The sequence below is a fragment of the Mycolicibacterium sp. CBM1 genome (genome assembly GCF_054073305.1).
This window is the reverse complement of record NZ_JBSXPP010000010.1, coordinates 56,047-112,954: the sequence shown is the minus strand read 5'-3', so window position 1 is coordinate 112,954 and position 56,908 is coordinate 56,047. Positions and strand designations below refer to the sequence as shown.

The following is a 56,908-nucleotide window of genomic DNA, read 5'->3' as shown; positions in this document are numbered from 1 at the left end:
CCGAACTCGTACCCGGCTGCGGCGCCCGACAGGGGCTGCGCAACGCCATCTACACCGCCATGGACGTCCTGCGCGGCATCTTGATCGCGAGCTTCGCGGATCGCGAAGTCGCACAGGTCCGCCGCCGCTGGGAGCGGGCCGGCGCCCAGCTGGCGCCCCTGTTGGCGAACGCCGTGAACGACACTGCCTGAGCCCCTTGCAAAGATACGTTCTGGTCGGTATGTTTCTTGGAGTCGCGTCGCGGAGTTCGACTGCGATGCCGGGAGAGGAGAAGTGATGGCGAACAGAGTGTTCGTGATCGGCGTGGGAATGACCAAGTTCGAGAAGCCGGGTCGCCGCGAAGGCTGGGATTACCCCGACATGGCCCGGGAGTCCGGCACCAGGGCGCTCACCGACGCCGGCATCCTCTTCAGCGACGTCGATCAAGCCTTCGTCGGGTACGTCTACGGTGAGTCCACCTCGGGTCAGCGTGCCGTCTACGAGTTGGGGATGACGGGCATTCCCGTCGTCAACGTCAACAACAACTGCTCGACAGGGTCGACGGCTCTCTACCTTGCCGCCCAGGCGATTCGGGGTGGTCTGGCCGAGTGCACACTCGCACTCGGCTTCGAGAAGATGCAGCCGGGATCATTGGGCTCGACGTTCGACGACCGAGCCCAGCCGATGGAGAAACACTTCCTGGCCCTTGCCGAGATCTCCGAGGTGCTCTTCCCCCCGGCTCCGTGGATGTTCGGCGCCGCCGGGCGCGAGCATATGAAGGAATATGGCTCCACCGCGGAACATTTCGCCAAGATCGGCTACAAGAACCACAAGCACTCGGTGAACAATCCCTACGCGCAGTTCCAGGACGAGTACACCCTCGACGACATCATGGCGGCGCCGATGATCTACGACCCGCTGACCAAACTGCAGTGCTCGCCCACGTCGGACGGATCCGGCGCGGCGATCCTGGCCTCGGAAGCGTTCGTCGAACTCCACGGATTGGCCGACCAGGCCGTCGAGATCGTGGGTCAGGCGATGACCACCGACTTTGCCAACAGTTTCGACGGAACCTGCAAAGCGCTGATCGGCTATCACATGAATGTCGAAGCGGCACGGCGGGTTTACGACGAGTCCGGCCTGGGACCCGATGACTTCCAGGTGATCGAACTGCATGACTGCTTCAGCGCCAACGAACTTCTGCTCTACGAAGCGCTGGGGCTGTGCGGACAAGGTGAGGCGCCCAAGCTGATCGACGCCGGTGACACCACCTACGGCGGACGGTGGGTGGTCAACCCCTCCGGCGGACTCATCTCCAAGGGACATCCGCTGGGGGCCACCGGTCTGGCCCAGTGCGCCGAACTGACCTGGCAGCTGCGCGGCACCGCGGACAAGCGTCAGGTGCCGGGTGTCACCGCAGCCCTGCAGCACAACATCGGCCTCGGCGGCGCGGCCGTCGTGACCGCATACCAGCGCGCCGAGCGCTGAATTCCACTCAGAAGAAGGGACTTACCACCATGGGACACATCGAAGCGACCCGCGATCTGTCGGCCAGCCCGGAGGCTCTCTGGGCCATCATCGCCGACCCGCAGACGTGGGATCAGTGGTTCACCGTGCACGACCGCTGGCTCGAGGAGCCGCCGGCGACGCTGACGTCCGGGGCGAGGCTGACGGCCAAACTCGTGATGCTCAACATGGCCAACAAGATCGAGTGGACCGTGCGCTCGGTGGAGGCGCCCCGCACCCTCTCGCTCGGTGGCACGGGCATGGCCGGAGTCAAGGCAGACTTCACCTTCGTCATCGAGCCGATCGCGACCGGTTCCCGATTCACCGTGAGCGGCGACTTCGAGGGCGCTCTGGTGAAGGGGGCCCTGGCCAAAGCCGTCGAGAAGGACGGCGCCCGGCAGCTCGAGAAGACCCTTGCCAAGCTCGAAGAGCTGGCGTCGGCGGCGGTCTGAGTCATGACCGACGACCTAGCCTTCGACGACGGCGGACTCGACCGCTGGACCGAAGACGATCGCTTCGAGGCCACCCGCGAGCGGATTGCGCAATACGCGGAGGCCACCAATGATCCGATCCCGGCGCATCGAGCCGGAGACGTCGCCCCACCGGTGTTCGCCATCGTCCCGGTCTTCGAGGCCATGATGATGCCCACTGTCGACGTGCTGCCGGTCGAGTTGGTGCCGCGGGTAGTCCACGGTGAGCAGGATTTCTTCTTCCACCGTCCGATCCGTCCCGGTGACACCCTGGTCTCGCGTGGGAAGATGATCGGCTACGAAGGACTCGAGAACGGCACCCGCGCCGCGATCCTGCTCGAATGCCGAACCGACAGCGGCGAATTGGTCAACGAGCAGTACGTCACCTGCTTCGTTCGGGGATTCGACGCCGGCAAGAAGATCGGTGCACTGGCGCCGTCGCACAAGTTCGATGAGCGCTTGCGCGCCGAGGCGCCCCTGGCCAAGGTGGCCCAGCACATCGACGTCGACCAGACGTTCCGTTACGCCCCGGCCTCGGGGGATCCCATGCCGATCCACCTCGACGAGGAGGTCGCCAAGGACGCCGGTCTGCCGGGCATCATCGCGCACGGACTGTGCACCATGGCCTTCACATCGTGGGCGGTGCTCACCGAGGTGGCCGGCTCGGATGTGGCCCGGCTCAAGCGATTCGCCGTGCGCTTCTCGAAGATGGTGCTGCCCGGCGACGACCTCGAGACCCGGATCTGGCGGTCGCACTCAGGTGGCGGCGTCACCACGTACGCATTCGAGACCGCGCGTGGCGAGGACTTCGTCATCACCGACGGACTCGCCGAAATAGCCGACTGACAACACAGGAGAAAACGATGGGCATCTTGGAAGGACGGGTCGCCGTCATCACCGGCGCCGGTCGCGGTATCGGACGCGAACACGCACTGCTCTTCGCCAGGGAAGGCGCGGCGGTCGTCGTCAATGACCTGGGCGGCAGCAACACCGGCGACGGCACTGACACCGGACCGGCACACGAGGTCGCCGCCGAGATCGTTGCCGCCGGCGGCCGTGCCGTGGCCAACACCGCCAACATCGCCGACTGGGACGGGGCGGCCTCCGTCATCCGCCAGACGGTCGACGAGTTCGGGCGGCTCGACGTGCTGGTGAACAACGCCGGTATTCTGCGCGACGCGTTCATTGCGGGAATGGCCGAGCAGCAGTGGGACGCGGTCATCGCCGTGCATCTCAAGGGCCACTTCGCAATGCTGCGGCACGCCGCCGAGTACTGGAAGAACCAGTCCAAGGCCGGCGAGCAGCCGCAGGCAGCGGTCATCAACACCGCGTCGGGTTCCGGCGTCACACTGCCCAACGCGGGCCAGGCCAACTACGGCGCGGCCAAGGCCGGCATCGCCGCGCTCACCCAGATCGCCGCCGAGGAGTTGGAGCGTTACGGCGTTCGGGTCAACGCCATCGCCCCGGTCGCGCGCACGCGGCTCACGCTGGCCACCCCGGGCATGGGCGAGTTGATGGCCGAACCCGAGGACGGCGAAGTCGACCTGTTCTCGCCGGCCAACATCGCGCCCCTGGTCGCCTACCTCGCCAGCGACAAGTGCCCGGTCACCGGGCGGGTGTACGCCGTGCAAGGCGGTGCGATCTCGTTGCTGCGGGGATGGCATGACGTCGCCACCATCGAAACCGATCAGATCTGGACCGTCGACGACATCGCCCAGCGACTGCCGTCCTGACCCGCCCGTCGCACTGACTACGAGGAAGTTTTACCGATGATCGAATGGTCGGACACCGACATCATCATGCGCGACACCGTTCGCGAGTTCATCGCCAAGGAGATCCGGCCGCATCTGGAGGAACTCGAGAGCGGGAGCCGTTCGCCGTATCCGATCGCGCGGAAGCTGTTCAGCGAGTTCGGTCTCGACGCGATGGCCGCCGAGGCGGTGAAGACGATGCTGGACCGGGAACGCGCGCGAGCCGAAGCCGGCGAGACCGCGCAGTCCCGAGCCCGCGGCGGCGGGCTCGGGGACCTCGGCGCCCAGGTGTCGATGGCGGCGGTTCTGGTGACCGAGATCGCCTCGGTGAGTATCGGACTGCTCTCCACCATCGGCGTCAGTCTCGGGTTGGGGGCGTCGACCATCATGAGCCGGGGAACGCTCGCACAGAAGGAGCGCTGGCTGCCGGAGTTGATGACCCTGGAGAAGATCGCAGCGTGGGCCATCACCGAACCCGATGCCGGATCCGACGCATTCGGCGGTATGAAGACCTATGTCCGGCGCGACGGCTCGGACTATGTGCTCAACGGCCAGAAGACCTTCATCACCAACGGCCCGGACGCCGACGTCATCGTGGTCTACGCCAAGCTCGACGAGGGGCCAGATAGCGGTGTCGCCAAGCGCGACCGGCCGGTACTGACCTTCGTGCTCGACGCCGGGATGCCCGGGCTGACCCAGGGCACGCCGTTCAAGAAGATGGGCATGATGTCCTCCCCGACCGGGGAGCTGTTCTTCGACAATGTCCGCCTGGGTCCCGACCGGTTGCTCGGCGAGACCGAGCAGCACGGCGCCGGCGACGGGCGGGACAGTGCGAGAGCCAATTTCGCCGGTGAGCGGATCGGCATCGCATTGATGTCGCTCGGCATCATCAACGAATGCCATCGGCTGTGCATCGACTACGCGAAGACGCGCACGCTGTGGGGCAAGAACATCGGGCAGTTCCAACTCATCCAGCTGAAGCTCGCGCAGATGGAGGTGGCTCGGATGAACGTGCAGAACATGGTCTTCCAGACTCTGGAAGCAGTTGCGCGGGGCCGGCTGCCGTCGCTTGCCGAGGCCTCGGCGATCAAGCTCTACTCGTCACAGGCCGCCACCGACGTCGCGATGGAGGCGGTGCAGCTCTTCGGCGGCAACGGTTACATGGCCGAGTATCACGTGGAGCGACTTGCCCGGGACGCCAAATCGCTGATGATCTACGCCGGCAGCAACGAAGTTCAGGTGACCCACATCGCCAAAGGCCTGCTCTCGGCATGATCGACACCGGCACGGGGTGTTACGACGGAGTACGCACCCGGGTCCTGTCGGTCGGCGGCAACGGGGCGCCCGTCCTGCTCCTGCACGGCTATGCGGATTCCGCTGACACCTGGCGGCCGGTCCTCGAGCAGCTGGAAGCCTCCGGCCGGTGTGCGGCGGCGGTCGACCTCCCCGGATTCGGTTGGGCGGACTCGCGTCGGTCGGGTCCACTCCTCCCGCAGTTCGATGGGTTTGTCGACGCGCTGCTGGCCGAGCGCGGACCCGCCGTGCTGGTCGGCAACTCGCTGGGCTCGACCACGGCGCTGCGCGCTGCTGACCACAATCCCGATGCCGTGCAGGGCGTTCTTGCGCTCAACGATCCGATCAACGCGCGCCATCTCCCGGCCCGGTTGGCGCGAGGCGGGCGGGTGCCGGCACAGGTCTGGAACACCGCCGCGATGATGCCCATCCCCGCAGGCGTGCTGAAATGGGTCGCCACACAGGCGGTTCGACGCATCCTGTATGGGCCGGACACTGTCGCCGACCCCGCCGTCACCGCGCGGTGGCGCCGCACGGTCGGCGGGCCCGCAGCGCTGGCCTCGCTGAGTCGCTATGCGCTGCAGTATGCGCAGGAGACCGCCGGTGGGCATCGAGATCTCCAGGTGAGCTGCCCGGTTGTCGTGGCACATGGGGCGCGCGACCGCATCATCCCGGTCGATGCCAGTCGTACCTTGCACCAACAGATCCCGGGTAGCTCGTTGGTGGTGTTGCCGCGCTCCGGCCACTGCCCGCAGCTCGACAACCCCCGCGAGGTCGCCCGACTGATCAGTAGTCTGACGTGACCGGCCAGCGACTGGTGAACCTGCTGCGAGCTGCCGCGGTGCTGCAGCGGCGCGGGATGATCGACGTCGTCGACCCGGCCGCCCTGGTGACCGCCGCCGTGGCGCTGCGGCGCTACGGGTCGTTCGGGGGACTGGCGACCTACACCGCCACCCGCTATGGAGACGCCCCGGCCTTGACCGATGAGCGCGGCACTCTCACGTTCCGTGAGCTCGACGAGCACTCCAACGCCATGGCGCGTGTGCTGGCAGCCGGTGTGCACGGCACTGTGCCGACGCTGGGACTGCTCAGCCGCGGTCACCGCAACATGGTGTCGGCGCTGGCCGCAGCGGGCAAGGTCGGCATCCGAACTGTTCTGCTCAACACCGGATTCGCGGGTCCTCAACTCGCCGACGTCTGCCGACGGGAGAGCATCGGTCTGCTGCTGGCAGACGAGGAGTTCTCGCCGCTGTTCACGGCGCTGCCCGGTGCCGTCCGCATCATGCTGAACTGGACCGAGGGTGCGCCGGGGGGGTCGTCCATCGAGGGCATTGCCGGGTCTCAATCCAGTGGTCCGCTGCGTCGTCCGCGCCACCCCGGCGGTCTGGTATTGCTCACCAGCGGAACCACTGGCGCCCCGAAGGGCGCCCCGCGCAACCGGATCAGCCCACTGCAGTCTGCTCAGCTGCTCGACCGCGTCCCGTGGCCAAGCCGCGGTGCCTACGTGGTTGCCGCCCCGCTGTTCCACGCGACCGGGCTGGCCACCACCGCAGTCGCATTGGCTCTGGGTAACCGCGTCGTGCTGTCCCGACGGTTCGATCCGTCGACAGCGCTGGACGCGATCACCACCTACCGGGCGGGCGCGCTGGTCCTGGTTCCCACCATGCTCGGTCGGCTTCTCGACGTCGACCCCGAGGTCATCGCCGGCCATGACACGTCGTCGCTACGGGTGATCTTCGCCGCGGGGTCGACGTTGTCGCCGGATCTGTGCAGGCGCACGCTGGGCGCCTTCGGAGACGTGCTCTACAACTTGTACGGCTCGACGGAAGTGGCGACGGCAACCGTCGCCACCCCCGCCGAGCTTCGCGCGGCCCCCGGTACGGTCGGACGCCCGCCGCTGGGTTGCCGGGTGGCGGCCTACGACTCCCACGATCGCCTCATCACCGAGCCGGAGACGATCGGCACGTTGTACGTGTCCAGTGGGCTGAGCTTCTCGGGTTACACCGACGGCGGCGGCAAGCGCGTGCTCGACGGGCTGCTATCGACCGGTGACACCGGCCATTTCGATGAGCACGGACTGTGGTACGTCGACGGACGGGAGGACGACATGATCGTCTCCGGCGGAGAGAACGTCTACCCGGTCGAGGTGGAGAATCTGTTGTGCGAACACCCGGCGGTGGTCGACGCGGCGGTGGTCGGCGTACCCGACCAGGATTTCGGGCAGCGGCTGTGTGCCTTCGTGGTCGCGCCGGACGGGGATCTCGACGCCGAGACCGTCCGGTCCTACGTGCGGGAGCGGCTCGCGCGCCACAAGGTCCCGCGCGATGTCCACTTCGTCGAGGCTTTGCCGCGCAACGAAACCGGCAAGGTGCTCAAGCGGAATCTGCTGACCAGGTCCGCCGAGTGAGGTCGCCCTCGGACGCCGTGGCGACCACCGTCACCGCGCTGCGGGCCGCGCAGCCAGGCTGGGCGGCTCTGGCGCCATCAGCGCGGGCGCGATGGTTGCGCAGATATCGGGATTGGTTGCTGGACAACCAGGCCCGGCTCGAGGTGGAGCTCGCGCACGAGACGGCCAAGCCGCCCGCCGAGGCCGGCTTGGAGATCCCTTACGTGGTCGAGGCGATCAACTACCACGGCCGACGTGCCCCCTCGGTTCTGGCCGACCGCCACCCTCGCCCACACGGGATGTTGGCGGTGACCAAGCGGCAGTTGCTGGTTCGACGGCCCTATCCGGTGGTGGGCGTCATCAGCCCGTGGAATTTCCCGATCGGTCTGTCGCTTCTCGATGCGGTGCCTGCCCTGCTCGCCGGGTGTGCCGTGGTGATCAAACCCTCCGAACTGACCCCGGCGGCGGTCTCGGCCGCGGTTGCCGGCTGGGCGGAGATCGGCGCTCCGGAAGTGCTTGCCGTGGCGACTGGTTACGGCGATGTGGGTGCGGCGGTGGTCGACGTCGTCGACTTCGTCTCGTTCACCGGTTCGGTGCAGACCGGGCGTGCCGTTGCGCGCGCGGCGGCCGACCGGTTGATTCCGTGCGCTCTGGAACTCGGCGGGAAGGACGCCTTGATCGTGCTCGCCGACGCCGACCTCGAACGCGCGGCGAATGCCGCGGTCTGGGGCGCGATGGCCAACTGTGGGCAGATGTGCGTATCGGTGGAACGGGTCTACGTCGAAGCCGCCGTCTACGACCGGTTCGTCGCCGCGGTGACGGCGAAGGTCGCCGCCCTGCGGCCCGGACGGGACTTCGGTCGCCCGGTCAGCCCCGCCCAGGGCGAGATCGTGCGGCGACACCTTGAGGACGCGCTGCGCCACGGGGCCACCGCCGTGGCCGGCCACCCGGACGGCGACACCCCCGTCGTCCTCGTCGGTGTCGACCACGCGATGTCCTGCATGACCGAGGAGACCTTCGGCCCGGTACTGCCGGTGATGAGCGTCGCCGACGAGCACGAGGCGGTGCGGTTGGCCAACGATTCGCGCTACGGGCTGTCCGCGGTCGTCTTCTGCGGCGACGCGCGCCGCGCCGAAGCCATCGCGCGGCGCATCGATGCGGGCGCGGTGAACATCAATGACGTGTTCGCCAATCTGTTCACCCTCGCTCTGCCCCAGGGGGGCTGGAAGCAGTCGGGCATCGGCGCGCGCGGGGGTAAGGATGCCGTTGCCAAATTCTGCCGACCGCAGGCGATCGTGTCGGCTCGGATCACCCCCGACAGGGAGCCGACCTGGTTCCCCTACACCGCGCCACGGCGAGCGTTGGTACGGCGCATCTCCCGGCTGCTCGGCGCCCGCGGGCTTCGACGCCGGTTCGGTTCGTGAAGGGAGTCGACATGACCAGGATGAATCTCAGCGGTCGCGTTGTGGCGGTGACCGGTGGCGCACGCGGGATCGGTGCGGCGACCGCATCGGCGTTCATCCGGGCGGGTGCCAAGGTCGCCATCGGCGACGTCGACATCGCTGCGGCGGAGCGAACCGCCGCCGATCTCGGGTGCTGGTGGGGAGAGCTCGACGTCACCGACCGCGCCGGCTTCGCCACGTTCCTCGATTCGCTCACCGATGCCCTCGGACCGATCGACGTGTTGGTCAACAACGCCGGTGTGATGCCGGTGACGCCCCTGGTCGAGGAATCGTCGGAATCGATCGGCCGCCAGCTCGCCATCAACGTCGCCGGGGTGATCTTCGGAACCCAACTCGCGATCGAGCGGATGCTCCCGCGGGGTGGGGGACGGGTGGTCAACATCGCCTCGGCGGCGGGACGGATGGGCTTCGGGGGTGTGGCGACGTATTCGGCCACCAAGTTCGCCGTCGCCGGTTTCACCGAGGCGGTCGCCCTCGAGTACCGCCGCTCGGGGATCGGGTTCAGCACCGTGTTTCCCGGCATGGTCCAGACCGAGCTGTCGGCCGGCCTGTCCGATCACGCGATGCTGCGGTCGTGTGCCCCCGACGCTGTCGCCGAAGCGATCGTGGCGGCGGTGCACCGAGGCCGGAGTTCGGTGTACGTCCCACGGCGGTTGGGGACGGTCTCGGCGCTGTACGGCCTCCTGCCGCCGGCCACCCGCACTCGCGTCATGGCGTTGCTGGGCGCCGATCATCAGATGATGGACACCGACCCGATCGCCAGGGCGTCTTACGACCAGCGGCTACACCACGGTCGATGAGGCCGGTGGCGGCGCGCCGGCCTCACATCCAGGCGGACCAGAACCGGGTGAGCTGGCCGCCGACCGCGGCCAGCGCACCTGGGACGCCGGATAGCTCGAACAACCAGTAGACCGCGGAGAAGAACCACTGGTTGAGCGCGGGCGCCAGCAACAGCACCAACAGGATCAGGAACCCGAACTGCTTGGCAGGGGCCACTGCGCGCTGCGTCTCAGGGCTCAGGTGGGGCTCGAGGGCTGCGTACCCGTCCAGTCCGGGAATCGGCAGCAGGTTCAGGATCAGCGCCGTGATCTGCAGGAAGCCCAGGAAGGCCACGGCCGACCAGAACACCGCGTGCGCGGGGTCGTAGAACATCCCGGTGGCCGCCAGCAGTACGACGGCCAGCAGCAGGTTGGCCGACGGCCCGGCCAGGCTGACCAGCGTGCGCTGCCTCGCGCTCATGTAGGCGGTGTTGAGGTAGACCGCGCCGCCGGGCAGCCCGATGCCCCCCAGGGCGATGAACAGTAACGGCAAGCCCAGCGACAGCAGCGGGCTGGAGTACTTCAGCGGGTTGAGGGTGAGGTAGCCGCGCACCGCCACGTCGTGGTCGCCGAACCGCCAGGCGGTGTAGGCGTGGCCGAATTCGTGTAGACACAGCGACACCAGCCAGCCGGCGATGACGAAGATGAACACCCCGACGTAGGCCAGTGGCCGTACCGTCTCGGCGGCCAGCCAGGCCAGCACCCCGCCCAGCACGGTGACCGCGACGATCACCAGGAAAACCGGGCTCGGCCGCACCGACTGGCGCAAAGGGCGAATGCTCACCTCACGAAACTACCGGAGCAGGCCCTGACCACCGGCGATCAACTGACGCGTAGCCAGCCGGTGGTGTGCCGGTAGAACGCTGCCCGTTTGACCTCGCGGGCCGCCGGAACCCCGTCGCGCACCATCCGGGCACCGGTGGTACCCAGCTGCGCTGCCCGGCCGGTCGACCAGCGGCGGGGACCAAGCCCGCCGGTGATGACGGCCGCCCGCAGGCCCGGCATCGCGGCCGTCGGCTCGATCCGAACACCGCCCACCTCCCCGTCGAACAGCACCTCGTCATCGACCACCGCCTCGCCGTGGACCACCCGCCCGTCGGCGGGCGGAAGCCAGAGCGCAGCCTTGACCAGCACCGTGCCGGACTCGTCGCGGATCAGCGGAACCCGTTGTGCGACAGCGCTTCTTGCGCGCCGCGCCGAGCGCCACCCGTGTGCGTGGGCGACCTCGACATCGAGGCGATCGGTACGCATCAGCCGGGTCAGCACCGCGGCCAGGTCGGCGTCGGAACCCACCACGACGACCCGCGAGGCCGCGCGGAGCGCGGCGTCGAACCCGGCCGCGTCGTCGCCGTCGTACACCGGCAACCCGGCCAGCGGCCGGGGCGTTCGGCGGGTCCCGAACCGCAACACGACGACCTCGGTGTTGGTCAACGACACTCCTCGGGCCGGGCTCCGATAGGGTGGGTCACCGGCTGGACCGTGTTTTTATGCAGATCAGGCGGGAGATTACGCCATGCCGGCAATCGTCCTCATCGGCGCCCAATGGGGTGACGAGGGCAAAGGTAAAGCCACCGATCTACTCGGTGGGCGTGTGCAGTGGGTGGTGCGCTACCAGGGCGGCAACAATGCCGGCCACACGGTGGTCCTGCCCAACGGCGAGAACTTCGCGTTGCACCTGATCCCGTCGGGGATCCTCACCCCCGGGGTCACCAACGTGATCGGCAACGGCGTGGTCGTCGACCCCGGAGTTCTGCTCACCGAGCTCTCCGGCCTCGAAGACCGTGGCATCGACACCTCAGGGCTCCTGATCTCGGCCGACGCTCACCTGTTGATGCCGTATCACGTGGCGATCGACAAGGTCACCGAGCGCTACATGGGCAGCAAGAAGATCGGCACCACCGGCCGCGGTATCGGCCCGTGCTACCAGGACAAGATCGCTCGGATGGGCATCCGCGTCGCCGACGTCCTGGATCGCGACCTGTTGGCCGCCAAGATCGGTGCCTCGCTGGAGTTCAAGAACCAGGTGCTGGTCAAGATCTACAACCGCAAGGCGCTCGACGCCGACGAGGTGCTCGAAACCCTGCTCGAGCAGGCCGAGGGGTTCAAGCACCGCATCGCCGACACCCGGCTGCTGCTCAACTCGGCGCTGGAGTCCGGTGAGACGGTGCTACTGGAGGGCTCTCAGGGCACGCTGCTCGACGTCGACCATGGCACCTATCCGTACGTGACATCGTCGAACCCCACCGCGGGTGGCGCGGCCGTCGGCTCCGGCATCGGCCCCACCCGCATCACCACTGTGCTCGGGATCCTCAAGGCCTACACCACCCGAGTGGGATCCGGACCGTTCCCCACCGAGCTGTTCGACGAGTACGGCGCCTACCTGTCGAAGACGGGTGGCGAGGTCGGGGTCACCACGGGGCGGGCCCGGCGATGCGGCTGGTTCGACGCGGTGATCGCCCGGTATGCCACCCGGGTCAACGGCATCACCGACTACTTCCTGACCAAGCTCGACGTGCTGTCCAGCCTGGAGACCGTTCCGGTCTGCGTCGGCTACACGGTTGACGGCAAGCGCACCAGCGAGATGCCGATGACCCAGAGCGACATCGCCCGCGCCGAGCCGATCTACGAAGAGCTGCCCGGCTGGTGGGAGGACATCTCGGCGGCCCGCGAGTTCTCCGATTTGCCCGCCAAGGCCCGTGACTATGTGCTGCGTCTGGAAGAGCTTGCCGGCGCTCATGTTTCGTGTATCGGGGTCGGCCCGGGGCGGGAGCAGACGATCGTGCGCCGCGACATCCTGGCGCCTCGCGGATGACCGACGAGCGCGGTCTGGACCCCGACTACGACAAGCACGGCGGTTTCCCGAAGTTCGAGCCCGCGCGCCCGGGACCGGGATTCGGCCGATTCATCGCCGCCATGCGCCGCGCGCAGGACCTCGCCGTCAGCGCCGATCCGGATTCCGACACCTGGAGCGCCGCCGCCGACCGTGCCGAGGAGTTGGTGGATCTGCTGAGCCCGTTCGAAGCCGCCGAGGGCGTCGGTCCGGCCAGCCGGGTGCCCAGCCTGCCCGGCGCCGGCAGCCTGTTGATGCCGCCGTATCGGGTGGGCAAGTTCGATGCCGACGGGGTCGAGCTGCGCGTGCGGTTCAGCCGCTTCCACGTGGGCGGCAACTATGCGGTGCACGGTGGGGTGCTGCCGCTGCTGTTCGACTCGGTGTTCGGCATGGTCATCCACGCCACCGGTCGCCCGATCAGCCGCACCGCCTACCTGCACGTCGACTATCGCAACGTCACCCCGATCGACACCGATCTGACCGCCCGCGGCTGGCTGCGCGAGGCGCAGGGGCGCAAGGCGTTCGTCAACGCCGAACTCACCGACCCCGACGGCACGCTCTGCGCGGAGGCGCACGGACTGATGGTGCGACTGCTGCCCGGCCAGCCCTGAGATCTGTCACCATGGCGGCGTGCCAGAACGACGCTCGCCCACACTGAAAAGCCTGACCACCCCGCGAGCCGCCGCAGCCGCCGGGGTCGTGTTCGCAGTGTTGTTCGGCGCCAATCTGATCCTGATCCGCTCCTCGCTGCCCGAGGGGGCGCAGCCCGGTTCGCAGTGGCTGGATGCCGCGAGCGGCAAGATGCGGATCGCCGCCGTGCTGATGCCGTTCGCCGGTATCGCGTTCCTGTGGTTCATCGGCGTGGTGCGCGACGGGTTCGGCCGGTTCGAGGACAAGTTCTTTTCCACCGTATTCCTGGGCAGTGGGCTGCTGTTCCTGGCGATGATGTTCGTAACGAGCTCGATCGGTGCGGGCCTGTCGGGCAGCAACAGCGCCGTGGGTTCCGACGCCCTCGGCCACAGCGAGGTGGCGGTCTTCGGACAGATGGTGGTGCTCGCGCTGTCGAAGACCTACGCGCTGCGGATGGCCGCGGTGTTCATGATCTCGCTGGCCACCATCTGGCTGCGCACTGAGCTGATGCCGCGCTGGCTGGTGATCGTCAGCTACGTGCTGGCCGTGGCGCTGATGATCGCCAGCGACATCAGCATGTGGCTGACCCTGGCTTTCCCGTTCTGGGTGCTGGTCGTCAGCAGCCTGCTGCTGGCCCGCGCCGGCGTCTTCGAAGGTCATCGCGACCAGTTCAAGGACTGACCCTCACGAGGTCACCGGCTGACCGGCACGGACTTCAGGCCCGTCCAATGCCGGCAGCGGGGGAGCGTCACGTCACGACACGACACGACACGACACGACACGACACGACACGACGTTACGCGCCCCCGGTGGGTCAGGCGTTCTGCTCGATCTCGTCGCGCCGGAACGCCGGCCACCAGATCCGCGGGCCGATCAGGGTAAACAACGCGGGGATGACGACCGTACGCACCACGAAGGTGTCCAACAGGATGCCCAGGCCCACGATGATGCCGAGCTGGGTCAGCACGATCAGTGGCAGCACACCGAGCACGGTGAACACCGCCGCCAGCACGATGCCGGCGCTGGTGATGACGGCCCCGGTGGCCGATACCGCGCGCACGATACCGCCGCGGGTTCCGTGCTGCGGTGTCTCCTCACGGGCGCGGGTGACCAGGAAGATTGTGTAGTCCACACCGAGGGCGACCAGGAACAGGAACGCGAACAGCGGCGTGGTGCTGTCGAGTGCCGGGAAGCCGAGCAGATGGACACTGACCCACCCGCCCATGCCGAGCGCGGCCATGGTGGACAGTACCGTCGCCGCCACCAGGACCAGTGGTGCCAGCGCGGCCCGCAGCAGCACATAGAGGACCGCGAGAACCACCACCAGGATGGCGGGGATGACCACCCACCGGTCGTGGATCGCGGCGTCCTTGGCGTCCAGAGCCTGGGCGTCGGCACCACCGACCATTGCCGACGGATCGACCTTCTTCACCGAATCGCGCAGTGCGGCAACGGTACCGAACGCGGACTGGGATGCGGGCGCGGCGTCGCCGACGACTTGCCATTGGCTCAGGCCGGTGCCGGTCTGACCGGCCGGGGTCACCGAGACGACGCCGGGGGTGTCCTGCATGGCCCGGGTGAGTGCATCGGCCTTCGCGGAGCTGCCGATCACCCGGGTCGGGTCCGTTGTTCCGCCGGGGAAGTGTGCGGATAGGGTCCGATACCCGGTGACCGAGTCGGCGCTGACCCGGAACTGGTCGATCTGGTTGAGCCCCACCGGGGTTACGAGCAGACCGGTGGTCAGCAGGGCCAGCGCCGCGATGGAGGTGACCGCGACCCGCCCAGCGTGGCGCGACACCCAGTCGGCCACCCGATGCCAGGCGCCGGTGGTGGTGATCTCCTCCCCGCCGGGCTGGGGGATGAAGGGCCAGAACAACTTCGGCCCGAACAGCGCCAGCAGCGGCGGCAGTACCAGCAGCACGAAGACCGCCGCGACTACCAGCCCCGAAGCAGCCTGCACACCCAGGCTGCGGGTACTCGGTGAGGAGGCGAACAACAGGGTGAGCAACGCCAGCACGACGGTGGCGTTACTGGCCACGATCGCCGGCCCGGCGAAACGCACCGCGGTCTGCAGGGCCGCACGATGCCCGCCGGCGCGGCGCAATTCCTCGCGGTAACGCGAAATCAACAGCAGCGCGTAGTTGGTGCCGGCGCCGAACACGAGCACGCTGGTGATGCCCGACGTCGAGCCGTCGGCGGTCATTCCGGTGGCCTGCGCGATGGCCGACCCCACGACGGCGGCGAGCCGGTCGGCGAAGGCGATGACCAGCAGCGGCACCAGCCACAGCACCGGCGAGCGGTAGGTGACGATGAGCAACAGGGCGACGACGGCCCCGGTGACCGCCAGCAGGGTGACGTTGGCTCCGGAGAACGCGTTGGCGATATCGGCGCCGAATGCTGGGCCGCCGGTGACGTTGACCGCCAGCTCGGCGGGAAGGCCGGTCTTAGCCGCCTCGCGCAGCGACTTCACCATGTCGTTGAGCGCGAAGCCGGACAGTGTGGAGTCGACCGGGACAGGCGTCAGCGCGGCCTTGCGGTCGGTTGAGGCGACGACGGGTATCGGGGGTCCCGGGGTCCCGGTGACGGCCAGCATCCGGGCCCGGGCCTCCTCGGCGGCCGCCAAGTCGGTCGAGGTCATTGCGCCGCCGTCGGTGCGGCTGACGACCAGGATCACCGGTGCCTGCTTGCCGCCGGGAAATTGCTTGAGCGTGTCGGCGACGCGGGCCGACTCGGCGCCGGGGGGCAGCGACACCGGAGACTGGTCGGCCGCGTCGTTCTGCCCGACCAGTCCGATCAGGCCACCGCCGATCATCGCGATGACCAGCGCCAATACCCAGGACAGGCGGCCGCTGACGAGTGCGCCGATGCGCTCCCACGCGGATCGGCGGAGTGGTGCCCCACGGTGCATGGCACCCAGAATAGCTTCAGATTCTGAACAGTTCATCTAATTAACAGATATGGTGGTGGCATGAACCAACCGGCTCGCGCCGCCCTGGAGTCAGCCGTTGTGGCCGACGTCCAGTCGCTGTCGGCCGAAGCCGACCAGATTGGACGGGTGTTCGCCGGAACCCATGACCTGTCGGCCAACGACTTCCGGGCGTTGGTGCACGTCATGGTCGCCGACAACGCCGGTGTACCGCTGACCGCGGGCGAATTGCGCGACCGGATGGGAGTCTCCGGGGCGGCGATCACCTATCTCGTCGAGCGGATGATCGCCTCGGGCCATCTGCGCCGGGAGTCCGATCCAGCCGATCGTCGCAAGGTGATCCTGCGTTATGCCGACCACGGCATGGAGGTGGGCCGGGCGTTCTTCACCCCGCTGGCCACCCACACCCATCGGGCCCTGGCTGAGCTGCCCGATTCCGACCTCGACGCCGCGCACCGGGTATTCACCGCCGTGCTGGCCGCGATGGCGGGCTTCCGCGCCGACTTGTCGGTACCCCCTGGTTAAGGTGGCGCCGTGCTCGACACCGTCGCCGTGGAGAACTATCGATCGCTGCGTCGACTGGTCGTGCCGCTACACCGATGCAACGTCGTGACCGGCGCCAACGGTGCGGGCAAGTCCAGCCTGTACCGCGCGCTGCGACTGCTGGCCGACTCGGCGCGCAACGGCGCGGTCAACGCCCTGGCCCGCGAGGGCGGCTTGAATTCGACGATGTGGGCCGGATCGGGGCAGAAGGGCCCGGCGAGCCTCAAACTCGGCTTCGCCGGTGAGGACTTCGGCTACGCCGTGGACTTCGGTGTCCCTGTCCCGGGGAAGACCGCCTTCAACCTGGATCCCGAGATCAAGTCCGAGGCGGTGTGGGCCGGACCTGTGCTGCGGCCCGCGGCGCTGCTCGCCGAGCGATCGGGGCCGGTGGTGCGCATCCGCGACGACGACGGCCCGGGCGGCTGGGGTACCGCGTCTACCGCGCTGCGTCCCTTCGACAGCATGCTGAGCGAGCTCGCCGACCCGCAGTCCGCCCCGGAACTGCTGACGCTGCGCGAACGGGTGCGGTCTTGGCGGTTCTACGACCACGTCCGCACCGACGCTGCCGCGCCCGCGCGCCGGCCGCAGATCGGCACCCGGACGCCCGCGTTGAGCCACGATGGCTCTGACCTGGCGGCCGCCCTGCAAACCATCATCGAGATCGGCGACGCCGCCGCCCTGGCCGAGACGGTCGACGATGCCTTCCCCGGCAGCCGGGTCGAGATCCGCAGCAACGACGTCCGGTTCGAGGTGACGCTGCGCCAGCCGGGAATGCAGCGGGCGCTGACCGCGGCCGAACTGTCCGACGGCACCCTGCGCTACCTGCTGTGGGTGGCCGCGTTGCTCAGTCCCCGGCCAGCCGAGCTGACGGTACTCAACGAGCCGGAGGCCAGCCTGCATCCCGACCTGCTGCCTGCGCTCGCCGGCCTGATCGCACGCTGCTCTCAACGGTCCCAGGTCGTCGTCGTCAGCCATGCCGTGGCGCTGGTCGATGCGCTGCAGACCCAGGGCGACGTCAACACCATCGAGCTGACGAAATCGACCGGCGAGACCGCCATCGTCGGCCAGGGCCTGCTCGACCAGCCGCCCTGGCACTGGCCGGCACGGGGCTGAGCCCACCTATCCTTGGGCATCATGCGTGTGATGCTGGTGGGATCCGGTGAGCTGAGCCGCGAATTGGTGCTGGCCTTCCAGCGGCTTGGGGCCGAGGTGACCGCCGTCGACCGCTACGCCGACGCCCCCGCCCACGACGTCGCCGACGAGGCCTTGGTCGTGAAGATGACCGACCCCGAGGAGCTGGCCGCCGCCATCGCCAAGGTGGAGCCCGCCTACGTCGTGGTCGACACCAACGCCGTGGCCATCGACGCGCTGCGCGCGGCCGCCGAGAGCGGCTCCACTCAGGTGGTGCCGGCCGTCCACGCCACCCAGCTCAGTCTCGACCGCGAAGGCATGCGCCGCCTGGCCGCCGACGAACTCGGCCTGCCGACCGCGCCGTTCTGGTTCGCCGGCTCGGTGGAGGAACTGACCGCCGTCGCCGAGCACGCCGGCTTTCCTTTGGTGGTGAAGCCGGTGATCGGCGTACCCGGGCAGGGCCAGTCGGTGTTGCTGCGGCCCGACGATGTCGAACCGGCCTGGCAGCGCGCCGTCGCCGCCGGTGGGCGGGTTCCGCACAACCGGGTGCTGGCCGAGACGGTGGTAGAGATCGACTACGCGGTGACGCTGCTGACCGTGCGCACCGACGGGCCCAACGGACCGGCGCTGCACTTCTGCGAGCCGATCGGGCACCGTCAGATCGACGGCGGTGTGCTGGAGGTCTGGCAGCCCCAGCAGATGACCGTCGCTGCGCTGGGCGCCGCCAAGTCGGTGGCCGCCCGGATCGTGCGCGCCCTGGGTGGGCACGGCGTCTTCGGGGTGGAACTGCTGGTCCGCGGCGACGAGGTGTACTTCTCCGACGTCAGCCTGCGCCCCTACGACAGCGGGCTGGTCACACTGCGCACCCAGCGGCTCTCGCAGTTCGAACTGCACGCCCGAGCGGTGCTGGGCCTGCCGGTGGACACCATCATGATCTCGCCCGGTGCCGCCGAGGTGACCTACAGCGGCGCCGACGAGACCAGCGCCAGCCCCGACGCCGAACCGGCCGTACTGGCCGAGGCGCTGGCCGTCCCGGAGAGCGACGTCCGGCTGTTCGGCCGCCACGAGGGGGCGTCGCGGCTGCGGCTGGGCCTGGCGCTGGCTACCGGGCCCGACGTCACCACCGCCCGCGACCGGGTCCGGCAGGTGTCGGCCGCGTTGCGCAGGCTGTGGCAGCCGTGACCGAGCCGGGAGGCGACGGCGCCAGCCCGATGCCGATTCTGATCGCGCTGAGTGTGGCCGTGCTGGTGCTCGCCGCCGTCGGGATCTCGTGGCTGTTCCGAGATGACGGGATGAGCGAGGAACTGAAGGTCAGCCGCGCCGCGGTCGGCCAGAACGACGCCCTGCAACGGGCCAACTACGCCGACTTTCGGACCTACACCTGCGCCGCGCAGCAGGGCAGTGAAGCCGACGTCCTTGCCCGCCAACAGAAGTCGAAGATCGCCCAGGGTGCGCGGTTCGTCGACGACGTCACCGGGGTGCGCATCGACGGCGACCGGGCCACCGGCACCGTCGTCTACCACTTCGAGCACACCCCGGACAGCAAGATCGCCACGCCCACGACGTTCGTCCGGGAGGGCGGAAACTGGACCGTCTGCTCGCCGGGGCCGGTCTAGCTCAGGGCGGTATGGAAGACTCACGCGCGTGAGCTATGCAGGAGACATCACCCCCGAGGAGAGCTGGAAGCTGCTCAGCGAAAACCCCGACGCGGTGCTGGTGGACTGCCGCACCGAGACCGAATGGCGCTGGGTCGGTGTACCGGATCTGTCCGCCCTCGGTCGCAACGTGGTGTTCGTGGAGTGGAACCGCAGCAACGGTCAGCACAACGACGCCTTCATCGACGAATTGGTCGCCGCCGGTGTGACTCCCGGTGAGCGTCCGGTGGTCTTTCTCTGTCGCTCCGGCAATCGGTCCATCCCGGCTGCCGAGACGGCCACCGCCGCGGGAATCGCACCCTCCTACAACATGCTCGACGGCTTCGAGGGCCAGCTCGACCAGAACGGTCACCGCGGCGTCAACGGCTGGCGCGCACTGGGTCTGCCCTGGAAGCAGTCGTGACCGACGGCGACGTGCCGTCGGTGCGGATCCCGGCGCCGCTGCCGGAGGGCGTCGGCCAGGCCACCATCGGGGTGCGCGGCGGGTTGCTGCGCTCCGGGTTCGAGGAGACCGCCGAGGGGCTGTTCTTGACGTCCGGGTACGTCTACTCCTCGGCGTCGGAGGCCGAAAAAGCGTTCACCGGAGAGATCGACCGCTATGTGTACTCCCGCTATGGCAATCCGACGATCTCGATGTTCGAGGAGCGGCTGCGGCTGATCGAGGGCGCGCCCGCGGCGTTCGCCACGGCGTCGGGCATGTCGGCGGTGTTCACCGCGCTGGGCGCGCTGCTCGGTGCCGGCGACCGGTTGGTGGCCGCCCGCAGCCTGTTCGGCTCGTGCTTCGTGGTGTGCAACGAGATCCTGCCGCGCTGGGGTGTGGAGACCGTGTTCGTCGACGGCGACGACCTCGCACAGTGGGAAGAAGCGTTGAGCAAGCCCACCCAGGCGGTGTTCTTCGAAACCCCGTCGAACCCGATGCAGTCGCTGGTCGACATCGCCGCCGTCTCCGAGATGGCCCACGCTGCGGGTGCAAAAGTGGTGCTGGACAACGTCTTTGCCACCCCGCTGCTGCAGCAGGGCATTCCGCTCGGGGTGGACGTGGTGGTGTACTCCGGTACCAAGCACATCGACGGCCAGGGCCGGGTGCTCGGCGGGGCGATCCTGGGCGACAAGGAGTACATCGACGGGCCGGTGCAGAAGCTCATGCGCCACACCGGACCGGCGCTGAGCGCGTTCAACGCCTGGGTGCTGCTCAAGGGGCTGGAGACGCTGTCGGTGCGGGTGAACTACAGCAACTCCTCGGCGCAGCGCGTCGCGGAGTTCCTCGAAGGCCATCCCGCCGTGCGTTGGGTGCGTTATCCGTATCTGGCGTCGCATCCGCAGTACGACCTGGCCAAGCGGCAGATGTCCGGCGGCGGCACCGTCGTCACCTTCGAACTCGACGGTGGTAAAGACCGCGCCTTCGAGGTGCTGGACAAGCTGCAGGTGATCGACATCTCGAACAACCTCGGCGACGCCAAATCGCTGATCACCCACCCGGCCACCACCACCCACCGTGCGATGGGCCCCGAGGGCCGCGCCTCGATCGGGCTGGGTGACGGGGTGGTGCGGATCTCGATCGGCCTGGAGGGCACCGAGGATCTGCTCGCGGACCTCGATCGCGCGCTGGGGTAGCGGTGTCGCGCAGCTCGGACGCCAAGAAGGCTCGCCGCAAGAAGCGCCAGTCCACGCGTGACGCGCGCTGGATTCCCGAGCAGGTGATGGAGACTCTGGTCGGCGACGACTTCGACGACGAACTGGGTCAGGCGGTCGAGACGTTCGACCAGTGGTTGATCTCCCGCGGCTGGACGTTCGACACCGACTTCTCGACCGAAACTCTGCTCAGCTGGTTCTACCAGCCGTCGGCCGCCGAGTTCTCCGACGAGCGCCACGAGACGGTGACCCGGGCGTGGATCAGCTTCACCGGGGATGGGGACGACTTCCCCGAACGGGTATCCGCGGTGCTCGTCGGAACGGCCGGGGCGGAGCACGGGGCGGTGTACGTCGTCGCGCCGGAAGTCCTGCTAGCCCACATCGAGGAGGTCGAGGCCTACCGGCACGGCGACGCCGTGCCGGTGCTCGCTTAGCTGTCCGGGGTTTCCAGCACGCCGGTGGCGGCCTGGGCGCGCTGCTCGTAGGCGGCCCGGGCCGTGGTGTCGACATCGAGGAACACCCGGTCGGTGCCCATCTTCTTCGACAGCCAGCGCCGCCCGCGCGGCGGCAGGAACGCGGTCGCCGCGGCGACGAAACGCAGCGGATATGGCACGGACACCGCGGTTTTGGGCTGGTCCAGCGTCTTCACGACGGCCGCGGCGATGTCCTCGGGCTGCACCGGCTTGTTGGCGCCGGTGGCATTGGTACCCGCGATCAGCTCGGTGTTGGTGAACGTCGGCATGACGCAGCTGACGTCGACGCCCTGCGGTGCGAACTCGTCGGACAGGGCGGTGGTCAGACCCACCACGGCAAACTTGGTTCCCGCATAGAGTGCCTGGCCGGGGATGGCCAGCATGCCGGCCAGCGAGGCGATGTTGACGATGTGGCCGCTACGTCGTTTGACCATCTCGGGCAGCACCAGCCGACACCCGGTGAGCACGCCGTAGAAGTTGACCTCGACCGCGCTGCGGACCGCTTGCTCGGGGTGGTCCAGGAACGGGCCGACGGGCATGACACCGGCGTTATTGATCAGTACGTCGATGTGCCCGCCGCCGTCGGCGCGTGCCTTGTCCAGGAAGGTGGCGAACGATTCGGCGTCGGTGACGTCGAGCGGGTAACCGGACACCGGCCCGAGCTTGCTGAGCTGGGCGACCGCGGATTCCTCGAGAGCCACGTCACGATCGCCGATCACCACGCGGGCACCGCGTTGCAGCAGCGCCTTGGCGGTGGCGTAGCCGATACCTCGGGCCGCGCCGGTGATAGCGATGGTCTTGCCGCGAATGTTGTCCATGAGATGGAACTTTACAGGCGTCAATTTGCCGGCGGAAAGGGTGACGTGGCGACGGCCTTTTCGCTGGCTGCGGGCATATCCATTGTGCGTTGACGGTGGTCGGGGCAGGCGTGCGACCGCCGTGCGGGCACACTCGAAGCCGTGACTGCACGCTCGGTGAACGACTTGCGTTTTGTCCACGTCCGCCAGGATGACCCGTTGGCGCAACCCCTGCTGGCCGAGCTGGCCGTCGAGTACGCGACTCGGTACGACGGCACCGAAGCGGGCGTCATGCGGTGGCTGCTCGGCTTCCCGGCCAAGGAGTTCGGGCCGCCCGGCGGCGCCATGCTGATCGGGTTGCTCGACGATGTACCGGTCACCGGCGGTGCCTTCCGCCGCTTCGATGCCGAGACCGCCGAACTCAAGCGGATCTGGACCGACAGCGGGCACCGGCGCAAGGGCCACGGCAAGGCGCTGCTGACCGTGCTGGAGGCCGAGATCGCCGACCGGGGGTACCGCCGGATCTATCTGACGACGGGTGATCGCCAGCCCGAAGCCGAGGCGCTCTACGGCAGCGCCGGCTACCGCCGCCTCGCCGAACCGCTCGCCGCCGAGGGTGAGGTCTATCCGGTCGCCTTCCTCAAGGAGCTGACAGCGGGCCCAGCTGGCCGAATTTGAAATCAGCGTGAGCACAAACTCCGATTGCGGAATGCCTTCTGCCGCTGCGCGTTAGACAGTGGTGTGATGGCGGAAAGCGCTCTGCGCCTCGGTGTGGCACCTCACCCCGAGGGGCGGCGCTCCGGGAGAACCTGGTGCCGGCGCCGGGCGCGGCTCAGCGCGCCGACGCCTGACGGGTTGCCTCGCGGATGGGGCCGTACCAGACATCGCCGTGGCCGGGGATCAGCACCTCTGTCTCGAGCATCGCCAGTGCGGCCAGGCTGCGGGCGCACGCCTGCTCGTCGTGGTTGAACACTCGGTGCAGCAGTTGCGGCCCGGGTCTCGTGGCCAGCGGGTGGCCCGTGACCAGTGCGTCACCGCTGACCAGGATGCCGTCGACGATGTAGGAGCAGTGCCCGCCGGTGTGGCCCGGCGTCGGAACCGCGAGCGGGCGTCCGGGAAGGGTCTCGGCGACGTCTTCGGTCAGTGCGCCGGCGGAGGAGATGCCCTCATGCGACAGCGCGCCCTTGCGCACGATGTCCAGCGACCACTTCACCCAACGCGGCTGCCAGGCGTGCAACGCCAGGTCTCTGGGGGAGGCCTGTTGGAGGTATTCCCGTTTGGCGTGGCCGACCTCGGTGGCGTGACAGTAGACCGGTGTGGCATGGGTCTTGGCGAACCAGATTGCCGAGCCGAGATGGTCGACGTGGGCGTGGGTGAGCAGAATGGCGCGCACATCGGACGGGCCGAATCCCAGTTCGCGCAGCGAGGCCAGAACCTCATCACGGTCTCCGGGGAAGCCGGCGTCGATCAGCATGACGCCGTCGTCGTCGGTGACCAGTGTCCAATTGACCAGCGGAGTGTGCGCCATGTGGACGCGGTCGGTAACAGCGGTGAGGACCGGTGCCATGCTGGCGAGTCTAGGGGCGAACCCGACTGACCAGATTCACCAAACGTCCGCATGCGCAGCACGAAAATTCGCTGCGGCCGCAGTACGCTCTCGGCGTGACTGAGCGCTGCGACCATGACAACACACGTCGACTGAACGCGATTTCCCGAAGATCGGCACTGGTGGCTGGTTCAGCGGTTCTCGGATCGGCGGTGCTGACCGGTTCGGCCAACCCGGCCAGGGTGGCTCCGCAGGCCCCGGCGGGCACAGGGCTACCTTTGCCCGACAACGCCCTCATCACCTTGGGCGTCGCGGCGGGACCCCCGCCGTCGGCCAACAGCTACGGCATCTCGACGGCGCTGAAGCTCGGCAGTGCGCTTTATGTGATCGATTGCGGCCTCGGCTCGCTGAACGCGTTCACCAACGCCGGCTTGAGCTTCGACGATCTCAACGCCATGTTCATCACGCACCTGCACACCGACCACATCGTCGACTACTACAGCTTCTTCCTCTCCGGCGGTTACAAGGCGCCGCACGGCAAGGCTCCCGTCCGGGTCTACGGTCCCGGCCCCGCCGGTGGCCTGCCACCCAGCGAGCTCGGCGACCCTCACCCGCCCACGGTCAACCCGGCTGACCCGACTCCCGGCCTCGCCGCCACCACCGAGGCACTGCACAAGGCGTTCGCCTACACCAGCAATATCTTCATCAGGGACGTCGGGATCGACGACATCCAGAACCTGGTGCGGGTGCACGAAATCGCCGTTCCCCCAGGGTCGAACTATCGCGACCGATCACCGCGGACCGCACCCTTTCCGGTAATGGAGGACGACAACATGGTCGTCACCGCCACGCTGGTGTCGCACTACGACGTCTACCCCGCGTTCGCCTTCCGCTTCGATCTGAAGAACCCCGCCGTGTCGATCACCTTCTCGGGAGACACCACCAAGTCGGACAACCTCATCCGGCTCGCTCAGGGCACCGACATCCTCGTACACGAGGCGATGATCACCCTCGACGATTCTTACTACGGCAACAGCTTCCCCCCCACCTACCTGCAGAACTCACACACCTCGGCCGAGCAGGTCGGTGAGGTGGCGGCCGCGGTGAACCCCAAGCAGCTGATCCTGAGCCACTACTACCCGGTCGATCTGCCCGACTCGCAGTGGCTCGACGCCGTCGGGAAGAACTTCGGTGGCAACACCACGGTGGCCAAGGACGGCCAGGTATTCGCGCTCTGAGCTCCGCCATGAGACCTCGGCTGCCGTGCCCGGGTCGACTGGAGTAGAAACGACAGTGTGGCTGAACTGAAACTGGGATATAAGGCGTCGGCGGAGCAGTTCGCGCCTCGTGAGTTGGTCGAGCTGGCGGTGCTGGCCGAGGCGCACGGCATGGACAGTGCCACGGTCAGTGACCACTTCCAGCCCTGGCGGCACGAAGGCGGGCACGCGCCCTTCTCGCTGGCGTGGATGACGGCGGTCGGTGAACGCACCAAGCGACTGGTGCTCGGCACCTCGGTGCTGACGCCGACGTTCCGCTACAACCCGGCGGTGATCGCGCAGGCGTTCGCCACCATGGGCTGCCTGTATCCCGACCGGATCTTCCTCGGCGTCGGAACCGGTGAGTCGCTCAACGAGATCGCCACCGGATATGTCGGCGAGTGGCCGGAGTTCAAAGAACGGTATGCGCGGCTGCGCGAATCCGTGCGGTTGATGCGCGAACTGTGGCTCGGCGACCGGGTCGATTTCGAGGGCGAGTACTACCACACCAAGGGGGCGTCGATCTACGACGTGCCCGAGGGCGGTATTCCGATCTACATCGCCGCGGGTGGTCCGCAGGTGGCCAAGTACGCCGGACGTGCGGGCGACGGATTCATCTGCACCTCCGGCAAGGGTGAAGAGCTGTACAAGGACAAGCTCATTCCCGCGATGAGAGAGGGCGCCGAGGCGGCGGGTAAGAACCCGGACGAGATCGACCGGATGATCGAGATCAAGATCTCCTATGACACCGATCCCGAACTGGCGCTGGAGAATACGCGGTTCTGGGCGCCGCTGTCGCTGACTGCCGAGCAGAAGACGAACATCCACGATCCGCTCGAGATGGAGAAGGCCGCCGACGAGCTGCCGATCGAGCAGGTCGCCAAGCGGTGGATCGTGTCGTCGGATCCCGACGAAGCGGTCGAGAAGGTCGGTGAGTACGTCAAGTACGGGCTCAACCACCTCGTCTTCCACGCGCCTGGGCACGACCAGCGGCGGTTCCTGGAGTTGTTCGAGAAGGACCTCGCGCCGCGGCTGCGCAAGCTGGGCTAGGGGGAGCTCTGCGGAGACCTGCCCGTCCAGGTCTGCCGGGGCTCGGTGATCCGATAGAGCCGAAACTTCTCCTCGCCTTCGGCGCCGTACACCGTGAGCACCAAGTCGCCGAGTCCCGCGCCGTTGTACCACATCGACGGGTATCGGGCGGTGATCGCGTCGCGGCTTGCGGTCTTAGGGTTGCTGAGCAGCATGTACTTGACACCCGACCGCCACGGCCGGTTCAGCGCCGCCTTGAAGTCGTAGTCGCTGGTGATGATGAACTGCTCGGGATGCTTCGAGCTCAGCCAGACGCCCCAGGTGTAGAAGGTGTCCATCAGAACCGAGCCGTCGGGCAGGTTCAAGCTGTCGAGATAACCGGCCAGCTCCCGGTCGTTGGCCAAGAGCCGTCGGTACCACTGTTCCTGCGCCGGGAACCGCTCCGGGTGGAGTAGCGAATTGAAGCCGAACTGCAGCTGTTGATTTCCGATCCGGGGGTTCAGTGCGGCGACTGTCGTGACCGGGAACCCGACGAGCACGGACAGGGTGAGAAACACCGCTCCCAGTTTTGCGGCACGATTGTCGGTCTGCCAGGGCCGACGCATCGGGTGCCGGGGTTTCCAGCACGACAACGCGATACACACCACCATCGGGATCGCCAGGATGTAGTACCGGAACCAGCCGAAGGTGGTGCCGGTGTATTCGCCCCATGCCGCAAAGGCGAGGATCGGCCCGAACGCGATCAGCGGCACCAGCGGTGCCGGCCGACGGCTCGTCACCGCGTAGAGCAGTGCACCGGCGGCCGCTACTCCGGCGAGGGGTTGCATGCCCAGCAGGCGGGTCGAGATCACGGTCCACTCGGCGAGTGGGTCGCGGCTGGCCAGAGAGCTACCTGTTGTCGCGACGGCCACTTGGCTGTCGTTGCCGTAACGCGAAGTCAAGGTCGCGAAGAGTTCCTGGTTGACCACCCATCCGGCGGCGGCCCAGACGATGGCGGCCGTGGTGATGGGAAACAGCACGATTGCGACATTCGCTGCGACATTGGCGATCCGGGCCGTCGGTATGGCCCGGCGGAACACCATCACCGCGACGAACACCGCCACCCCGCACGCGGCGGGGACGGCTTCATAGCGCGCCAGGTAGCCGACGCCGAGTGCGACACCGGCCAGCGCCAGGTCCGCGACAACACGCTGTTCGACCCAGCGCATCAGGTGGCGCACGCACCACACCATGCTGAAGATCTCGGCAGCCTCGCTCATCCCGGATGCGCCGTAGACGACGATCATCGGCTGCAACGCGAAGGCGGCGACGGCGATCCGGCGCCAGCCGGACCCGACACCGCGGTCGAGAGCGATGCGGCGCACCATCACCGCTGCACCGGCCATGAACAACGCGCTCTGCACCACACCGGCGACACCGTGGCTGCGCAGTTCCGGCCACCAGTGGGCAAACCGCAGGATGGGGATTTCGACGAGGCTCGGCAACGGATTCCACACGAAGCCAACCGCGGACAGGTGCGGATCCCGGCTCGCCGTGACGTAATCGGCGTTGGCCACCCGGCTCGTCGAGTCCGGGTCGAACAGGTTGTACCGCATGACCAAGAGGTAGCCGACGGCGAAGTACAGCACGGCCAGCACCGCGAAGAGCGCCACGCCGCGTGCCCGGCCGGGAGGAAGACGGTCGAGCGGGTCGGGCACTTCGTCGCGCACCGCGGCCGGTGGGCGGCCCATGGTCAGTACGGTCACCGCATCACTCGTCGGGGACCTCTTGGGGCGGCCGCCGGCGCCGTCGCCAGACCAGGATGCCGATCGCCCCGATCACGGCGGCGCCGATTGCTGCTGCCGACGCCCAGGCCCACCACTTCCAGCCGTCGCCTGGGTAGTCGTTGATCAGCGGACCACCCTCGCGCAGTGTGAGGTTCACCGTCTGGGCGGCCGCGCCGGTGGCCACCACGTCACCCGTCAGTGACGCCCAGCGTGAGTCCAGCGACCGGATGTAGTCGAAACTACGCGAGACCAGCGACCAGTCATCGGTCCCGTCCACCGCGAGGATCGTTCGGTTGTTCTGGGAGAACACCTGCAGGACGCCGAGCGGGCCGTTGAGGTTGACGTCGGTGTCCGGATCGCCGCGGAAATCGACCGTGCTGCCCTGCTTCGAAACGACGGTGGGTGTCAGTCCGGCGCGGGACAGGTCCTCCCCGCGGGCGACCACCAGCAGGCCGCGGCCGCTGGCCGCCGCAGTGGGCAGGGTGCTGAGCCGCGGCTGCAGCGTCAGGGCGGTCTGCTGGCCCATGAGGTTGACCGCCTCGGCGGCGAAGCGCAGATGCTCGGGTGAGTCGACCACCACGTCGAAGTCCGGCGTGAATGCCATTGGCAGGACGGGGAACCCACCGCGGTTGTGATCTCCAGCGGTTACGGCGATCGTCGAATTCGGGTCGAGGGTGAACTGGATGCGGTCGTTGAGTGGTCCACATTGTTGGCTGGGGATGTACCGCAGTTCCAGAGCGATCCCGACGTTGGACTGGATCGACGCGGCCGGGATGGTGCCGGTGAGGTCGAGCACGCCGGACTCGTCGAGCCGGTGGGAGCCGAGCACAGTGTTTCCCGAGCGCACCACCACGGAGGCCTGCCCGCCGAGCACCGGCGTGTAGTGACCCATCAGGTGCAGCGTGGCCGCTTGAATCGATCCGACGGCGAACTGGCTGACATCGACGCCGACGTAGAGGGTCGACAGGCCGATGAACGTGGTCTGACCGGTTATCCCGAGCTGCGCGAAAGTCTTGACATCGGCGGACTTCGGGGCGTCGGACTTCACCGATGTGACCGCCACCGAGCCGGTCTGGGCCAGCTTGATGCGTTGATCGGTGAACAATTGGACCTGGCGACTCAGATCGTCACCCCTGCCGGAGATCACCAGCACCGCGTCCGGTGAGTTCGGGTTCTCCACAGTCAGGCCGGCGGGCGCCACCTCGCGCAGTTCGATGACCCGCCGTGTGGGTGACCCCGGCGGCAGCGGATCGGGTGAGGTGTCGACGTCGATGCGCACCGGCATCGGCCGGTACTGACGGGTGAGCTTGGCCACCAGATCCAGCGCGGCCTGCTGCTGGGCGCGCGATGGGGTCGGTCCCGTGCGGATCACGATCTGGTCGGTATAGCCGGGTTCGAAGTCCGAGACCAGCACCGGAAAAGGTGTCTGCCCGAGATAGGTCGCTGCCAACTGGCCCAACGTCAGCGACGGCGGCTGGGCACAGTTGTTACCGACCGGATTACTGTCCCGCAGAACGAAACTCAGCTTTGCTGTCCCGTCGGTCACGGCGGCGTTGGAGATGTCGACGGCGAACGGGGCTGACCCGGCGTCCGGTGGTGCGGCGATGCTGCCCAGCAGTACGCCGCGGCCGTCGAGCACGTCGACGCGACCGTCGGCGACGTTGACCGCGGAGCCGACGGAACCGGTCAGCAGACCGGGGACCACTCCCAGCGGGACCGGGATGTCGGTGTCGGCCACCTGGTTGCTGCCGACGATGTCGATGCGGTCGGAGCGGCCGAGTTGCGGCCATGCGATCGGCGGCGTGGTGTTGGCCTCGGGGGCGACGGCGTCCTCGGCGCCCGGGACCACCTCGGGGCCGACGGGTTCCGGGTCGGCCCACGCACTCGGGGCGCCCACCAGGGTGCCGAACATCAGCAGCAGCGTGAGCAGGAGCGTCCAGGTCCGGGTGATGGCCATCAGGCGCCTGCCGCGATCTTGGTGTCGGTGGGGTGAGTCAATCCGTGCACAGTCTTCTCCCAATAGAACGGCCGGAAAAACAGCTGGTAGACCGCTTTGAACGCGGCGATCGATTGCAGAAGCCAATATCCCGGTGCCAGCAGGGCCGCCCACCACAGCTGGGGCTTGCCCAGCGCGACCACGGCTATGAGTCCGACGAACAGTGACATCGGCGCCGCGAGCAGAAACAGCACCAGACACAGGTAGTAGGTCACCGGCGGGAACATCAGGCTCACCGCGTGCGGGCGGCCCACGATCCAGATCGTCATCGTCGACCACAGCAGAAGGTTGGCGGCGTTGGCCACCGGAATGGCGCCGGTCATGTTCACCAGGCGTAAAGCAGCTTTGAGTCCTATTTCCTGACGCAGTTGGTCCGGCCGGCGCAGATGGACGATCATCGTCTGCAGGTAGCCCTTGTACCACCTGGAGCGCTGGCGGATCCAGTTGATCAGATCGGAGTTGGCCTCCTCCAGGGTGATCGAATCCAGGATCATCGTCCGGTATCCGTTGCGGGCCAGGCGCACTCCGAGGTCGGCGTCCTCGGTGACGTTGTGCTCGTCCCAGCCACCGACGTCGTGCCAGGTGCGGGTCCGCATGTGGTTGGAGGTGCCACCCAACGGCACCACACACCGGGAGTTCTCGACGGCGGGCAACACGGCGCCGAACCACTGGTCGTACTCCATCGAGAACCAGCGGGTGAGCAGGTTCTGCGATTCGTTGAAGTAGCCGAGCCGGGCCTGCAGGCAGCCCACGTCGGCGGGCAGGCGCCGGAAGGCCACCACCGCGCGGCGCAGTTGCAGGGGATCGGGGATGTCCTCGGCGTCGTAGATGGTGACCATCTCACCGCGCAGACCGGGCAGTGACATCCCGTAGTTGCAGGCCTTCGGTTTGGTCTTCGGCAGACTGTGCGGCACGAGGACCACGCGAATCCCTTTGATGGGCAACAGATGCAGTGCTGCCTGGGTCGCGACGTCGTCGTCTTCGACGAGCAGCAGTACTTCCAGCTTGTGCTGTGGGTAGTCCAGGTTGCCGACACCGCCGAGCAGGTTCTGCACGATCTCCGGCTCCTGGTACACCGGCAACAGCACCGTGTAGAGCGGCAGGTCCTCATCCGGTACCGCCAGAGCATCGGCGTCGCTGACCGACACCATGGCCGGGGACCGGATACCCCGCAGCATCAACAGATTCCGGTCGATTGTCGATGCCAGGTAGAGGACCGCGGCAAGCAGGGTCAGCGCCGGCGTCGCGACCCGCGGATAGGTCACGGTCAACAGGACGATCGCGGTGATAACACCCAGCATCGCCAGCAGGGTCCGGAGACCCAGCGCACTGCGCGCGGACAAGTGGTCGGGCAGCGTGGTGGTCTTGGGTTGTTCAGCCACGGCGGGCGGCTCCCGCGCTCAGCACTTCGGCGATGATCTGGTGAGCACGATCGGTTACCTCGGGATCGACCTCGCCGGACGGGTCGGCCTGCTGGCGGGTGAGCCACAGTGCCGGTGCTGCCACGGTGTCGTGCAACGAGATCGGCTCGGGCGGCGGTGGGGGAGCCTGCGAAGTCGGGTCCTGGTTCAGCACGACGAGTACCTGTTGGTACCTGTCTCCGGTGCGCCATATCCAGGTGGCGGTGTACCACTGGCGCGCCGCGGCTTCGGTGTTTGCCGAGGAGTCGCTGGCAGCCGCCCGGATATCTTTCACCACAGGACTTTTGGAGTCCAGGGCGGTGTAATTCGGCATGACGGAGACCGGGTACCAGACGACGTCACGGTACGCCCGCAGCGTCGCCAGGTCGTCGGCCGTGATCACATCGACCGCGGCCTGGGGGTATCCCTCTTGCGTAGGGACGGTGTAGCGGACGAAAGTGGCATCCGGGCCGAGGTAACGCGTCACGAAGTCGAACTTCCGGCTCGGCTGGAGCCCCATCACGCTCACCCAGTCCGGGCGTGCCTGTGGCGGTGGTTGCGCAGCGGCGGACCGCGGGATGTCGAGCACCAGCAGCAGACAGGCCACCGCGGCGAGCAGGCCCAAGGACAACGGCGAGCGCCGCGGCAGGGGTGTGGTCTCGGCGTGTGGGTGCGACGGCCTGCCGCCCATGGCGGTCTCCAGCGCCACGAACGTGAGCAGCGGAACGGCGCCCGCACTGACCGTGACCGAGACGAGCAACGGCCAGCCGGCCAGTGTCACAGCGGCGCCGAGGCCGAGCACGGCACATACCGTGGCCGCGGCCAGCCGCCACTGCAGCGGGTGCTGGCGGCCGGCGAGGTACACCGCGGTGGCCCCGATGAGGGCGGCGACCGACGATGTGGCGACGGGCGACCCGCCGAGCCACGCGGTGGCCATCAGGTAGGGCAGCGGGGTCACCGTGGCGATGGCGAACAACCACGCCGGCCATTTCACGGCGACCCGCCGAACCCCGAACAGGACGGTGGCGGCGACGGCGGCCCAGATGACGGCGCCGATCAGTGGCAGACGCCACAGGCCCGACAGCGTCGGCAGCCTGCTCTCCAATTGGAAGTGCAACACCAAGCCCAGGCCGCCGACCAACGCGGCCAGGATCCAGTCGGCCTCGGCGTCGCCGACGCCGCGCGGCGGAGCGGCACAGCCCACAGCGATCATCGCCAGCAGGAGCGGCAGTACCGCGAGGTAGGCCAGCGGGGAGCCGCCGGCGATCGACAACGCAGTGCGGTAGAAGCTGCCGCCGAACGCGACGAGCACGAGCGCGACAAACAGGGCCACTCGGAGCAGATGGCCAGCGGAGGGACGGATGCGCTTGCGGTGCCGGGCCGGCCGCGGCGGTGCGGTGACCGGGAGGGTTCCGGCGAGTCTCGACGTGGGGAGATCGAGGGTGCTGGTCAACTGAGAAGGTCCTTCACCGTCGTTGGCTCTGTCCCCCCGGAACATGCAGGTGGAGGCTGTTCCACACCAGATGATTGAGATCAAAAAGTTATGGCTTACTCTTTGGAGTTTGCCAAGTTTACCCTAGCGTGTTGTCTTTGGCTGCGCCGGCCCCTGTGCTTAAGCTGTTCGGCGGATAGCGAAGCAAAAGTCAAGGCGCCCAGGCAGCGGGTTTGAGCCGGGATCACGGCAGCTGGCGATGATGTCGATCGCCGGCTCGTCGTGGCGCGTACCGCACGGCCGTATCGTTGCTAAATCCGCCTGTGGCGATGCGCGTACCCGCTACGGCTGCACCGGCGGACGGCTGCGCTTGGCACTCGATTGGGGATGCGGAAAGCTGAGTTCCGTGACTGATGCCCGCACCGCGACTTCCATCTACATCGCTTCGCCGGAAGGCGACACCGGCAAGTCCACCATCGCGCTGGGAATCCTGCACCGGCTCACCGCGATGGTGCCCAAGGCGGGAGTGTTCCGTCCGATCACCCGCCGGGAGAACCGAGACTACATCCTGGAACTGCTGCTGGCGCACAGCAACGCGGGGCTGACCTACGAGGACTGCGTGGGTGTGACCTATCAGCGGTTGCACGCCGATCCCGACGGTGCGATCGCCGACATCGTCGATCGCTATCACGCCATGGCGGCCCGCTGCGACGCGGTGGTCATCGTCGGCTCCGACTACACCGACGTCGCCACCCCCACCGAACTGAGCACGAACGCTCGCATTGCGGCCAACCTCGGTGCCCCTGTCCTGCTGTCCGTCCGCGCGCGGGACCGCACTCCCGAGGAGGTAGTCCAGGTCATCGAGCTCTGCCTCGCTGAGCTGGCCACCCAGCACGCCCACACCGCCGCCGTAGTCGCCAACCGGTGCGCACCCTCGCAGATGCAGGCCGTGGCCGACGCGTGCCGGGACCTGGGCCCGCACGTCTATGTCCTGCCGGAGGAACCGCTGCTGGTCGCCCCGACCGTCGCCGACTTGAGTGCAGCGGTCAACGGCGTCCTGGTGCACGGGGACGAGTCGCTGCTGGGCCGCGAGGTGATGGGTGTGCTCGTGGCCGGGATGACCGCGGAGCACTGCCTCGAGCGGCTCACCGAGGGCGTCACCGTCATCACGCCGGGCGACCGGTCCGACGTAGTGCTGGCCGTCGCCAGTGCACACGCCGCGGAAGGTTTCCCCTCCTTGTCGGCGGTGATCCTCAACGGTGGTCTGGCGCTGCACCGCTCGATCGCCGAGCTGGTGAACGGGCTCGGCCTGCGGTTGCCGATCATCGCTAGCGATCTGGGCACCTTCGAGACGGCCAGCGCGGTGGCCGGCGCCCGCGGGCGGGTCACCGCGACCTCGCAGCGCAAGATCGACACCGCAATCGCGCTGATGGAGCGCTACGTCGACATCGCCGACATGCAAGACCGGATCGCGGTGCCCATGCCGACGGTCACCACCCCGCAGATGTTCACCTACCAGCTCATGGAGCGGGCACGAGCGGACCGCAAACGTGTGGTGCTGCCCGAAGGCGACGACGATCGCATCCTGCAGGCGGCGGGCCGGTTGCTGCGCCGTGAAGTGGCCGAGTTGACGATCCTCGGCGAGGAGAGCCAAATCCGCTCACGCGCTGCCGAATTGGGTGTCGACCTGGCGGCGGCGACCGTGCTCAACCCGCGCACCAGTGAACTCTGTGATGAGTTCGCCGCGCAATACGCCGAGATGCGTAAGAGCAAGGGTGTGACGCTGGAGCAAGCCCGCGAGACGATGCACGACGTGTCCTACTTCGGGACGATGCTGGTGCACAACGGAATCGTCGACGGCATGGTCTCCGGTGCCGCGCACACCACGGCGCACACCGTGCGCCCGGCCTTCGAGATCATCAAGACCCAGCCCGACGTCGACACGGTGTCGAGCATCTTCCTGATGTGCCTATCCGACCGGGTGCTCGCCTACGGCGACTGCGCTATCGTGCCGGATCCCACCGCCGAGCAACTCGCCGACATCGCGATCAGCTCGGCGCGCACCGCGGCGCAGTTCGGCATCGAGCCGCGGGTGGCGATGCTGTCGTACTCCACCGGCACATCGGGCAGCGGCACGGGCGTGGAAAAAGTCAGGGCGGCAACCGAACTGGTCCGCGCTCGAGCGCCGGAGCTGTTGGTCGAAGGGCCAATCCAGTACGACGCAGCCGTCGACCCGACGGTGGCCGCGGCCAAGATGCCGGGGTCGCAGGTGGCCGGCCGCGCGACGGTGCTCATTTTCCCGGACCTCAATACCGGCAACAACACCTATAAGGCCGTGCAGCGCAGCGCGGGCGCCATCGCAATCGGGCCGGTGTTGCAAGGGTTGAACAAGCCAGTCAACGACCTGTCCCGCGGTGCGCTCGTCGAGGACATCGTCAACACTGTCGCGATCACCGCGATCCAGGCCCAAGGGAACTGATGGCGAACACCGTTCTGGTACTGAACTCCGGTTCGTCGTCGGTCAAATATCAACTCGTGCAGCCCGATACCGGCACCTCACTGGCGCACGGAATGGTCGAGCGGATCGGCGAGGAGACCTCGACCGCGACGCTGTCGGTGGGCTCGAACACCCTTCGGCGCGAGGGCCCGATCGCGGACCACGAGGCCGCGTTGCGAACGGCCTTCGCATTGCTCACCGAGGCAGGTGAAGACCTGGACGCGCAGGGGTTGGTGGCCGTCGGCCATCGGGTGGTGCACGGCGGTCAGGAGTTCTACCGGCCGACGGTGGTCGACGACGCACTGATCGAGAGGTTGCGAGAGCTCGCCGCGCTGGCGCCGCTGCACAACCCGCCGGCCGTGCTCGGTATCGAGGTGGCGCGCCGGGTGCTGCCCGACCTGCCGCACATCGCGGTGTTCGACACCGCGTTCTTCCACGACCTGCCCGCCGCGGCCGCCACGTACGCGATCGACGCCGCCCTGGCCGCTCGCTGGCAGATCCGGCGGTACGGCTTTCACGGCACGTCGCACCAGTACATCAGTGGGCAGGCGGCGGAGTTCCTCGGCGTGCCGATCGAGTCGCTCAATCAGATTGTGCTGCATTTGGGTAACGGCGCATCGGCCTCGGCGATCGCTGGCGGGCGCCCGCTCGATACCTCGATGGGGCTCACGCCGATGGAGGGTCTGGTCATGGGCACCCGCTCCGGGGATGTCGACCCCGGCGTGCTGATCTACCTGTGGCGCACCGCCGGCATGGGCGTCGAGGAGATCGAGACCATGCTCAACCGGCACTCCGGCATGTACGGGCTCGGCGGTGAGATCGACTTCCGCGTGCTCCACCGCCGGATCGAGTCCGGATCGAAAGAAGACCGGGAGGCAGCACAACTCGCCTATGACGTCTACATCCACCGGTTGCGCAAGTACATCGGCGCCTACCTGGCGGTGCTCGGCCACACCGACGTCGTGACGTTCACGGCGGGAGTGGGTGAGAACGACGCCCGGGTCCGCCGGGATGCGCTGTCCGGGCTTGCGCCGCTGGGCATCGAACTCGACGAACACCTCAACGACAGTCCGGCCAGGGCTGCGCGCCGAATCTCGGCGGAGAAGTCGCCGACGACGGTGCTGGTGATCCCGACCAACGAGGAGCTGGCGATCGCGCGGGCGTGCCTCACGGCGATCTAGGTCGTGTGCTCATCGGTAGTGGTCGTGCCAGCGCCACCATTCGTATGGCTTGGTCTGCGGGTAGCCGGCCGGTGAGTCCTCCCACGTCTCCTGGCGCCCCAGTGCCGTCATGTCGAGGAAATGCCAGGTGTTGACGAAGATCTCGTCGCCGCGGCTATCGATGAAGTACGTGCGGTACACCTGGTCGCCGTCGCGGATGAACGCGTTGGTCCCGTGCCACTGGTCGACGCCGAAGTCGACGTCGAACGCTGCGTCCTTGGTGGGCGCCATGGTGTACCAGGGGATGTTCCAGCCCATCCTGGCCTTGATCCGGCCGATGTCGGCCTGCGAGCCGCGGGAAGCGTAGACCAGCGTGGTGTCGCGCGCGTGCAGGTGGGCGAGGTGCCCGATGTGATCGGCCATCAGCGAGCAGCCGACGCACCCGTGTTCAGGCCAGCCGTGCACCCCGGGGTCCAGAAATGCCCGGTAGACGATCAGCTGGCGTCGGCCGTCGAACAGGTCGAGCAAGCTGAGTCGTCCTGCCGGTCCGTCGAATTCGTAGTTCTTCTCGACCCGGGTCCAGGGCATCCGCCGGCGCAGGGCCGCGAGCGCGTCGCGGGCCCGCGTCATCTGCTTCTCCCGGTCCAGTAGTCGGCGGCGGGCCGTCTCCCACTCCTGCCCCGACACGATCGGAGGTGTCTGCATGGTGCTCCTTCACCGGAGATCGTTCAACGAACCAGTTGAATATCGATGTTCACAGTGCATCACGGCTTATCGCTATAGTCAACAAGATGGTTGAAGATTCGGATTTGGACCGCGCGTACGCGGCGCTCGCGGATCCGACCCGCCGCCGGCTTCTGGAAGCACTGCGCGGTGGTGACGCCCGGATCAGCGATCTCGCCGCGCCGTTGCCCATGACGTTCGCCGGGGTCTCCCGGCACATCGGCGTGCTCGAGTCGGCCGGACTGATCCAGCGGGAGGTCCGGGGGCGCGAACATTGGGTCTCCTTGCGGCCCGACGGGATGGCCGCGGCCCAGCAGTGGATCGCCGAGCAGACCGACTTCTGGAACTCTCGCGCCGATGCGCTCGCAGAACGGTTGCGCCGCAAGAAGAGCGGCGGGCGAGGGAACTGATGACCGAGACGGTGACTGTGCGCGTGCAGCGGGTGATGCCCGCCGCGCCGGACGTGGTGTTCGACGAGTGGCTGGATCCACAAGCATTGCGGGAGTGGATGTGCCCGCGTCCGGTCCGCGTCGTCGCCGTTACGGTCGACGCCGACGTCGGCGGCAGACTGCACCTCGACCTCGACGACTCCGGGACCGCGGTGCTGATCAGCGGACAGTTCCTGACCATCGACCGGCCACACCGGCTGCGGTTCACCTGGGCCAGCTCCGCCTGGCCCGACCCGACGCGGGCCAGTGTGGTGACGGTGACGTTCCAGCCGACCGGCGACGACGAGACGTTGATGTCGATCGAGCACTCGTTGCTGCCGCCCGAGGAGTTCGATTCCTACGTCAATGGTTGGGTGCTGACGTTCGAGCAGCTGGCCGCCACGCTCGCCGGCTGACCACTTCGGCGCACGGCAACCTCCCAGGGAGCCGGCGTAGCGTCGCCAGCTGTGACCGGCCGATGGTGGGCATTCGACGGCACCGCATTGGTGCTGATCGCGGCTCTCGGCGCGGGGTTTCTGTTGTGCCATCGACGGGCCCACGCCGCCGGAGTGGTGGGGCGGGCACAGGCGGGCAGTTTCCTGGCGGGTCTTGCGGTCTGGGCGGTCGCCACGTTCAGCGCGGTCGGCGGGTTCGCGCCGGTGCTGTTCTGGGTGCGGGCGTTGCAGGTGCTCGCGCTGCTGTTCGTCGCGCCGCTGTTGCTGGCGCTGGGCAGACCGATGGCGACGGTGTGCGCTGGCTCGGCACGTGTTCGCCGGGTGGTGGAGCCGGCGTTGGGGTCCAGACTCGCCCGCCGGGTGTGCTCGCCGCTGACAACGTCGCTGGCGATGATGGCCACTCCGTGGTTGCTGTACCTCACACCGTGGTACGTCGCGTCGATGACTGGGCCGCTCGCGGTGGCGACCCGGCTGGTGCTCGTCGGAGTCGGGTTCGGCTATTTCTACGCTCGCCTGCAGGCGGACCCGGTTCCCACGCGGTTCTCTCCGCTGGTGTCGATCGGGATCACCGTGGCCGAGTCGCTGGCCGACGGCGTGCTGGGCGTCGTGCTGTGGCTCGGCCCGCTTGTGGCTGCCGGTTATTACGCTTCGCTGCAACGGGATTGGGGGCCGAGTCCGCGCGTCGACCAGTCCATCGGTGCAGGCATTCTGTGGATCGTCGGTGACGTCGTCAGCATTCCGTTCGTGTTGCTGCTCATGCGCCAGCTCGGCACCGACGAACGCCGCCGCGCGAAGGACGTCGACGCTGAGCTGGGTGGGACGGCCGCACCCGATCCGGTCGGGCAGCTGTGGTGGGAGAACGATCCGGTGCTTCGCGAGCGCTTCGGCCTGCGCTGACTGTGCGGTCCGGGCGCTGACTGTGCGTTCACGGCGGCGATCGGCGAGTGTGGCCGCCAGGGTTGCACAGTGGAAGCCACATTCGCACAGTCGATGAGCTGTGGATAGCCGCCGCGCATGCGCCACGCTCTGTGCGAGCCTGCTGCAATGCACAGCGGCAACAGACCTTTCGTCGGCAGCGCGGCACTGGCCTCCGGTGCCCTGAGCCGCCACCAGCTGCGCAGCCGCTTCGCTCGTGTACTTCCCGACATCTACCTACCCCGCGACGGTGAACCGTCGCTTCGCGATCGCATTGCGGCGGCCTGGCTGTGGTCAGGCGGTGCGGCAGTGATCGCCGGACTCGCCGCGGCGGCGCTGCACGGAGCCCGATGGATCGCCGATGACGTTCCGGTCGAGCTCATTCACGCGAATGCGCGCGCGCCCGCCGGTGTGGTGACCCGGCGCGCTCTGCTGCACAGCGGAGAGGTTCAGGCACTCGCCGGGTTTCGCGTCACCACTGCCGAGCGGACGGCTTTCGACCTGGGCCGACTCGTCGACCAGACACCGGCGGTCGCCCGGCTGGATGCCCTGGCCAGGGCAACCCGGTTCCGTGTCGACGACGTGTCGGCGCTTGCCCGTAATCATCCCGGCGTCCGTGGGCTGCGCCGGTTGGAGTCGGTGTTGGAACTGGTCGACCCCGGCGCGGAGTCGCCGCGCGAGACCTATCTGCGGTTGACGTTGGTCCGCGGTGGACTGCCCAGACCGCACACGCAGATTCCGGTGTTCGCCGACGGGACGGTGGTGGCGTATCTGGACATGGGTTGGCCCGAGTTGATGATCGCAGTCGAGTACGACGGTGACCACCATCGCACCGATCGCCGGCAGTACGTTCGCGACATCCGCCGCCAGGAGATGCTCGAAGACCTCGGGTGGGTGCTGATCCGGGTGGTGGCCGAGGACCGTCCCGCCGACATCCTTCGTCGAGTGCACCGCGCCATTGCAGCGCGGGAATCGACTGTGCGATGAAGGCGTCGACTGTGCGTCTACGGCGCCGATTGGCGAGTGTGACCGCCGTACGCGCACAGTGAAAGCCGCTGCCGCACAGTCGACGCCGACCGAACGCCCTTAGAACGTGCTGGTCGGCCGCACGTTGTTGGCCATGTCGACCAGTGCGTAGCGGTGCGCCTGGCTGGTGGCGACACGCGCGAGGCTCCGCAGTGACGCCTCGACACCCAGCCGCAGGCCGTGCTCGGTGAACGGAAAGCCGAGGATGTGATTGGTGCTCGCGGTGTGTTCGCCGATCCAGTCCATCGCCGTGCCCAGCACAAGGGCGCGGATCTGCAGCACTCGTGGTTCGCTGTCGGGCAGCGCCTCGACCCGCCGCGCCGCGTCGCGGATCTGTTCCTCGGTCAGCTCGTGCGTCGAACGGCCGGACAGCAGCGTCACCGCGCTGGTCAGCCGTGCGGTGGTGAAATGCCGTGACGCGGCAGGCACTTCGTCGAGCGTGCGAACGGCGGCCTCGCGGTCGCCCTCCACCGACTGGGCCCGCGCCAGGCCGAAACCGGCCGAGATCGAGTTGTTGTCGGTGTGCCACACCGTCCGGTAGAACGGCAGCTCGTCCGACGTCCCGGCCAGCTCGGCCGTTGCGGCCAGGGCGAGTTTGGGTGCCAGCTCACCGGGAAAGGTGTCCAGTACCTCGCTGAAATGCTTTGTGGCCGAGTCGTAGTCACCGGTCAGCAACTCGGATACCGCCTTGAACCAGATCAACCGCCAGCGCCAGCCCACTCGTTCAGCAAGGTCGTCGATCTTGCGGTTGGCCTTGGCGACGTCGCCGAGGTCGAGCAGCGCACGGACCTCCATCAACGGGAGTTCGACCGACTCGCTCAGGTCCACGCCCTCGGAGTCCAGTCCACCATGGCGCGCCGCGCGCAACGAATCCAGCGTCTGAACCGGCTGTGAGAGCACCGTCGCCGACAGCACCGTCGCCGCGATGTCCGTGGGATCGACCAGCGGAACCGGCAGCGCGGTCACGATCTCGGCGGCGGTCAGCTTCTCGGCGTGCGCAAGCCCGTCGAGGTAGACATCTGTATGTGCGACAAGCAGTTCCACGCCGAACGTCGAGCGGGTTCGGGTGAACACATTGGACAGGCCGGGCCGCGGCACCCCGGTGTCTTCGGCGACCACTTCGCGTAGCACACCGAGCAGTTGCGAGGACATCTCCTCGGCACTGGCGAACCTGCGACGCGGATCGGGGTCGATCGCGCGTCGTAGCAGCCGGCCGAACGAATCGTAGGTCTTCAGTACCGGATCGTCGTCGGGTAGCCCGTCGACGTAACGTCCTTTGCGGGTGCGCAGTTTCAGCGTCAGCGCAGCGAGCGTCCGGCCCACCGTGTAGATGTCGCTGGCGACGGTCGGTCCGGTGCGCACGATCTCCGGCGCTTGGTAGCCCGGGGTGCCGTAGAGGTATCCGAACGAGTTGATCCGCGACACCGCGCCGAGGTCGATCAGCTTCAGCTGCTCCTCGGTCACCATGATGTTCTCGGGCTTGAGATCGTTGTAGCACAAGCCGATCGAGTGTAGATAGCCCAGTGCGGGCAGGATCTCGAGCATGTAGGCGATCGCCTCGGACACCGGAAGCTTCTCGCCTTTGGGCAGTTTCAGCGACTTGCCGCCGACGTACTCCATCACGATGTAGCCGACCGGCTCGCCACGGGAGTCCGGATGCTCGACGAAGTTGAAGATCTTCACGATCGACGGATGGACCACCTCGGCCAGGAACTGCCGCTCGGCCATCGCGATGGCCTGCGCCTCGGCGTCGCCGGAATGCACCAGACCCTTGAGTACCACCGGGCGTTCGTTGACGTTGTGGTCGACCGCCAGGTACACCCAGCCCAGACCGCCGTGGGCGACGCAGCCCTTGATCTCGTACTGGTCGGCGACCATGTCGCCGGGCACCAGTTGCGGCAGGAACGAGAACGCGCTGCCGCAGTGCGGGCACCAGCCCTCCGACTCGGCTTCGCCCTCGTCGGATCGGCGGCCGACGGGCCGGCCGCAGTTCCAGCAGAACCGCTTGGATTCGGCGACAACCGGATTGACCATCAATGCGGCAAGTGGGTCGATCTCGGGGAACCGCGGGATCTCCACCAGACCGCCACCGAGGCGCCGGGTCGGCGAGAGTTTGCGGCCCACAGTGGCCTGGTGCATCGACTCCGATTCGGCGCCGACGCTGCCGACGACGTCGTCGTCGTCACCGAACTGCGGCCGGAAGATCGCCTGGGTGGCCATCGGGCGGACCGTCGACATCGAGTCCATACCGAGATCGTCGAAGCTGGCCGGTTGCGTTCCGAGGTCGGCTTCTGGCTGGTTCGTGGGCTGGTCCGGGCTGCTCATCAGTCCACGTACCTCGGCGTCGGAGGAGCGGGTGCCGGCCCGAGGACAGTCAACCACTTGCGGTACAACGTGTTCCAGGTGCCGTCTCGGCGGATCCGCTCCAGCGTGCCGTTGACGAATCGCACCAGTGGCGTGTTGGTCAGATTGATGCCGATCCCGTACGGCTCCTGGGCCATGTTCGGTCCGATGATGTGCAGGTAAGGGTCCTGGGCGACCAAACCGGCGAGGATCGAATCGTCGGTGCTGACCGCGTCGACCTCCCGTTGCTGTAGCGCGACGAGGCAGTCGGCCCAGCTGACCACCGTCACGATGATCGGCGGCGGGGCGATCTGGCGTACCCGGTCCAGCGACGTGGTGCCGCGCGCCACACACACCCGCCGGCCGGACAGGTCGGACGCCTGCGAGATCGCCGATTCCCGCGGCGCCAGAATGCGTTGGTAGGCCATGAAGTACGCGGTCGAGAAGTTCACCTGCTTGCGCCGCTCACAGGTGATGGTCATGGTCTTGACGACGATGTCCACGGTGTTGTTCTGCAAAGCGGTGATCCGGTCGGCAGAAGACAGGATGCGGTACTCGACCGCCGAGGGCGTTCCGAAGATGTCACGCGCGACCTCGCCGGCGATGTCGACGTCGAAACCGGTGATCTCCCCGGTGATCGGGTCGCGGAAGGAGAACAGATTGCTGCCGATGTCCAGTCCGACGATCAGCCGGCCCCTGGCCCGGATGGCGGCGACGGCGGCGTCGGCTTCGGCCTTGGTGGGGAACGGTCGTAGGCTCGCGGTCCGGTCGCAGGCGGTGTCTGCGGGGTCGGGCGGCTGGGGCGGTTCGGGGGCGAGCTCCTCCATCCCGGCCGGCGTGGGCGGAGCCAGCGTAGGCACCGGTGGACTCTGGATGTACTCCGACTTCCCGCATCCGGAAAGCGCGACTGCTGCGGCGATCACGAGGCACACCATTCGGAACGCGCCTGGTCTGTTCTTCGCGCGGGCGCTCATCACACCTGGTCTGTTCTTCGCGCGGGCGCTCATCACACCTGGTCTGTTCTTCGCGCGGGCGCTCATCACACCTGGTCTGTTCTTCGCGCGGGCGCTCATCACCGGTACTCGCTCAGTCGTGGCCACAACCCCAGCGCCACCGCCACCGCCGCCCCGACCGAGAGCACCACCGCACCCACCGTGGTGCCGGACAGCACCCGGCGCGCGGACAGGATGTCGTTGCGCAACTGCGTGCGGCTCTCCCGGATACCGTTGGACAACGCGTCGTCGAGCTTGTCGAACGCCGGCGTCGAATCGTCCTCGCCGGTGCCCAGCGCCACCTGAGTGGCGGCCTGGTAGTTGCCCACCGAGATGTAGGCGTTGATCCGCTCGTCGGCCTGCCGCCACTTCATCAGCAGCTGGTCGGCGTCGGCGAGATCGCTCTTGGCGATCGCGTCCTTGCGGGCCAGATATTCGGTGAGCTGGGTGTGCATCGTCTCGACCCGCTGGTAGTAGGACCGTTTACGGACGTCTTCGTCCCCGCGGCGGATCAGGGACAGCGTCTCGTCGGCGCGGGCCTGCTGCGCGGTGATCGCCAGGTTAGTCACCGTTTTCAGCGACTCGGCCGCGGTGTCCTTGGCGGCGCGGCTTCCTGCAGTGGAGATCGCCAGCGCCGAACCGACCCAGATGATCATCACCACGACCGCCAGCCCGCCGGCGATCAGTCCGACATTGACCCGTCGCTTGGTGGTCGCGGCCAGCCAGCGGTGTGCGAACGCACCGAACAACAACGTCATCGCCACCACGATGATGACCGGCGCGGGGATCTGGGTCGACGCGGTGGTCTCGGCGTCCACCCGCGCCGAGGTCTGCTCGTAGAGCCGTTGCGCGTCAGGCAGAATCTGCTGCTGCATCAGCGCCGATGCTTCCGACAGGTATGACGACCCGACCGGGTTGCCCATCCGGTTGTTGGTCCGCGCGGTCTCGATGAGCCCGGTGTAGACGGCCAGCTGCGCGTTGATCCGGCCGAGTAGTTGCACCAGAGGTTCGTCGGTCAGACCGCTGGCCGCGCGGGTCACGGCGACCGCCGCGTCGGTGATCGCCTGCTCGTAGCGCTGCCGCACAGCACGCGGTTCCGAGCCGGCGATGAAGGCGGTCGCCGCCGCGGCGTCGGCCACCGACAGCGTGGTGTAGAGCTGGCCGGCGGCGAACGCCAACGGCTCGGTGTTGTTCAGCACGTTGGTCAGTTGGTTCTGCCGGTCGGTGATGGTCGTCGACGTCGCGAACGCGCTGCAGATCCCCAGGGTCGCCAGGATGATCCCGATCGTCAGGATCCGCCCCGGCGTCGTGCGCAGGAACCACCAGCGAGGGTGAACGGGCAGGGTCGGCGACCGTCGTGCCAACGGCTCGGTCGACGGGTGCGCCAACTCAACGGTCACCTCGCGCGGACCTCATTCCCTGTAGTCCGGATCCACTGCTGCTTTCTGCCGGTATACCCGGCCCGCTTCCTGAGACAATCCTAAGAGGTGCTGTGACGGATGGGGCGGGATCGACCGACGTGCTGCGGCGTGGCGTGCTTATTCTGAACGCGTGCGAGGTGACGGCGACGGTTGGGTGGTGTCCGAGACCGGCACGCCGTACTGGGGGCGGCACGGTGCCGCCGGGCTGTTGCTGCGGGCGCCCCGGGCGGACGGCACGCCCGCCGTCCTGCTGCAGCACCGCGCGCCGTGGAGTCACCAGGGCGGTACATGGGGTTTGCCCGGCGGCGCCCGGGACAGCCACGAAACACCCGAACAGGCCGCCGTGCGCGAGGCGCACGAGGAGGCGGGGCTGCTCGCCGAACACGTCCTGGTCCTTGCCACGGTCGTGACCGCCGAGATCGTCGGCTCCGCCGGCGCGCAGTGGAGCTACACCACCGTCGTCGCCGACGCCCCCGAGCTGCTGACCACCGTCGCGAACCGGGAGAGCTCCGAGCTGCGCTGGGTCGCCGAGGACGACGTGGTCGGCCTGCCGCTGCACCCCGGGTTCGCGGCGAGTTGGGAACGGTTGCGCATCACCACCGTGCTGAACCCGCACGAGCACGACGCATGCCGCCTGGCGGTGCCCCACACCGTCGAGATCCGGTCCGGGGTCTTCGCCTGGTGCACACCGGCGAGCGCTGAGATCACCTAGCAGCGGCCAGCACCGTGCTGAGCCGTCGAGCGGCTGCCTCAGGGTCGGCCGCGGCGGTGATGGCACGCACCACCACGACCCGACGCGCACCGGCGTCGAGGACGTCCGGCAGCCGCTGCTCGTCGATCCCGCCGATGGCGAACCACGGTTTGTCGGGCTGCATACTCGCCACCGCTCGCACCAGATCCAGGCCCGGTGCCGGCCGCCCAGGCTTCGTCGGTGTCGGCCAACACGGGCCCACGCAGAAATAGTCGACGTCCTCCATCACCGCCCGGGACGCCTCACCGATCTCGTGGGTGGAGCGACCGATCAGTGTCTGCGGGCTGACGATTTGCCTGGCGACGTCCAGGGGCAGATCGTCCTGACCCAGGTGCAGGACCTCGACACCGGCCGCGCGGGCGATGTCGGCGCGGTCGTTGACCGCCACCAGTGCACCGTGGCGGGCGGCAGCCTCGGCCAGGATCTCCAACGCGGCCAACTCGCTGCGTGCCTCGAGCGGTCCGAACCGCTGCTCGCCGGGCGAGCCCTTGTCCCGCAGCTGCACGATGTCGACGCCGCCGCGCAGCGCCGCGTCGATGAATTCGGGCAGGTCACCGCGCTCTCGGCGAGCGTCGGTGCACAGATACAGCCGCGCGCCGGCCAGCCTGGAGTGAGGTTCGTGCACACCGCGACGGTAGCGGCTAGCGTGGAAGGCCGGCACGGGAGTCCCTGAAGCGGGACTGAGAGTGGAGGCAGAACCTCCAGACCGTCACCACCTGATCCGGGTCATGCCGGCGAAGGAAGCGAAGGGGACATGTCGAACGAATCGCTGGCCGTCATCGGAGGCGGCGTCATCGGCCTCGCGGTGGCACGCCGCGCCGCGCTGGACGGGATGTCAGTGCGGGTGCACCGCGCTCCATCCGCGGTGGGCGCTTCCTGGGTGGCCGGCGGGATGCTGACCCCGCACAGCGAGGGTTGGCCGGGGGAGGAGCAGCTGCTGGCGCTGGGCCTGGCGTCGCTGCGCCTGTGGCACAGCGGTTTCCTCGACGGTTTGCCCGACGATGTCGTCACCGCCCGCGAGTCTCTGGTGGTCGCGGTCGATCGGGCCGACGCCGCCGATCTGCGGACAGTCGCCGAGTGGCTGTCGGTCCAGGGCCATCCGGTCACCGTGACGACATCCGCCCGCGATATCGAACCGCTGCTGGCCCAAGGTATTCGGCACGGCTTCCTGGCTACCGACGAGCTCGCGGTGGACAACCGGAAGCTGGTGGCCGCCCTCGAGGCGCACTGTGAGCAACTCGGCGTGCGCTGGGCGCCGCCGGTGGCCAGCCTGCTGGAGGCCAGGGACGGCGCCGAGACGGTGGTGATCGCCAACGGGATCGACGCGCCGACGCTGTGGCCCGGTCTGCAGGTTCGGCCCGTCAAGGGTGAGGTATTGCGGCTGCGTTGGCGGCGGGGCTGTATGCCGCTGCCGCAGCGGGTGATTCGGGCCAGGGTGCACGGCCGCGCGGTTTATCTGGTGCCCCGCGCCGACGGCGTGGTAGTCGGCGCCACCCAATACGAACACGGCCGCGACACCGCGCCGTCGGTCGCCGGTGCCCGGGAATTGCTCGACGACGCCTGCGCGGTGATGCCCGCGCTCGGCGAGTACGAGCTGGCAGAATGCGCGGCGGGGCTGCGCCCGATGACGCCGGACAACCTGCCGATCGTGGGGCGCCTCGACGAGCGCACCCTGGTGGCCACCGGCCACGGCAGATCGGGTTTTCTGTTGGCACCGTGGACCGCCGAGCGAACTGCCGCGGAATTGATAGGAGTGCGGGCGTGAAGGTGATGGTCAACGACGAGGAGATGGAGCTCGCCGCCGATACCACAGTGACAGCGTTACTGGCGAGCCTCGGCCTTCCCGAGCGAGGTATAGCGGTGGCGGTGAACTGGACAGTCCTGCCGCGCTCGGAGTGGGATTCGGTGGTGCCCGAGGGGGCCCGCGTCGATGTCGTGACGGCGGTTCAGGGTGGTTGACCAACTCGTCATCGCAGGCCGCACCTTTGGCTCGCGGCTGATCCTCGGTACCGGTGGCGCGCCGAATCTGACTGTCTTGGAAGAGGCTCTGGTGGCTTCGGGTACCGAGCTGACGACGGTGGCGATGCGCAGGGTGGACGCCGAGGGCGGCACCGGGGTGCTGGATCTGTTGAGCCGGCTGGAGATCACCCCGCTGCCCAACACCGCGGGCTGTCGTGGTGCCGCCGAAGCGGTGCTGACCGCGCAGCTCGCCCGGGAGGCCCTCGGCACCGACTGGGTCAAGCTCGAGGTGATCGCCGACGAGCGGACCCTGCTACCCGACGCGATCGAGTTGGTACGTGCGGCAGAGCAATTGGTGGATGACGGGTTCGTGGTGCTGCCCTACACCAACGACGATCCGGTCCTGGCGCGGCGACTGGAGGATATCGGCTGTGCCGCGGTCATGCCGCTGGGCTCGCCGATCGGCACCGGGCTGGGGATCTCCAACCCACACAACATCGAGATGATCGTCGGCGCGGCGGGCGTACCGGTGATCCTGGATGCCGGCATCGGCACCGCCAGTGACGCCGCCCTGGCAATGGAATTAGGTTGTGACGCAGTGTTGTTGGCCAGCGCCGTCACGCGTGCCGCTGATCCGCCGGCGATGGCCGCCGCGATGGCGGCGGCGGTGACCGCCGGTCTGCTGGCCCGTCACGCCGGACGTATCCCCAAGAGATTCTGGGCGCAGGCCTCCAGCCCGGAGTTGGATTGGCAGGATGCGTGAGCCGCTATGTTGCTCCGGGGATGAACGAAGAGAAGAGCCGCTACGTTGCTTCGGGGATGAACGAAGAGAAGAGCCGCTACGTTGCTCCGGGGATGAACGAAGAGAAGAGCCGCTATGTTGCTTTGGGCAGTTCGATGGCTGCGGGCCCAGGCATCAAGCCCCGCGCGCCGGGCTCACCGTTCGCCGCGGGCCGCTCGGCCCGCAACTACCCGCACCTGAGTGCCGAGCTCCTCGGCTTGGATCTCGTCGACGTCACCTACTCCGGTGCGACCACCGCGCACGTGTTGCGTGAGCGCCAGCACGACGCGCCGCCCCAGGTCGACGCCCTGGACGGCTCCGAGGAGCTGGTCACCGTCACCATCGGTGGCAACGACGTTGGTTACGTGCCATTGCTGTTCGCCGCCACCCTGCCCGCTGTGCTGCGCAGGCTCCCGCGACTGGGTGAGGCACTGCGCGAACTGCTGGATCCTGTTGCCCGGGAACGGGCACTCGACGACGTCGGCGCTGCGCTGCGGACGGTGGGGGAGACGGTTCGCGCCCGCTCGCCAAGGGCGCGAATTCTGTTCGTTGACTATCTGACTTTGCTCCCACCCGCGGGCATGGCCGCCCCACCGCTGTCCGAGGATGTCGCCGACCTGGGGCGCCACGTCGCGGAAAGACTGGCCGACATCACCGCCGAGGCCGCGCACGCCACCGGCTGTGAGGTCGTGTCGGCGGCCCGCGCCAGCCGCGACCACCACGCCTGGTCGGCCGACCCCTGGACGATCGGCGCCGGCTCGTTGTTGCCGTGGCGGCCGAAACCGTTCCACCCCAACGCCGCCGGCATGGGCGCGGTCGCCGACCTGATCGTCGCGGCGTTCCGTCAGCCGTAGGTGTTGGCGGGCGGGTCGATCCGCGTCAGGCTGGTGATCGCGAACGTCGGGATCGACGACGTCCCGGAGTAGGTCTGCCCGGGCGGCACGGTGCCTTCGACCCGGACCCAGGTGTTGTCGGGCAGCCCCGCGGCGCTCTGGGCAGCCGGGCCCGAAAGGTGGAATCGGGCCAGTTGCGCGTCGGCGGCACAGCAGACGATGACGATCTTGGCCAGGTCCACCTGCTCGCCCTTGCGCATCGTGAATCCGTCGACGGTGATCTGCCTGCCGTCCAAGCCGCCGACTTTGCCGACCGCGACACGCATGAGCACCTCGGGCAGCGACACCACCGGTGCCGCCCCGGGCGGCAGCGGCGGGAATGACCGTGCGTTGGACACCGATACCGTCGCCGGCTGGGCGGCCGAGGCGCTCAACGCCGGTGGCACGACGAAAATCAGCAGCACCACCGGGACGACCAGGAGCCAGACGATGCCGCCGCGGTGAGAGTGGTGGGCGTCATCGTGGGTGTCGTGAGGAGGAACCTTGTGGGCGCCGCCGCCGCGGATATCGCGCACGATCGCTGCCAGCGCCAGGCCGATCAGCGCCGCGGCCGATATGGCTAGCCAGGGCCACATCCCGGGCTTGACGTAGCGGGTATAGGCGCCGGTGGCGGTGACCATCACGATCGCGATCCCCACTACCAGCAGCAGGGTGTTCTCCGTCTCGCGCCTCACAACAGCACCAGTCCCGTCACGGTGGCCAGCACCGTCGCGACCACCAGCGTCACCGGAGCGAAGCGCAACGCGAACTCGCGGCCGAACAATCCCGCTTGCATGGCAACAAGTTTGATGTCCACCGCGGGGCCGACGACCAGGAACACCAGCCGTGGGACCAACGGCACCATGGTCAGGCTTGCCGCAACGAACGCATCGGCTTCCGAACACAACGCCAGCACGAATGCCAGCAGCGCCATCGTGACCACACCGATGAGCAGATGGCCGGCCACGTGCTCGAACACCCAGGGCGGCACCACAACCCGCAATGTGGCGGCCGCGGCCGCGCCGATCACCAGATACGAACCGGCCTGCAGGAAGTCGTGGCGGGCAGCCTCGGTGAACACCGTCCAGCGAGATTGCGTGCTGTCGTGGTCGGAGCGGGGCAGCCGTCGGGTCACCCAGCCCGGCCGGCCCCACCTCGACCACAGCACCCCCATCACCACGGCGGTGGCCAGTGAGGCGACGCAGCGGGCCAGCACCATTTGCGGCTGGCCGGGGAACGCGACCGCGGTGGCCACCAGCACCACCGGGTTGATGGCCGGCGCGCTGAGCATGAACGTCAGTGCCGCCGCTCCCACCGCACCGTCGCCGAACAGGCGCCGGGCCACCGGCACCGAGCCGCACTCGCACCCCGGTAGCGCGGCGCCGGCCACCCCGGCGGCCAGTACTGCGACCGGCGCGCGTCGGGGCAGCCACCGCGCCAGCCGTGCGGGGGAGACGTAGACAGCGATCAGCCCGCTGATCATCACGCCGAGCACCAGAAACGGAACAGCCTGCAGAAAGACCCCGGCGAACACCGTTCCCGCGGTCGCCAGTCGTGGGTTGCCGGCAACACCGTCACGCATCCAGGTGCCGACGAGCGCGCACACGACCAGCACGGCGACCAGCACCTCGGTCGAGGTGACCAGGCGGCGGCGCGGGACGGGGGCGGTGGTCGGCGGCATCGCCGACATCGTGCCACCCGAAGCTGCGCGTCGGCCGTTTGGTGGGGCACTGTGCGGGCAGACAAGGAGTGAAGACACAGACAAAGCCAACTAAATTCGAGGTGTTCTTTGTGACGCTGTCACGCAAGTTCTTCGCTGTGTCGGCTGGTCTGCTCGGCGTCGCCGCCGTTGCGGCGGTGGTTGCCATCGCGCCGTCCCAACCGGGGATCGCGGTGGCCGATCCCTGCCCGACCAACGAGACGAGCCAGATCCATTTCGACGGCTGCCTGCCGTCGATCGACGCGCCGCAGGCTCAGGTCTACCAGCGCGGTCCCGACCAGTTGCCCGAGGTCCGCGGTATTCCGTGTGACGGCAGTGACACCGGCACCTGTATTGGCCTCAGCCAGCTGCCGGGCGGAACGCCCGCGCAGCCCGATGCCACGGCCTCGCAGCCCGACACCCAGGTCCGGTCCGCCCCGTAAGCGTCTAACCTGGGCGCGGTGACTTACAGACACTCCGTCGTGTCCTGGCTGACGCTCGCCGTCGCCGTCGTCGCCCTGGCCGGATGCAGCCGTCCCTCCGGCGCCGGACAACCGGTGACAGCCGGCCCGCCGGCAACGCAGTTCGCCGATGCACTACGCCAGCGGTTGACGACCGAGGCGATGGTCACCCACCTGCAGAAGCTGCAGGCCATCGCCAACGCCAATGACGGCACCAGGGCGGTGGGCACCCCCGGGTTCGACGCCAGTGTCGACTACGTGGCCGGCGTGCTGCGCGGCAAGGGGTTCGACGTCCAGACCCCGGAGTTCCAGACCCGGGTTTTTCAGCCCGGAACGGCTGACCTGCGCGTGGCCGGCGGCGAGGTGCCCGCTAACGCGTTGGAGTTCAGCATCCCCACCCCGCCGCAGGGCGTCGCCGGACCGCTGGTCGCTGCGCCCCCCGACGACAGCCCGGGCTGCGCACCGGCCGATTACGACGGGCTGCCGGTACGCGGCGCGGTAGTGCTGGTCGATCGGGGCGCCTGCCCATTCGTCGACAAGCAGGCCATCGCCGCCAAGCTGGGTGCCGTTGCGCTGGTGGTCGCCGACAACGTCGACGAGGAGCGCATGGGCGCCACCCTGGGCGAGGACAGCACCGTCGCGATCCCGGTCGTGGGGGTGAGCAAAGCCGATGGTGCACGGCTGCGTGCCAACCCCGGGGCCACCACCCTCAAGCTGGACGCCAGCACCAGAACGATCAACGCCCGCAACGTGATCGCCCAGACCAAGACCGGATCGTCGTCCGACGTGGTGATGGTCGGGGCCCACCTCGACAGCGTGCCGGAGGGCCCGGGGATCAACGACAACGGCTCCGGCGTGGCCGCGGTACTGGAGACCGCGGTACAGCTCGGCTCGTCTCCCGAGGTGCACAACGCCGTGCGGTTCGCGCTCTGGGGTGCCGAGGAACTCGGCACCGTCGGGTCCAAGAAGTACATCGAGTCGCTGAACGTGGATCAGCTCAAAGACATTGCGCTGTATCTGAATTACGACATGATCGGCTCTCCGAACCCCGGCTACTTCACATATGACGGTGACCAGTCCGCGGACCCCGGTGACCGCGTCCCGCGCGTGCCGGAGGGATCACCCGGTATCGAGCGCACCCTGGTGGCTTACCTCAAGGGGGCGGGCAAGACCGCGCAGGACACCTCTTTCGACGGCCGCTCGGACTACGACGCCTTCACCCAGGCCGGGGTGCCGTCCGGCGGGCTGTTCTCCGGGGCGGAGGAGAAGAAGACCGCCGAACAACAGAAGCTGTGGGGCGGCACTGCCGACGCACCGTTCGACCCGAACTACCACAAGAGCACCGACACCCTCGACCACGTCGACCGCACTGCGCTGGGCATCCTCGGCGGCGGGGTGGCCTACTCGGTGGGGCTCTACGCCCAGGACATCAACGGCCGCAACGGTGTTCCGGTCCGCGAGGACAGGACCCGGCACCTGGTCACCGAGCCCTGAGCCGAAGCGGTATCAGGAGGGGTTCCGTGCCCCCCGCAACGCGCCCAGCGCCCGCATGCCGTGGTAGATCACCAGCGCGGCGATCGAGCCGAGCGCGATGCCGGTGAACGTCAGACTGCCGATGCTCCAGGTGAAGTCGGCGATGCCGATGATCAGCGCTATCGCGGCAGTCATCTGGTTGATCGGCAAGCCGAAATCGACCCGGTTGGTCAGCCAGATCCGCACCCCGAGCACGCCGACTAGCCCGTAGAGCACGATGGTGGCGCCGCCGAGCACACCGGGCGGAATGGCGGAGATGGTCGCGCCGACTTTAGGACACAACGCAAGCACGATCGCCGTCGCTCCGGCCACCCAGTAGGCGGCGGTGGAGTAAACGCGCGTCGCGGCCATCACCCCGATGTTCTCGGCGTAGGTGGTGGTGGCCGATCCGCCGCCGAGGCCGGCCAGCACGGTGGCGAGGCCATCGGCGGCCAGGGCGCGCCCCGTCAGCGGGTCGGTGTCGACGCCGGTCATCTGCCCGACCGACTTCACATGTCCGATGTTCTCGGCGACCAGCGCGATCACCGCGGGCAGGAACATCGGCAACACCGACAGGTTGAACGTGGGCGTCTGGAACTGCGGCAACCCGACCCATCCTGCGGCGGCGATCCCGGAGGTGTCGACGTCGCCGAGGGCCAGCGCCAGCAGATAACCGATCACCACCGCCAGGAAGATCGCCAGCCGGCCCAGGATGCCCCGGAAGAAGGCCAGCGCCGCCACGAGCAGTACCAGGGTGACGATGCCGACCAGTGGCCCCTTTTCGAAATTCGTCTTGGCCGCGGGTGCCAGGTTGAATCCGATGAGCGCGACGATGGCGCCGGTCACCACCGGCGGCAGGGCCAGCTCGATCCAGCGGGTGCCGGCCAGCTGGACCACGGCCCCTATCACGATCAGCAGCGCCCCGACTGCGATCAGCCCGCCCAGTGCGCTGCCGGTGCCGTGCGCGGCCACCGCCGCGGTCACCGGGGCGATCACCGAGAAACTGGAGCCCAGATAGCTCGGCAGCCGATTGCCGGTGATGACCAGGAACAGCAGCGTGCCGACGCCGGAGAACAGCAGCGTGGTGGCCGGCGGAAAGCCGGTCAGCACGGGCACCAGGAACGTGGCCCCGAACATGGCCACCACATGCTGGGCGCCGATACCCAGCGTCCGCGGCCAGCTCAGCCGCTCGTGCGGGCCGACGACGAAGGTGTCGTCGGCGCGGGTCTCGACGGGCGTCCAAGTCATCGGGATCACGGTGGGAAACTCAACCGCATCGGCGCGAGTCGCGCATGCTAGACCGATGAAGTGGACTGGTGTCGCTCCCGGGCTGGCCCAGTTCCGCGGTTACCGGCGGTCCTGGCTGCGCGGTGACCTGGTGGCCGGGCTGACGGTGTGCGCCTACCTGGTGCCCCAGGTGATGGCCTACGCGACGATCGCGGGGCTGCCCCCGGTTGTCGGTCTGTGGGCCGCGGTGCTGCCGTTGCTGCTCTACGCCGTCCTGGGCACGTCACGGCAGCTGTCGGCTGGCCCAGAGTCGACCACGGCGTTGATGACGGCAACCGCGCTGGCGCCGCTGGCCGTCGGGGACCCAGGGCGCTACGCGGCACTGGCCGCGATGCTGGCAGTCCTGGTGGGTGTGTTCTGCTTGGTCGGTGGGTTGATCCGGCTGGGCTTCCTCGCCGAGCTGCTGTCGCGCCCGGTTTTGGTGGGCTATATGACCGGGGTAGCGATCATCATGATCGGCAGCCAGCTCGGCAAAGTCACCGGCGCTCCTGTCTCGGGCGACGAATTCCTCCAACAGCTGCGTTCGCTGGTCCACGTCGCCGATCAGATGCACTGGCCGACGGTGGTGTTCTCCGCGGTGGTGCTCGGCCTGCTGGTAGTTCTCGGGTGGGCGTTACCGCGGGTCCCGGGTCCGCTGGTCGCCATGTTGCTGGCCACCGGATCGGTCGCCGTTTTCTCGTTGCAGGACAGCGGCATCCGCGTCATCGGAGCGGTTCCGGCCGGACTGCCGGCCCTCGGCATCAGCGGCGTGGGTGCCGCCGACCTTCTCGGGATGGCTGCCGCCGCGGGCGGCATCGCGATCGTCGGGTTCTCCGACAATGTGCTGACTGCCCGCACGTTCGCCGCCCGCAGGGGAGACCACATCGACGCCAATGCCGAGCTACGCGCCCTGGGAGCGTGCAATCTCGGTGCGGGCCTCACTCACGGATTCCCGGTCAGCTGCAGCGGCAGTCGGACCGCGGTCGGTGACCTGGCCGGTAGCCGCAGCCAGCTGTATTCCCTTGTCACACTGGGTGTCCTACTGGTCATCCTGGTCACCGCCCATGGCGTGCTCGCCCTGTTTCCCACCGCGGCGCTCGGCGCGTTGGTGATCTTCGCGGCGTTACGGCTTATCGACATCGGCGAATACCGGCGCTTGGCCCGTTTCCGGCGCAGTGAGCTTGTCCTGGCCCTGCTGACCGCGGCCGGGGTGCTCGTCTTCGGCGTGCTCTACGGGGTGCTGGCCGCGGTCGCGCTGTCGATCCTCGACCTGCTGCGTCGAGTTGCCCGGCCGCACGACAGTGTGCAGGGCTTCGTTCCCGGTGTGGCCGGCATGCATGACATCGACGATTATCCGCAGGCCCGGCTGGAGCCGGGTCTGCTGGTCTACCGCTACGACGCCCCGCTGTTCTTCGCCAATGCCGAGAATTTCCGCAGCCGGGCGCTGGCCGCCGTAGACGACAACCCGGACCCAGTGCAGTGGTTCGTCATGAATGCCGAGGCCAACGTCGAAGTCGACCTCACCGCACTCGACGCGGTCGACCAGCTCCGGGCAGAGCTGAACCGTCGGGGCATCGTGTTCGGGATGGCCCGCGTGACATGGCATCTGCGGGAGGCGTTGACGGCGGCCGGGCTGCTCGACAAGATCGGCGAGGACCACATCTACCCGACCCTGCCCACGGCGGTCGAGGCCTACCGCACCCGGCGCGCCACATAGATCAGGGCTCCCACCGCCAGCACCGCCACTCCGACGAACACCGACTGCGGCGGCAGAGCGAGCGCCACCACCACACAACCCGTCAGGCCGGCGGCCGGGACCAGGCACCGGGCAGGCCTCAGCGTCCACGCCGAGGCGTTGGCGATCGCGTAGTACACCAGCACGGCGAACGACGAAAAGCCAATCACGCCACGAAGATCAGCCACCGCGGCCAATGTGGCGACGACCCCACCGACCGCCAGCTCGGCCCGGTGGGGGACACCGAAGCGCCGATGCACCACAGCCAGTCCAGCAGGCAAGTGCCGGTCACGTGCCATCGCCAGCGTGGTTCGCGACACCCCGAGGATCAGCGACAGCAGCGAGCCCAGCGCGGCGACCGCCGCACCCGCGCGCACCACCGGCTCCAGCCAGCCGGCACCGGCCGCGCTGACCGCTTCGGCCAATGGTGCTGTCGCGGTTGCCAATCGAGATGCTCCAAGCACACCGAGGACACCGACGGCCACCACTGCGTAGATCACCAGCGTGATGATCAGGGCGATCGGGATGGCCCGCGGAATCGTGCGGGCCGGGTCGCGTACCTCCTCGCCGAGCGTCGCGATGCGGGCATAGCCGGCGAAGGCGAAGAACAGCAGCCCGGCAGCCTGCAGCACTCCGCGCACGCCGCCGTCCGTCAGTTCCAGCCGGCCCGTATCGAAGTGGCCCGAGGTCGCGACGATCACCACCACCGCGGACAGCACGGCTAGCACCACGCTGACGATGACACGGGTCAGCAGCGCCGATTTCTGGATACCGCGGTAGTTGACCGCGGTCAGCAGCACCACCGCCGCGACGGCCACGGCGTGGGCGTATGCCGGCCAGACATAGAAGCCCACGGTCAGCGCCATCGCCGCGCAGGAGGCCGTCTTGCCGACCACGAAACTCCACCCGGCGAGGTATCCCCAGAACTCACCGAGTCGCTCCCGGCCGTAGACGTAAGTCCCGCCGGACTGCGGATAGCGGGCCGCCAGGCGCGCCGAGGAATTCGCATTGCAGTAGGCCACCACGCCGGCCACCGCCAGGCCGACCAGCAGCCAGGAGCCTGCCGCGGCCGCCGCGGGGGCTAGCGCGACGAAGATGCCCGCACCCACCATCGAACCCAGACCGATGATCACCGCGTCGGTGACGCCGAGTCGGCGCTGCAGGGGGCTCACCCGCGGCATGCTAGGGCGTGCAGATGAACGCG

55 protein-coding genes and 1 riboswitch (1 of these 56 cut by a window edge) are annotated in these 56,908 nt (G+C 68.2%); of the genes, 37 read left to right on the top strand and 18 right to left on the bottom strand.

Going from position 1 to position 56,908, the window contains the following annotated elements; all coding sequences use genetic code 11:
* From ACXDF8_RS15090 to ACXDF8_RS15045, 10 genes are all read left to right on the top strand, one after another.
* Window positions 1–191, top strand: the 3' portion of a protein-coding gene (locus ACXDF8_RS15090) for a TetR/AcrR family transcriptional regulator (protein WP_457224075.1). 427 nt of this gene lie to the left of the window's left edge; only the last 191 of its 618 coding nucleotides appear in the window; its start codon lies off the left edge, out of view; it ends in the stop codon at window positions 189–191.
* Window positions 192–276: 85 nt separating this feature from the next.
* Window positions 277–1,467, top strand: coding sequence for a lipid-transfer protein (locus tag ACXDF8_RS15085; RefSeq protein ID WP_457224074.1), 1,191 nt, complete (start codon window positions 277–279; stop codon window positions 1,465–1,467).
* Between the two features lie 29 nt (window positions 1,468–1,496).
* The gene (locus tag ACXDF8_RS15080; RefSeq protein ID WP_457224073.1) at window positions 1,497–1,937 is read left to right on the top strand and encodes a type II toxin-antitoxin system Rv0910 family toxin; all 441 of its coding nucleotides are present in this window, start codon (window positions 1,497–1,499) and stop codon (window positions 1,935–1,937) included.
* Between the two features lie 3 nt (window positions 1,938–1,940).
* Entirely contained in the window at window positions 1,941–2,801 is an 861-nt protein-coding gene (locus ACXDF8_RS15075) for a MaoC/PaaZ C-terminal domain-containing protein (protein ID WP_457224072.1), read from the top strand.
* A 17-nt stretch (window positions 2,802–2,818) separates the two neighbouring features.
* Complete coding sequence (locus tag ACXDF8_RS15070) at window positions 2,819–3,688, top strand: SDR family oxidoreductase (RefSeq protein WP_457224071.1); 870 nt, start codon at window positions 2,819–2,821, stop codon at window positions 3,686–3,688.
* A 36-nt stretch (window positions 3,689–3,724) separates the two neighbouring features.
* Window positions 3,725–4,981 (top strand): acyl-CoA dehydrogenase family protein, encoded by a 1,257-nt coding sequence (locus ACXDF8_RS15065; RefSeq protein WP_457224070.1) that lies wholly within the window; start codon window positions 3,725–3,727, stop codon window positions 4,979–4,981.
* Window positions 4,978–5,802: an alpha/beta fold hydrolase gene (locus tag ACXDF8_RS15060; RefSeq protein WP_457224069.1), complete on the top strand. Its 825-nt coding sequence runs from the start codon at window positions 4,978–4,980 to the stop codon at window positions 5,800–5,802. Before ACXDF8_RS15065 ends, ACXDF8_RS15060 begins: the two co-directional genes overlap by 4 nt.
* Window positions 5,799–7,406 carry an AMP-binding protein gene (locus ACXDF8_RS15055; RefSeq protein ID WP_457224068.1) on the top strand — a complete coding sequence of 536 codons (1,608 nt, stop codon included), beginning with the start codon at window positions 5,799–5,801 and terminating at the stop codon, window positions 7,404–7,406. Before ACXDF8_RS15060 ends, ACXDF8_RS15055 begins: the two co-directional genes overlap by 4 nt.
* Window positions 7,403–8,809 carry an aldehyde dehydrogenase family protein gene (locus tag ACXDF8_RS15050; RefSeq protein WP_457224067.1) on the top strand — a complete coding sequence of 469 codons (1,407 nt, stop codon included), beginning with the start codon at window positions 7,403–7,405 and terminating at the stop codon, window positions 8,807–8,809. The genes ACXDF8_RS15055 and ACXDF8_RS15050 overlap by 4 nt, the downstream gene beginning before the upstream one ends.
* Window positions 8,810–8,820: 11 nt before the next feature.
* A complete protein-coding gene (locus ACXDF8_RS15045) occupies window positions 8,821–9,648 on the top strand; it encodes an SDR family oxidoreductase (RefSeq protein ID WP_457224066.1) in 828 nt (275 codons plus the stop codon).
* A 22-nt stretch (window positions 9,649–9,670) separates the two neighbouring features.
* On the opposite strand, the gene ACXDF8_RS15040 is transcribed toward ACXDF8_RS15045, so the two are convergent.
* Window positions 9,671–10,450 carry a site-2 protease family protein gene (locus ACXDF8_RS15040; protein ID WP_457224065.1) on the bottom strand — a complete coding sequence of 260 codons (780 nt, stop codon included), beginning with the start codon at window positions 10,448–10,450 and terminating at the stop codon, window positions 9,671–9,673.
* Window positions 10,451–10,488: 38 nt separating this feature from the next.
* A complete protein-coding gene (locus ACXDF8_RS15035; RefSeq protein ID WP_457224064.1) occupies window positions 10,489–11,097 on the bottom strand; it encodes a peptidase M50 in 609 nt (202 codons plus the stop codon).
* Between the two features lie 82 nt (window positions 11,098–11,179).
* Here ACXDF8_RS15035 and ACXDF8_RS15030 point away from each other — a divergent pair, with 82 nt between their 5' ends.
* From ACXDF8_RS15030 to ACXDF8_RS15020, 3 genes are read left to right on the top strand one after another with little or no spacing between them, the layout of a single operon-like run.
* Window positions 11,180–12,478 (top strand): adenylosuccinate synthase, encoded by a 1,299-nt coding sequence (locus tag ACXDF8_RS15030; RefSeq protein ID WP_457224063.1) that lies wholly within the window; start codon window positions 11,180–11,182, stop codon window positions 12,476–12,478.
* Window positions 12,475–13,107 carry a PaaI family thioesterase gene (locus ACXDF8_RS15025; RefSeq protein WP_457224062.1) on the top strand — a complete coding sequence of 211 codons (633 nt, stop codon included), beginning with the start codon at window positions 12,475–12,477 and terminating at the stop codon, window positions 13,105–13,107. Before ACXDF8_RS15030 ends, ACXDF8_RS15025 begins: the two co-directional genes overlap by 4 nt.
* A 52-nt stretch (window positions 13,108–13,159) precedes the next feature.
* The gene (locus tag ACXDF8_RS15020) at window positions 13,160–13,807 is read left to right on the top strand and encodes a hypothetical protein (RefSeq protein WP_457224166.1); all 648 of its coding nucleotides are present in this window, start codon (window positions 13,160–13,162) and stop codon (window positions 13,805–13,807) included.
* A 133-nt stretch (window positions 13,808–13,940) separates the two neighbouring features.
* Here ACXDF8_RS15020 and ACXDF8_RS15015 read toward each other — a convergent pair whose 3' ends face one another.
* On the bottom strand, window positions 13,941–16,034 hold the full coding sequence (locus tag ACXDF8_RS15015; protein ID WP_457224061.1) for an MMPL family transporter: 2,094 nt from the start codon (window positions 16,032–16,034) through the stop codon (window positions 13,941–13,943).
* A 60-nt stretch (window positions 16,035–16,094) separates the two neighbouring features.
* Here ACXDF8_RS15015 and ACXDF8_RS15010 point away from each other — a divergent pair, with 60 nt between their 5' ends.
* Genes ACXDF8_RS15010 through ACXDF8_RS14980 form a run of 7 tightly spaced genes read left to right on the top strand, consistent with a single transcriptional unit; the run spans window position 16,095 to window position 21,447 of the window.
* Complete coding sequence (locus tag ACXDF8_RS15010; protein ID WP_457224060.1) at window positions 16,095–16,577, top strand: MarR family winged helix-turn-helix transcriptional regulator; 483 nt, start codon at window positions 16,095–16,097, stop codon at window positions 16,575–16,577.
* A 9-nt stretch (window positions 16,578–16,586) separates the two neighbouring features.
* On the top strand, window positions 16,587–17,708 hold the full coding sequence (locus ACXDF8_RS15005) for an AAA family ATPase (protein ID WP_457224059.1): 1,122 nt from the start codon (window positions 16,587–16,589) through the stop codon (window positions 17,706–17,708).
* A 21-nt stretch (window positions 17,709–17,729) separates the two neighbouring features.
* Window positions 17,730–18,908, top strand: coding sequence for a formate-dependent phosphoribosylglycinamide formyltransferase (purT, locus tag ACXDF8_RS15000; protein ID WP_457224058.1), 1,179 nt, complete (start codon window positions 17,730–17,732; stop codon window positions 18,906–18,908).
* Entirely contained in the window at window positions 18,905–19,342 is a 438-nt protein-coding gene (locus ACXDF8_RS14995; protein WP_457224057.1) for an Rv0361 family membrane protein, read from the top strand. The genes purT and ACXDF8_RS14995 overlap by 4 nt, the downstream gene beginning before the upstream one ends.
* A gap of 28 nt (window positions 19,343–19,370) precedes the next feature.
* The gene (locus ACXDF8_RS14990) at window positions 19,371–19,784 is read left to right on the top strand and encodes a rhodanese-like domain-containing protein (protein WP_457224056.1); all 414 of its coding nucleotides are present in this window, start codon (window positions 19,371–19,373) and stop codon (window positions 19,782–19,784) included.
* A complete protein-coding gene (locus tag ACXDF8_RS14985; protein WP_457224055.1) occupies window positions 19,781–20,995 on the top strand; it encodes an O-succinylhomoserine sulfhydrylase in 1,215 nt (404 codons plus the stop codon). Before ACXDF8_RS14990 ends, ACXDF8_RS14985 begins: the two co-directional genes overlap by 4 nt.
* Window positions 20,996–20,997: 2 nt before the next feature.
* Window positions 20,998–21,447 carry a hypothetical protein gene (locus ACXDF8_RS14980; protein ID WP_457224054.1) on the top strand — a complete coding sequence of 150 codons (450 nt, stop codon included), beginning with the start codon at window positions 20,998–21,000 and terminating at the stop codon, window positions 21,445–21,447.
* On the opposite strand, the gene ACXDF8_RS14975 is transcribed toward ACXDF8_RS14980, so the two are convergent.
* Window positions 21,444–22,304, bottom strand: coding sequence for an SDR family oxidoreductase (locus tag ACXDF8_RS14975; RefSeq protein WP_457224053.1), 861 nt, complete (start codon window positions 22,302–22,304; stop codon window positions 21,444–21,446). The two genes, ACXDF8_RS14980 and ACXDF8_RS14975, sit on opposite strands and share 4 nt — an antisense overlap.
* Before the next feature lie 141 nt (window positions 22,305–22,445).
* On the opposite strand from ACXDF8_RS14975, the gene ACXDF8_RS14970 reads away from it, so the two are divergent.
* A complete protein-coding gene (locus ACXDF8_RS14970; protein ID WP_457224052.1) occupies window positions 22,446–22,961 on the top strand; it encodes a GNAT family N-acetyltransferase in 516 nt (171 codons plus the stop codon).
* Between the two features lie 154 nt (window positions 22,962–23,115).
* Here ACXDF8_RS14970 and ACXDF8_RS14965 read toward each other — a convergent pair whose 3' ends face one another.
* Entirely contained in the window at window positions 23,116–23,850 is a 735-nt protein-coding gene (locus ACXDF8_RS14965; RefSeq protein ID WP_457224051.1) for an MBL fold metallo-hydrolase, read from the bottom strand.
* Window positions 23,851–23,945: 95 nt separating this feature from the next.
* Between ACXDF8_RS14965 and ACXDF8_RS14960 the strand changes: the two genes are divergently transcribed.
* Both ACXDF8_RS14960 and fgd read left to right on the top strand, forming a co-directional pair.
* On the top strand, window positions 23,946–25,067 hold the full coding sequence (locus tag ACXDF8_RS14960; protein WP_457224050.1) for an MBL fold metallo-hydrolase: 1,122 nt from the start codon (window positions 23,946–23,948) through the stop codon (window positions 25,065–25,067).
* A 57-nt stretch (window positions 25,068–25,124) separates the two neighbouring features.
* Window positions 25,125–26,135 carry a glucose-6-phosphate dehydrogenase (coenzyme-F420) gene (fgd, locus tag ACXDF8_RS14955; protein WP_457224049.1) on the top strand — a complete coding sequence of 337 codons (1,011 nt, stop codon included), beginning with the start codon at window positions 25,125–25,127 and terminating at the stop codon, window positions 26,133–26,135.
* Here the strand turns inward: fgd and ACXDF8_RS14950 are convergent.
* The 4 genes from ACXDF8_RS14950 to ACXDF8_RS14935 form a co-directional block, all read right to left on the bottom strand.
* Complete coding sequence (locus ACXDF8_RS14950) at window positions 26,132–27,859, bottom strand: glycosyltransferase family protein (RefSeq protein ID WP_457224048.1); 1,728 nt, start codon at window positions 27,857–27,859, stop codon at window positions 26,132–26,134. The two genes, fgd and ACXDF8_RS14950, sit on opposite strands and share 4 nt — an antisense overlap.
* 4 nt (window positions 27,860–27,863) lie before the next feature.
* Complete coding sequence (locus ACXDF8_RS14945) at window positions 27,864–29,837, bottom strand: cellulose biosynthesis cyclic di-GMP-binding regulatory protein BcsB (RefSeq protein WP_457224047.1); 1,974 nt, start codon at window positions 29,835–29,837, stop codon at window positions 27,864–27,866.
* A complete protein-coding gene (locus ACXDF8_RS14940; RefSeq protein ID WP_457224165.1) occupies window positions 29,837–31,177 on the bottom strand; it encodes a glycosyltransferase family 2 protein in 1,341 nt (446 codons plus the stop codon). Before ACXDF8_RS14940 ends, ACXDF8_RS14945 begins: the two co-directional genes overlap by 1 nt.
* A gap of 73 nt (window positions 31,178–31,250) precedes the next feature.
* Complete coding sequence (locus tag ACXDF8_RS14935) at window positions 31,251–32,729, bottom strand: hypothetical protein (protein WP_457224046.1); 1,479 nt, start codon at window positions 32,727–32,729, stop codon at window positions 31,251–31,253.
* A 385-nt stretch (window positions 32,730–33,114) separates the two neighbouring features.
* Here ACXDF8_RS14935 and pta point away from each other — a divergent pair, with 385 nt between their 5' ends.
* Both pta and ACXDF8_RS14925 read left to right on the top strand, forming a co-directional pair.
* Entirely contained in the window at window positions 33,115–35,187 is a 2,073-nt protein-coding gene (pta, locus tag ACXDF8_RS14930; protein ID WP_457224045.1) for a phosphate acetyltransferase, read from the top strand.
* A complete protein-coding gene (locus ACXDF8_RS14925; protein WP_457224044.1) occupies window positions 35,187–36,386 on the top strand; it encodes an acetate kinase in 1,200 nt (399 codons plus the stop codon). Before pta ends, ACXDF8_RS14925 begins: the two co-directional genes overlap by 1 nt.
* Window positions 36,387–36,395: 9 nt before the next feature.
* Here ACXDF8_RS14925 and ACXDF8_RS14920 read toward each other — a convergent pair whose 3' ends face one another.
* Window positions 36,396–37,070, bottom strand: a complete 675-nt coding sequence (locus tag ACXDF8_RS14920) for a DUF899 domain-containing protein (protein WP_457224043.1) — start codon at window positions 37,068–37,070, stop codon at window positions 36,396–36,398.
* Between the two features lie 86 nt (window positions 37,071–37,156).
* Here ACXDF8_RS14920 and ACXDF8_RS14915 point away from each other — a divergent pair, with 86 nt between their 5' ends.
* The 4 genes from ACXDF8_RS14915 to ACXDF8_RS14900 all read left to right on the top strand — a co-directional run bounded on the left by ACXDF8_RS14915 (window position 37,157) and on the right by ACXDF8_RS14900 (window position 39,873).
* Window positions 37,157–37,498, top strand: coding sequence for an ArsR/SmtB family transcription factor (locus tag ACXDF8_RS14915; protein ID WP_457224042.1), 342 nt, complete (start codon window positions 37,157–37,159; stop codon window positions 37,496–37,498).
* Window positions 37,498–37,932 (top strand): SRPBCC family protein, encoded by a 435-nt coding sequence (locus tag ACXDF8_RS14910; RefSeq protein ID WP_457224041.1) that lies wholly within the window; start codon window positions 37,498–37,500, stop codon window positions 37,930–37,932. Before ACXDF8_RS14915 ends, ACXDF8_RS14910 begins: the two co-directional genes overlap by 1 nt.
* 51 nt (window positions 37,933–37,983) lie before the next feature.
* Window positions 37,984–38,868, top strand: coding sequence for a cytochrome c oxidase assembly protein (locus ACXDF8_RS14905; protein WP_457224040.1), 885 nt, complete (start codon window positions 37,984–37,986; stop codon window positions 38,866–38,868).
* Window positions 38,869–39,015: 147 nt separating this feature from the next.
* Entirely contained in the window at window positions 39,016–39,873 is an 858-nt protein-coding gene (locus tag ACXDF8_RS14900) for an endonuclease domain-containing protein (RefSeq protein ID WP_457224039.1), read from the top strand.
* A 99-nt stretch (window positions 39,874–39,972) separates the two neighbouring features.
* Here the strand turns inward: ACXDF8_RS14900 and ACXDF8_RS14895 are convergent, their stop codons facing one another.
* The 3 genes from ACXDF8_RS14895 to glnX all read right to left on the bottom strand — a co-directional run bounded on the left by ACXDF8_RS14895 (window position 39,973) and on the right by glnX (window position 44,647).
* Window positions 39,973–42,237: a serine/threonine-protein kinase PknG gene (locus ACXDF8_RS14895; protein ID WP_457224038.1), complete on the bottom strand. Its 2,265-nt coding sequence runs from the start codon at window positions 42,235–42,237 to the stop codon at window positions 39,973–39,975.
* Window positions 42,237–43,190 (bottom strand): glutamate ABC transporter substrate-binding protein, encoded by a 954-nt coding sequence (locus tag ACXDF8_RS14890; RefSeq protein WP_457224164.1) that lies wholly within the window; start codon window positions 43,188–43,190, stop codon window positions 42,237–42,239. Before ACXDF8_RS14890 ends, ACXDF8_RS14895 begins: the two co-directional genes overlap by 1 nt.
* Window positions 43,191–43,327: 137 nt before the next feature.
* Window positions 43,328–44,647 (bottom strand): protein kinase G-activating protein GlnX, encoded by a 1,320-nt coding sequence (gene glnX, locus ACXDF8_RS14885; protein WP_457224037.1) that lies wholly within the window; start codon window positions 44,645–44,647, stop codon window positions 43,328–43,330.
* 151 nt (window positions 44,648–44,798) lie between these two features.
* Between glnX and ACXDF8_RS14880 the strand changes: the two genes are divergently transcribed.
* Window positions 44,799–45,380, top strand: coding sequence for an NUDIX hydrolase (locus ACXDF8_RS14880; protein ID WP_457224036.1), 582 nt, complete (start codon window positions 44,799–44,801; stop codon window positions 45,378–45,380).
* Here ACXDF8_RS14880 and thiE read toward each other — a convergent pair.
* Window positions 45,373–46,044, bottom strand: a complete 672-nt coding sequence (thiE, locus tag ACXDF8_RS14875) for a thiamine phosphate synthase (RefSeq protein ID WP_457224035.1) — start codon at window positions 46,042–46,044, stop codon at window positions 45,373–45,375. The genes ACXDF8_RS14880 and thiE overlap by 8 nt on opposite strands.
* A 24-nt stretch (window positions 46,045–46,068) precedes the next feature.
* Window positions 46,069–46,179, top strand: a riboswitch (TPP riboswitch).
* Here thiE and thiO point away from each other — a divergent pair.
* The 4 genes from thiO to ACXDF8_RS14855 all read left to right on the top strand — a co-directional run bounded on the left by thiO (window position 46,174) and on the right by ACXDF8_RS14855 (window position 49,013).
* Window positions 46,174–47,184 carry a glycine oxidase ThiO gene (gene thiO, locus ACXDF8_RS14870; RefSeq protein WP_457224034.1) on the top strand — a complete coding sequence of 337 codons (1,011 nt, stop codon included), beginning with the start codon at window positions 46,174–46,176 and terminating at the stop codon, window positions 47,182–47,184. (Overlaps the previous riboswitch by 6 nt.)
* A complete protein-coding gene (thiS, locus tag ACXDF8_RS14865) occupies window positions 47,181–47,378 on the top strand; it encodes a sulfur carrier protein ThiS (protein WP_457224033.1) in 198 nt (65 codons plus the stop codon). The genes thiO and thiS overlap by 4 nt, the downstream gene beginning before the upstream one ends.
* The gene (thiG, locus tag ACXDF8_RS14860) at window positions 47,371–48,141 is read left to right on the top strand and encodes a thiazole synthase (RefSeq protein ID WP_457224032.1); all 771 of its coding nucleotides are present in this window, start codon (window positions 47,371–47,373) and stop codon (window positions 48,139–48,141) included. Before thiS ends, thiG begins: the two co-directional genes overlap by 8 nt.
* Before the next feature lie 92 nt (window positions 48,142–48,233).
* Window positions 48,234–49,013, top strand: a complete 780-nt coding sequence (locus ACXDF8_RS14855; protein WP_457224163.1) for an SGNH/GDSL hydrolase family protein — start codon at window positions 48,234–48,236, stop codon at window positions 49,011–49,013.
* Here the strand turns inward: ACXDF8_RS14855 and ACXDF8_RS14850 are convergent.
* Both ACXDF8_RS14850 and ACXDF8_RS14845 read right to left on the bottom strand, forming a co-directional pair.
* Window positions 49,004–49,726: a TIGR03943 family putative permease subunit gene (locus ACXDF8_RS14850; RefSeq protein WP_457224031.1), complete on the bottom strand. Its 723-nt coding sequence runs from the start codon at window positions 49,724–49,726 to the stop codon at window positions 49,004–49,006. The genes ACXDF8_RS14855 and ACXDF8_RS14850 overlap by 10 nt on opposite strands.
* The gene (locus tag ACXDF8_RS14845; RefSeq protein WP_457224030.1) at window positions 49,723–50,712 is read right to left on the bottom strand and encodes a permease; all 990 of its coding nucleotides are present in this window, start codon (window positions 50,710–50,712) and stop codon (window positions 49,723–49,725) included. The genes ACXDF8_RS14850 and ACXDF8_RS14845 overlap by 4 nt, the downstream gene beginning before the upstream one ends.
* A gap of 110 nt (window positions 50,713–50,822) precedes the next feature.
* Between ACXDF8_RS14845 and ACXDF8_RS14840 the strand changes: the two genes are divergently transcribed.
* Together ACXDF8_RS14840 and ACXDF8_RS14835 are read left to right on the top strand one after the other, a co-directional pair.
* Window positions 50,823–51,173: a hypothetical protein gene (locus ACXDF8_RS14840; protein ID WP_457224029.1), complete on the top strand. Its 351-nt coding sequence runs from the start codon at window positions 50,823–50,825 to the stop codon at window positions 51,171–51,173.
* A gap of 18 nt (window positions 51,174–51,191) precedes the next feature.
* Complete coding sequence (locus tag ACXDF8_RS14835; RefSeq protein ID WP_457224028.1) at window positions 51,192–52,685, top strand: M28 family metallopeptidase; 1,494 nt, start codon at window positions 51,192–51,194, stop codon at window positions 52,683–52,685.
* A gap of 12 nt (window positions 52,686–52,697) precedes the next feature.
* On the opposite strand, the gene ACXDF8_RS14830 is transcribed toward ACXDF8_RS14835, so the two are convergent.
* A complete protein-coding gene (locus ACXDF8_RS14830) occupies window positions 52,698–53,951 on the bottom strand; it encodes a uracil-xanthine permease family protein (RefSeq protein ID WP_457224027.1) in 1,254 nt (417 codons plus the stop codon).
* Window positions 53,952–54,006: 55 nt separating this feature from the next.
* On the opposite strand from ACXDF8_RS14830, the gene ACXDF8_RS14825 reads away from it, so the two are divergent.
* The gene (locus ACXDF8_RS14825) at window positions 54,007–55,686 is read left to right on the top strand and encodes a SulP family inorganic anion transporter (RefSeq protein ID WP_457224026.1); all 1,680 of its coding nucleotides are present in this window, start codon (window positions 54,007–54,009) and stop codon (window positions 55,684–55,686) included.
* Here ACXDF8_RS14825 and ACXDF8_RS14820 read toward each other — a convergent pair.
* Window positions 55,662–56,885: an APC family permease gene (locus ACXDF8_RS14820; protein ID WP_457224025.1), complete on the bottom strand. Its 1,224-nt coding sequence runs from the start codon at window positions 56,883–56,885 to the stop codon at window positions 55,662–55,664. The genes ACXDF8_RS14825 and ACXDF8_RS14820 overlap by 25 nt on opposite strands.
* Between the last annotated feature and the right edge of the window lie 23 nt (window positions 56,886–56,908).

Bases quoted from the DNA above. Each gene is read 5' to 3' on its own strand.
- ACXDF8_RS14925 (WP_457224044.1), top strand. From the start codon at position 35,187: ATGGCGAACACCGTTCTGGTACTGAACTCCGGTTCGTCGTCGGTCAAA.
- ACXDF8_RS15010 (WP_457224060.1), top strand. From the start codon at position 16,095: ATGAACCAACCGGCTCGCGCCGCCCTGGAGTCAGCCGTTGTGGCCGAC.
- ACXDF8_RS15070 (WP_457224071.1), top strand. From the start codon at position 2,819: ATGGGCATCTTGGAAGGACGGGTCGCCGTCATCACCGGCGCCGGTCGC.
- ACXDF8_RS14825 (WP_457224026.1), top strand. From the start codon at position 54,007: ATGAAGTGGACTGGTGTCGCTCCCGGGCTGGCCCAGTTCCGCGGTTAC.
- ACXDF8_RS14920 (WP_457224043.1), bottom strand. From the start codon at position 37,070: ATGCAGACACCTCCGATCGTGTCGGGGCAGGAGTGGGAGACGGCCCGC.
- ACXDF8_RS14940 (WP_457224165.1), bottom strand. From the start codon at position 31,177: ATGCTGGGTGTTATCACCGCGATCGTCCTGTTGACCGTGACCTATCCG.
- ACXDF8_RS14830 (WP_457224027.1), bottom strand. From the start codon at position 53,951: ATGACTTGGACGCCCGTCGAGACCCGCGCCGACGACACCTTCGTCGTC.
- ACXDF8_RS14975 (WP_457224053.1), bottom strand. From the start codon at position 22,304: ATGGACAACATTCGCGGCAAGACCATCGCTATCACCGGCGCGGCCCGA.
- ACXDF8_RS14845 (WP_457224030.1), bottom strand. From the start codon at position 50,712: ATGCCGCCGACCACCGCCCCCGTCCCGCGCCGCCGCCTGGTCACCTCG.
- ACXDF8_RS15060 (WP_457224069.1), top strand. From the start codon at position 4,978: ATGATCGACACCGGCACGGGGTGTTACGACGGAGTACGCACCCGGGTC.
- ACXDF8_RS15030 (WP_457224063.1), top strand. From the start codon at position 11,180: ATGCCGGCAATCGTCCTCATCGGCGCCCAATGGGGTGACGAGGGCAAA.
- ACXDF8_RS15045 (WP_457224066.1), top strand. From the start codon at position 8,821: ATGACCAGGATGAATCTCAGCGGTCGCGTTGTGGCGGTGACCGGTGGC.
- ACXDF8_RS14910 (WP_457224041.1), top strand. From the start codon at position 37,498: ATGACCGAGACGGTGACTGTGCGCGTGCAGCGGGTGATGCCCGCCGCG.
- ACXDF8_RS15065 (WP_457224070.1), top strand. From the start codon at position 3,725: ATGATCGAATGGTCGGACACCGACATCATCATGCGCGACACCGTTCGC.
- ACXDF8_RS14890 (WP_457224164.1), bottom strand. From the start codon at position 43,190: ATGGTGTGCCTCGTGATCGCCGCAGCAGTCGCGCTTTCCGGATGCGGG.
- ACXDF8_RS14820 (WP_457224025.1), bottom strand. From the start codon at position 56,885: ATGCCGCGGGTGAGCCCCCTGCAGCGCCGACTCGGCGTCACCGACGCG.
- ACXDF8_RS15085 (WP_457224074.1), top strand. From the start codon at position 277: ATGGCGAACAGAGTGTTCGTGATCGGCGTGGGAATGACCAAGTTCGAG.
- ACXDF8_RS14965 (WP_457224051.1), bottom strand. From the start codon at position 23,850: ATGGCACCGGTCCTCACCGCTGTTACCGACCGCGTCCACATGGCGCAC.
- ACXDF8_RS14895 (WP_457224038.1), bottom strand. From the start codon at position 42,237: ATGAGCAGCCCGGACCAGCCCACGAACCAGCCAGAAGCCGACCTCGGA.
- ACXDF8_RS15080 (WP_457224073.1), top strand. From the start codon at position 1,497: ATGGGACACATCGAAGCGACCCGCGATCTGTCGGCCAGCCCGGAGGCT.
- ACXDF8_RS14900 (WP_457224039.1), top strand. From the start codon at position 39,016: ATGCACAGCGGCAACAGACCTTTCGTCGGCAGCGCGGCACTGGCCTCC.
- ACXDF8_RS14945 (WP_457224047.1), bottom strand. From the start codon at position 29,837: ATGGCCATCACCCGGACCTGGACGCTCCTGCTCACGCTGCTGCTGATG.
- ACXDF8_RS14855 (WP_457224163.1), top strand. From the start codon at position 48,234: ATGAACGAAGAGAAGAGCCGCTATGTTGCTTTGGGCAGTTCGATGGCT.
- ACXDF8_RS14915 (WP_457224042.1), top strand. From the start codon at position 37,157: ATGGTTGAAGATTCGGATTTGGACCGCGCGTACGCGGCGCTCGCGGAT.
- thiO (WP_457224034.1), top strand. From the start codon at position 46,174: ATGTCGAACGAATCGCTGGCCGTCATCGGAGGCGGCGTCATCGGCCTC.
- ACXDF8_RS15015 (WP_457224061.1), bottom strand. From the start codon at position 16,034: ATGCACCGTGGGGCACCACTCCGCCGATCCGCGTGGGAGCGCATCGGC.
- ACXDF8_RS15025 (WP_457224062.1), top strand. From the start codon at position 12,475: ATGACCGACGAGCGCGGTCTGGACCCCGACTACGACAAGCACGGCGGT.
- purT (WP_457224058.1), top strand. From the start codon at position 17,730: ATGCGTGTGATGCTGGTGGGATCCGGTGAGCTGAGCCGCGAATTGGTG.
- ACXDF8_RS15075 (WP_457224072.1), top strand. From the start codon at position 1,941: ATGACCGACGACCTAGCCTTCGACGACGGCGGACTCGACCGCTGGACC.